Origin of the sequence: Sporomusa sp., from assembly GCF_035561255.1 — a bacterium.
In the GTDB taxonomy this organism is placed as follows: Bacteria; Bacillota; Negativicutes; order Sporomusales; family Sporomusaceae; genus Sporomusa.
Map to the genome: position 1 here is coordinate 1 of NZ_DATMXX010000333.1, position 44,792 is coordinate 44,792.

The window sequence follows — 44,792 nt, forward strand, 5'->3', positions numbered from 1 at the left end:
ATAAAGGACTGATCTGGTAACCGGTATTAAATATAAAAAAAAGTCCAACACTATCCTGTAAACAGTCATGTTTTATTAAAAAAGCAGGAGGAACACGGATGAAAAAATTTGTTTGCACGGTCTGCGGCTACGTTCATGAAGGGGAATCAGCTCCTGATTTATGCCCTGTTTGTAAGGCCAGTAAGGATAAGTTTAAGGAGATGACCGGAGAATTATCGTGGGCAGATGAACATCACATTGGTATTGCTAAAGGTATTCCCACAGAAATGTTAGATGCATTACGGGCTAATTTTACGGGGGAATGTACTGAGGTGGGAATGTATCTGGCCATGTCCCGCCAGGCAGACAGGCAAGGATATCCTGAAGTGGCTGAAGCCTATAAGCGAATTGCCTATGAGGAAGCCGAGCACGCCGCTAAGTTTGCCGAGATCCTCGGCGAGGTGGTGGTAGCAGATACGAAGGCTAATCTAAGTGCAAGAGTAGAGGCTGAGTATGGTGCATGTGATGGTAAAAAGAAGCTGGCCACGTTAGCCAAGCAACATAACCTTGATGCTATCCATGATACTGTTCATGAGATGTGTAAAGATGAAGCCAGGCATGGCTGTGCCTTTAAAGGCTTGCTGGATAGATATTTTAAATAAAAGGGAGGAATAAAAATGGCTAAAATTAATTGTGAAGTCAGTAGCTGTTCACACAATAAATCTTCTGTATGTTATGCAAATTGCGTTGATATAGTTGGCAGTTCTGCTCAGTCAGGCCGCTCTACATGCTGTGGCTCCTATTTGAACAATCTTCTGTATTCTGAGCTTACCAACAATGTGTTGAGTTCAGGTTCCTGTGATGCCCTCAAATGTACGGTCGAGACCTGTACTTATCATAATAACCGGTTATGTACGTTAGATAACATCCAGGTAAGTGGCGGAAATGCAGAATACTACACCCATACCGCTTGTGGTAGTTTTAAATTGAAAAATTAGATGTATATAAAGCACTGCCAATTACTCCCTGTGCAATCAGGCAAATGTTGAGTATAATTCAAAGGGCAGAGTATAAATGCTGTTGCACTTGTATTTTTTGCCTATTTGTTACATTTACTGAATTAGGGAGGGTATTTTAGTGGCTCAAGACATTCTCGATCAAAATGATGCTGACACGAAGAAACTAAACTGGGAAGCCTTCATCAAGCAGGACGTACTTAATTTTTTGATGGCACATAGTCTGCAGTCCATTACTGTTGATGATGGGGCCGGTAAGAAAGGCGTTATTAAGCGGACTGCGAAAGGCGAACTGTCGGTACAGATTACCTCTAACGAAAAGTTGTAAAAAATTAAATACCTTTAACTCATGCCCTTTATGTTGGCAAAGAGTTAAGGGTATTTTTTATTTTGTAGTAATGAAATAGATAAAGGCTTTGAGTTCTTACGGAACTATTATCAATCAATATCATATTATGTAATACAAGGAGGTGGAAGTATGCCAATCCCTGCCGATCTATGTGCCGAATTAGCCGATATCCTTGGTGGCAGCGGGCAAACCAAAAATGGGATATGTACGGTTGAAATACCCAGGACTGATCTAAGTGTAACAATCAATGGGGTACCCTCAAAAGCAGCCTCAATCCATTCTGTTACATTCGAAAGAACTAATGGCCGGGCATTAATGACTGGAGATTTAGTTCTTCTGCAGGATGAAGTACCGAATTTCGTCTTACAACTGTTAAATAGAGGCATTATCGTGTCTGCGGTTCATAATCACTGGATTTTAGATGATCCTCATTTAATCTATGTGCATGTGCAATCTACAGCGGATCCAAGGAGCTTTGCCACGAGGCTGGCAGAAGTTCTGGCAACACTTAACTGTGCAACTGACAATGTGACAACTTAGGATAAGGTTCTTTAGCCAGAAAAGGATTCCGGAGCACACGGAATCCTTTTCTAATACAGGCCCTGCCTATTTGATACAGGACTTACAACAGGCGGGTGCGAATATATAAAGGATGCCATGCCAATTGGGATCAGGCTTAAGCTGGGGTTCCCTCACACGGGAATACCAGCCTCCAATCTGAGCGTGCTTTATCCATCAAGCGCATTACGGCTAAGGTATCCTGATGGGACATTATCGTGCTTTCTAATTTCTTGGCTCGCAAACATGCTACGGTTTCTCTTATTTGATACTCAAACCCATTAATCTCAAAAGGGGACTCTACCGTGTAGCGGGTGCCGTCACTCTTTTCAACGGTAAACCCTTGTAAGGCCGAAAAGCCTGGCAGTATAATATGGCCTGCTGTACCAAAAAGTACGGCGTGAGCATCAATCGGAGAACCGATTGTTGTGATTAAGTGGGCTGTTACGTTGTTTTCATATTCCAGCATGATACTGTTGAATGTATCTGTACCATATTCACCAATGATTGCACTTGAATAGAGCTGTTTAGGCTGGTAACCCAGCAGCATGGCGGCAACGCCGATCGCATAGACGCCAATATCCAGCAAAGCACCGCCCGCAAGTGCCGGGTCAAGTTTTCTTATGTACCTCGCCCCAATTGGGGCAAATCCATATTGCGCCCTGAAGTGTGTCAGCTCACCAATTGCACCGTCAGCAATGGTCTTATTAAGTAATTGATAAGCAGGGAGGAACTTCGTCCAGAAGGCCTCCATAATAAAAAGATTTTTCTCTTTGGCCAGCTGCGTAAGGGCCGCGGCTTGGGCAGCATTAACCGTAAATGACTTTTCACATAGAACATTTTTGCCATTCTCTAAACAAAGCCGGGCATGTGCATAGTGCATTGAATGCGGGGAGGCAATATAGATAACATCAATCTCAGGATCACAGACCAGATCCTGATAAGTTCCATAGGCTTTAGGTATGTTATACTCAGCAGCAAACGAATTTGCACTTGCTGAGCTGCGTGAAGCGACTGCCAGCATTGTGCCGCAGTCGGTCAGCTGGGAAAGCGTGTCTGCAAACTTTTTGGCGATTGTACCTGTTGCCAGAATACCCCAATGTATCTGTGTCATGACAAAGCCTGCCTTTCTGTAATGGGTTTATCCTTAACTTACAACAATTACCCGGGGACGTCAACTATGACTGCGGATAGCGTGCTTTTGATTGATTTGTACTGAAAAAATGCTGAGACCAAGAGGGTAATTTATGTCTGCAAATAAAGTGATCAAGACCTCGGTGCGAAATTTAGTTGAGTTTGTGCTCCGGTCAGGAGACTTGACCGCAACCTTTACCGGGAGTTCGCGTTTAGTTGACGGGAGTAAGATTCATCGTAAGCTTCAACAGGCCCAAGGCTCGGAGTATCAGTCGGAGGTAAGCCTGGCTATCGTAGTTGAGCGGCCTGATGTGGTCTTACAGATCAGTGGGCGGGCCGATGGCATCATCACAACAAAAGCGGAAACAGGCCTGGAGCAAATAACTATTGATGAGATTAAGTCAGTTACGCAAGACCTGGAAACCATTGAAACAGGGTACAACCTGCATTGGGCGCAGGCTAAATGCTATGCCTATATCTATGCCGCCCAGCATGACCTGGATCAGATCGGCGTTCAGATTACGTACTGCCAGGTCAATACCTTGGAAACCAAGCTGTTTAAACAAGACTGTTCTGTTTCCGAGCTAGCTGTTTTTTTTGAGTCGCTGGTAAGTGAATTTGCTTTGTGGGCTAAACGGCTTGGGGAGTGGGCGGCAGTACGGGATGTCTCTGCCGAGCTGCTGCAATTTCCGTTTTCAGCATTTCGCCAGGGTCAGCGGCAGCTGTCTGTTGCCGTATATAAGACGCTCAGCAGGGGGCTTAAACTCTTTGCTCAGGCCCCGACAGGCACCGGCAAAACAATGGCAACCATATTTCCAGCTGTAAAAGCCCTGGGGCTGGGACAGGTGGAAAAACTGTTTTTCCTCACGGCTAAAACAGTAACCAGGCAGTTGGCCGAAGAAGCCTTTGACCGGCTGCGGCAGGCCGGTTTGCACTGTAAAACGCTGACACTTACCGCCAAGGACAAAACCTGTTTTATGCCGGAGGCAGCCTGTACCCCGGAGGAATGTCCCTATGCCGCGGGGTATTACGACCGGATTAACCTGGCGCTGAATGACTGCTGGCAGGTGGAGTCCTTTACCCGTGAGGTTATTGAAGACTATGCCCGGAAACACCGGGTTTGTCCCTTCGAGTTGTCGCTCGATCTGGCGTTTTGGGCTGACGCGGTCATCTGTGACTATAATTATGTATTTGACCCCCGGGTCTATCTGAAACGCTTCTTTTATGAGAATAATGGACAATATTGCTTCCTGGTTGATGAGGCCCATAATCTTGTTGACCGGGCCCGGGAGATGTTTTCGGCCGAGTTAACCAAACAAAGCTTTCTGGCGGTAAAGAAAACGCTTAGCAATAAGCTTCCCCCGCTTGCTAAAGCAGCCGGCAAGATAAACACGTTTTTGCTGAAGACTGGCAAGCTATGCAGCGAAAAGTCGGCAGTGGGAGAAGCGGACTATTGTGTGAGAGAACAGCCGTTCACCGATATACTTCCTATGTTGAGAAAGTTTATGGAGGCAGCCGAAAAATGGCTGGCAAAAAATGAACCGGCAGACTTTCGTGAAGAGCTCCTGGATATTTATTTCAAGGTGAATGCTTTCCTGCGAACTGCTGAGACCTATGATGAACGGTATGTAACATATGTCGAGAAAATCGATAATGATGTAAAACTTAAGCTGTTTTGTGTCAACCCGGCGGAGTTATTGCGGCAGGCTGCACAGCGGGGGCGGGCGACCATCTTCTTTTCCGCAACACTGACCCCGCTTGATTACTTTTCCGAGGTACTGGGGGGTGAGGAAGGGGATGGTAAACTTGCAGTACCCACGCCCTTTTCCCCTGAGAATCTGGGCCTTCTTATCGCCGATAATATCAGTACCACCTATAAGACACGGGAAAAGACCTATGAAGCGATTGTCGAAAGCATAACAGCTGCAATCAGGGCCAGAGCCGGCAACTACCTGGTATTCCTGCCATCCTACCGGTATATGGAGGAAGTGTACCGGCGTTTCTCTTTTGCAAGCCCGCTAACAAGGGTAATTCGCCAAACCGGCGAGATGACTGAAGCAGAACGGGATGGCTTCCTGAAGCAATTCTCCTGTGACAACGCAGCTACGCTTGTCGGTTTCGCCGTCCTTGGCGGCATCTTCGGTGAGGGCATTGATCTAATTGGTGAACGGCTTGTCGGTGCCGTTGTCGTTGGCGTGGGGTTGCCTAAGGTTTGCCTGGAACGGGAGATCATCAGGCAGTGGTTTGATAAGAATAGCCGCCAGGGGTTTGAGTATGCTTATGTCTATCCGGGGATGAACAAGGTTTTGCAGGCCGCAGGGCGGGTAATCCGTACCGAGCAGGACCGGGGGCTGGTTCTGCTTATTGATGAACGGTTTTCACAAGCCCGGTATAAGCGGCTCTTCCCCCGGGAATGGCAAGGCGCCATACGCACAAATAGTGTTAACCGGATTGACGCGGCAGTAAAACAATTTTGGTTAATGCAGTAGATGGTTAAGATATTCCGGACAAGCACAAAATAAAGAATGCAGTGCATTTAATCTGTGAGAATGAGGGTTGAAGATCATAGACGGATTTAGTAAAGAAATAAAAAAGGCATTGGTAACCTTAGGCTATGAAACACTGACTGAGGTTCAGACACAAGTGATACCCCTGGTTTTTGCAGATCAGGATATTATTGTGCAGTCGCAGACCGGCAGTGGCAAGACGGCTGCTTTTGCCATCCCGGTTTGCGAAAAGATCGCAATAGAGCAAAGGAGCCCACAGGCCTTAGTGCTTACACCAACCCGGGAATTGGCGGTACAGGTAAAACAGGATATTGCTAATATCGGGCGGTTTAAGAAAATAAGGTGTGCTGCTATTTACGGCAGGCAGCCGATGGCGATACAAAGAAGAGAGTTAAGCCAAAGGGTGCATGTGATTGTCGGTACGCCGGGCAGAACATTTGATCATATTGTCAGTGGTAGTATCAACCTGGCCGAAATCAAGTATCTGATTATTGATGAAGCCGACAAAATGCTGGATATGGGCTTTATTGAACAGGTTGAAGCAATTATCGCAAAGCTGCCCGGGGACAGGGTTACTCTGGTATTTTCCGCAACAATGCCTGATCAAATCCAGGCGATATGCAGCAGATACATGATAGATCCGGTGAGGCTGGCGGTTGAGCCGGCAAGCCCGGCTACAGAGAAAATTCAGCAGGGCTACTATGAGGTTGAAGAAAGCGACAAACTCAGGCTTGTCAAAAAGATAGTGGTTACTGAGCGGCCGGATAGCTGCATTTTGTTTTGTAACACCAGGGAAAAAGTAGAGCTGGTGGCGGCGGAACTAAAACATGCAGGCTATCTCTGTGGAACCCTCCATGGCGGAATGGAGCAAAGGGAGCGGTTAGCAGCCATTCAAGGCTTTAAAAGAGGCGAGTTTCGCTTTCTGATTGCCACTGATGTGGCAGCACGGGGGATTCATGTGGCAGAGATCGCGCTGGTGATCAATTATGATTTTCCCTTGGATAATGAGGGGTATGTTCACCGTATTGGCCGGACAGGGCGGGCAGGAAATGCCGGCGCGGCAATTACCTTTGTCACCCCGGCTGAACGAAGGGCCTTAGCGGCAATCGAGGAATTTGTGCAATATAAAATACCCAGGCTGGAACAGCCCACAGGGGCGGCGGTTGAGCGTGGCAATCTGATTTCTGAGAATAATAAGGCCAAGCCGGCGTACAAACCGGATATCAGTGACAAACTAAATAGTGAGATTACCAGAATTCGTATCAATGCCGGTAAAAAGACTAAAATGAGACCGGGAGATATCCTGGGAGCCATCACTGCCATTGCCGGGGTTAGTGCCGGGGATATTGGGATAATTGATGTTCAGGAGACCTGCTCGTACGTAGAAATCCTGGACGGCAAAGGCCCTCTGGTGATGGATGCCCTCCAGGCTACAAAGATTAAAGGCAGGCTATATACAACAAAACAAGTAGGCTTTCGGACTATTTAGTTAAGAAAGCACCAAGTCTTGCTTAATAGGTACATGGCGTTGTAGAATAGAGGTATACGTTGATGCTGGCAAAGGAGGAGTTCTAAGTGGATTTACTCGCTTTACTACAAGAAAAGAAGAAAAAGGCCAATGAAAATAATAAGCCATTTCCCAAGGCAAGTAAGGCTAAAACTACAAACAATAAAATGCCCATGCGGAAAACCGGACGGGGTAAATAGTCGGGATAATAGAAACGCCTACAGCAGATCAGTGTGCTGTAGGCGTTTCGGTTTATGTGTAACAGGACACAAAAGCCGCCCTTTTCTTTTTTACCCTGGGAAAATATGCTATACTATTCGTACAGGATGTCTAGGAGCGGTTAGCCATTCCCTTTGTAGAAAGGGGGTGGTATGATGATCACAATGTTTGAGGCAATGTATCTGATGATTGCATTTGCAACACTTGTTGTTTTGATCATAAACAGGAAATAACCGCCCCTAGCTAAGGACGGCGGTTATTTCTTAATACCGTTTCATCTGGGCTAACCGTTTCCGGTTAGACAGCCTGTAGGGCTGGCGTGTATCAGCACGTCAGTCCTTTTCTTATATTATACCCATAGGCAGGAAAATATGCAACCAGCCAGGAAAAAATCCTGTTGTCAGGGCTCATGTTGCTAGCGCTTGCTTCCCCGGGGTATTGGCTGTAAGCAGCTGCGGGTAATACGATCCCACGTGTCCAGGTCAGTCATGGTATCCAAGAACGGGAATAGAGTAGCGGCTTGTGTGCCAAATTTCATTTCCAGGATTGTAACTTTCGCGCAGTTCATAGCGCCGCCGTTCCTGGGCGCTTTTGGTGAATATCTGTTCACAGGTGAGTGCTATTGGCTCACTCATAGCACCTCCTCCATTTCTTCGCCTTCAGCGTTACTCAGATACAGCAGCCATTTTTCCAGCCGGGTTTGGGGTGAAGCTGTGCGGCACAGCAGCTTCGGCAATTCCAGAAAATGAATTTCCCGATCGTCGTTGAGGACCTGGTGGGTATCATATCCACGGATATGGCGGATATGGAAGGTATTATGATAATGGTCCTTGGCCGGCAGACAGCTGAAATTGAGTACGTTGATGGTGACGGTCTTATTTAAGAGGAAATGGTTTTGCCCGGACTGCAGCTGGCCTTGGTAGAGCTTGGCCCAGTAGAACAGGGTGCCTGGACATCATCCTGCGGCACCTGACGGAGGAGTACCCGGCCCTGATGCGTACCATCTGGGCCGGGGAAACTGCGGCCGATTCTCGTTGACGCTGCGACCAACGATGCCAATCTGGTCATCAAGGAAGGAAATGCCGCCAGCGAAAGCGCCAACCAGGCTGTCTCTACGGGAATAACAAAATACTCGACTAGCCAACGAAAAAACCAGCACCTGAGCAGGGATATCCCTGCCGGATGCTGGTTTACTTTTACCTTAAACAGACTTCTGGAGAAGCTCGTTTGCTTCTTCGGCTGTATTGACTGAAAAAAATTGCCGGGTGAGACGCTCCAGTGCGTCTAGGTTGTTTAGGTGTGCCACCAGTGGAAATAGTGCCACAGCCTGGTCGCCGAATTTCATCTCCATGATTGTGTGAAGCATCTCCCGCGCACCCTCAATTTTGCCTTCCGCTTTGGCGCCGTGAATAAGAGTTTGCTCTTCCATAATGGCTTTTTCGCGCAGTTCATAGCGCCGCCGCTCCTGGGCATTTTTGGTGAATATTTGCTCACAGGTGAGCGCTTTTCTAATCATCGGTTCGCTCATGGCAATTTCCTCCATCTCTTCGCCTGCGGCGTTATTGAGATACAGCAGCCATTTTTCCAACCGGGTTTGGGGTGAAGTCGTGCGGCACAACATCTTTGGCAGTGTTTATAAGTATTCCCGTGGCGGTGCGCCCCAGGATATCCAGGCGGGCGTATTTATCGCCCAGAAAGTCAGGGTCGATTTCCCGGTCAAGAAGTTCCAGTGCGGTGAGTTCATGTCCAGGCCGGGATTTCAACACAGCGTTTAAAAAGTTGATGAGTATATCTTTGTTTCCTTCTGAACCAAATATACGTTTGAATACATAATCATTAATACGGTTGAGCGTAGCATTGAGGTTACCCTCCCTTGACTGAAGCTGTTACCTATACTATACCCTGCGGCAAATAGTTTGACAAGAGCAGGGGCTCACCGCGTTAGCTGACCTAAGTTCAAATTAAGGGAGGCTGAAGGAGGAGTGAATATGCATGTGGTTTTCAGTGAGAGAACGGGAATCTTTAAAAAACCAGTCCAAAAGGCGCTTAATATCTAGAAACTACCTCGTCTGAGGTATTTACGATATGCCTTTCCTAAGATAATATGAAAACAGAAATCATTAAAAGTTTCTCTGCGACACAACTATCCGGAACGGTAAAACATATTTACATCAGGGAATTGCATTGACTAGATTGAAATAACATGATAATATTGTGTCAAAAAGACATAGGTAAAACAGCAAAATGGAATACCGGGGATAGGTGTTCTTCGGGGCTTAGGGAAGTTTGGTGCAAAGCCAACACGGTTCTGCCCCTGTAAGGGAAAGCCGTGCCGCTAATTTACTGGAAAGGGGGTTTAGATGGGAGAAACGGCAAGAATCATTGCTCTGGCCGGTTTGCTCCAGGATATCGGTACCATCTGTTGCCGGGCCGGCGGTCACCACAAACAGAGCCGGAGCATGCTGGCTGCCTGTCTGCCAGCCGGACAACCCTATCAGGCTTTGCTGCAATGCCTGGGTTGCCATCATCAGGCCATCGGTGTGAAATACATCAAACAAAACGATCATATCGCCTATCTGGTATATGCTGCGGCGGACATGGCTGCCGGCGCCGGGCGTCGCCCGGCAGCGGAATATTCCGGCTGCTGCGGCCTGACGGTAGCCGATACCCACAAGTATCTGCCATTATGGCATAGGCTGCAAAATAGCCTGCGGCAAACGGATTTTTCCACCTGTACGGTCGACCAGGTGTTAGCCATCCTGGAAACAGTCGCGGCCGGCATTCCCTACAGCACCGCTGCCAGTGGCGGCGGCAATATTTCCCTGTATGATCATTCCCGGCTGACGGCGGCGCTGGCAGTTTGCCTGTGCCGCTATTTTGCCGTGGCCGGTATCAGCGACTACCGGTCCTGGTGCGCGGGGGCAAAAAAGAGCCGCAGTCGCACTGTTCCGGCCTTCCTGCTGGTCGACGGCGACCTGGCCGGGGCACTCCCAGCCCTGCATGGCCGCTCTATTTTTGTCGAGGTCCTGCTGGAACACTGCCTGGGCGAGCTTTTTGCCGCGGTCGGACTCAGCCGGGTCCACCTGCTCTATAGCGACGGCGGCCGCTTCTATCTGCTGGCCCCCAACATACCGGTGGTGACCGGCTTGCTGGAAACGGCTGCCGCAGCCGTTAACGACTGGCTGCGCCGTCAGTTCGGCGCGGCGCTGTATCTGACTCTGGCCTGGCAGGAGGCCGATGCCGGTGCCCTGATGGAACTTACAGACGGCCGACTGTGTAACGATAACCCCCACTGCGCGCGTCCGAAAAAACAAGTGTCGAAAAAGAAAGAATAAACAAAAAATACAACAAAACAGGGCGAAACCGCTCGACAGCAGGCAGTGTCTATGGTAGAATTTAGGGCAGCAAAGGCAATTAAGGAAAACAAAATAAACTAAAATTTTGGTACAGGTGCCCGCAAGGGCCTAACAGAAAAGCCGGTGTAAAGCCGGCGCGGTCCCGCCACTGTAATGGGGAGCAAAGCCAAAGTACAGCAGCAATACTGTATTCCGCCACTGAGACGTAACTGTCTTGGGAAGGTTGGCAGCGCAATGAACCAGAGCCAGGAGAACTGCCTGTATGACAATCACCGTTTTACCTGCGACAGACAGGGAGGGAGATTTGCGTGCGTGTGGTATGCCGGCTGCGCCGGCTCAGCAAAGAAGCCTCCTTGTCGATCAGGCAGGGGTGGCTTCTTTTTTATTTTGTGGCGACGGACAAGTTTTTCTCACAAGTGGTTTAGATAGAGCTGGCACTCCATTGGGAAGAACGGATATAGCAACAGAGCACTTAGCGATTGGGAATTTAGCGGGTACAGGTGCCCTGTCGAGAGGGCTTAATAGGGAAGACCGGTTGGAAGCCGGCGCGGTTCCGCCACTGTAACCCCGAGTGAGCCCCGGAAAGCCACTGGCAGTTGATAAAGCTGCCGGGAAGGCGGGGCTAATGATGAGGGAAAGCCAGGAGAACTGCCTGTACCGACATCCTTGTCGGACCTGCGATCAACAGGGAGAGGATTTGGGGTCTGTGTGAGTTTTATCCTTACACAAGGCATCGCGTAGCAAAGGAGGGGACAGGCCAGAACACAAAAAACGGGCAGGAAGCGGACAGCTTTTCCGGCCTGCCAAGGGAGTGGAACGAAGAGACAAGCCAAACAACAACATAAAGTGGGGAGAGGTGCCCTGCGGGGCTTAATAGGGAAGACCGGTGCAATACCGGCGCGGTCCCGCCACTGTAACGGGGAGCAAAGCCAAGATATGCCACTGGGATGTACGTTCTGGGAAGGTTTGGCGGCGCGATGAACCCAAGTCAGGAGAACTGCCTGTCCAGCGATCACCATAGTATCATACCAACGTTAAACAGGTTGGTACGGTACGGAACCTGCGAGCGACAGGGAGGAGATTATGGCAGCACCCGGAACCCTATTTCTCCTGGGCTGGCATAAGCACTCCTGTAAAGGGAGTTTTTTTATTTATTATCAAAAATCATTATTAAAGAGTTTATAAGCCGGAAAGAGGAGGGATTTTGCAATGGTACTACATAAATTAAAGGGAAAAGCATTAGCAACAAGTATTGCCTGCGCCCTGGCGCTGACCCTGGCACCAACTTTTAATGACGTCGTTTATGCGGCAGAGGCAGACAGTGCACAGCAGCAGAAAACAGGCGAAACAGCGAAAGCAGCCGATCACGCGCAGGCGCAGGAGGAATATCAGCTGCCAGCGCAGACAGTGGAAGCACCGCGGCCAGACTGGGAGGCCAAGCTCTCACCGGGCACCGTCTCCATTGTTCGCCCCGAGGATTTCAAGGGCGAGCAAAAAACGCTGCCTGAACTGCTTAAGCGGGTGCCAGGTGTCCACATCCGGGAGGTTACTGGCACCGGGCAGTACACGGTGGCCTATGTCCGCGGCAGCACAGCCGCCCAGGTGGGCATCTTCATTGACGGTGTGCTGGCCAAGCTGGGCGGGGATGCGGCTACCGACCTGTCCACCATTCCGACAGAAAACGTGGAACGGATTGAAATCTACCGGGGGTACATCCCGGCCCGCTTCCCCGGCGTCTGGATGGGCGGAGTCATCAACATCGTCACCAAGAAACCGCAAACAACCGGCATTTCCCTCTCGCAGGGCATAAGTTCTTATGGCGGCTATAAGGGAAGCCTGGGGATCAATGCCCCGCTGGGCGACGGCAGCCTTTTCGTTGGTGTCAACCGGGATCAGAGCGATGGCGATTATAAATATGAAGTTTATGGAGGTAAAGCCGGGATTGCTGAAGCGGAACGGTTATACAAGGAAAACCCAACCCAAGAGAATCTTGATAATCTAAATGTTGCGAAAGATTATGGATCCGACCGCAACCGGATGAACAATGGCTATCGGAACACCGACGTGCTGGTCAAATGGCAGGATGAGAACTGGCAGGTCAAGTACGCCTGGAAGCGCAACTATCGTGAATTGCCTTATAATTACAATATGAATACCGATCGTCCCAACTATACCAATCAGTCGGTCAAAAATCTGAACACCGATCAGTCAGACCTGCTGCTTGGCCGCCGCCAGACAGAGGGCAATCTGGACTGGGGCTGGCGGCTGACCTATATGGATCAGGATAAAAACTACAAGAATCCTAAGGGCAATAACACCCTGTTTGCTAAATGGAGCCGCTACCAGTCGAAGCGCTATGGCGCTGCTCTGGACGGATCGTTTAAGGCTGGTGACCAGCATCTGCTGGAGTTCAGTGCCAACTACTCCCACGAAAAACTGGATGTTGACGGCACCGGTATGACATCGCCCTCCTATGCCTGGGTCAAAGATCACTATACCCAGACGCTGGCCGATATCCAGCTTCAGGACACAATCACTCTTAATAAGGCGGGCGATCTCTGGTTGACTCCCAGCGTTCGCTGGAATTATTCTGGTGGTATGGGAGAGGCGAAATCAAGCTATCTCTGGTGGGTAAATGCGATGCAGGAAAACTCTGACAGCAAATTCACCTGGCAGACTGCTCTTAAAAAGCAGCTTAACGAGCAGACCACTCTGCGGGCAACTTACGGCACCTACTACCGCTTCCCCAACCTCTACGAACTGATCGGTGATGGCGCCTTTATTCTGCCTGTTCCCCCCAGTTCAACCGTAGCTGGCGCTGCGGGGCCGGAACACGGCAGGCAGTGGGATTTCGGTGTCCAATGGCAGGGCGAGACGTTTAAGGCAAAATCCGACTGGGCGCTCACCTATTTCGGACGCCATTCATACGACATGCTCGAGCTATACCGGATGGGCCTGACCTATATGTCCTACGTGAACGGCGGTGAAGGCAGGGTCAACGGTGTGGAACTGGAGGGCAAGCTTAACTGGGACCGCTGGGACCTGGACTTATCGGCCACTTATATGCAGTCCAAGGACCTGCAGCGAATAAAAAAAATGTTCTACCTCTATCCCAACGGCAACTATGGCAAATCACTGGAGAACTTTGCGCCTAAATGGGAGGGACTGCTCCGGCTGACCTACCGCTTCCCTGGTGAGAGGCTCTCGATGTTCAATGAAGTCCGCTATGTGGGCGAAACCAATGTCGATGATGAGGTTGACTGGAGCACCTCTTACACCACGGTCGGTATGGGAGCCAAGTATAAGTTTAGCAAAGACACCAGACTTACCGTGGGTGTTAATAACATGTTTAATAAGGTTCCATATTGGAAGCATCTACAACAGAATACTGGAGTCGATCCCTACTACGCTCCCGATACCATGAAGTATCCGCTGGCGGGTCGGACGTATTATGCGACGATGCAGTGGGACTTTTAGGGAATAGTCCAATAAACAAGAACAATAAAATTCTATAAGCCGGGTGCGAAACTGTGCATCAACGCCTCAAGTCCTGAACCTATGATGCCGCCGGCATCCGTTATGTTTGTCCAGAATATTGGCGAGGCTGAGCTCTGGAATACAGACCGGCCTGTTCTGCGGTGTCATAAGGGGCTATAGTTGCAAGGCAGCTAAAAATACAATATTAACTACTTCCCTGTGATGTCGGCAGTATGTCTATCCATAGTCGGCTGAAAAGGCGGAAGAGTCTGCATGCCAGGCTTGCCGGCAGCAAAGCAAAACGCCGCCCTCACGGAGAAGGCGGCACGGTACTGTAGCAGAGCAGAGGCGAAATTTTCTCTTTTTCGCTCTGGGAAAATACGGTATAATAAGTATACAGGCTGCTCGGGGGACGGTTAGCCCCTTCCTGGTAAGGAAGGGGGTGGTAGGATGACTATATTCGAAGCATTGACATTTGCTGTTGCATTTGCCACGCTCATGGTATTGGTCACGACCAAAAAGAAATAACCGCCCCTGCCCAAGGTGTGCGGCTACTTCAATAAGCTAAAAACACTGGGCTAACCGTTTTCCGGTTAGACAGCCTGTAGGGCTGGCGTGCGACCAACACGTCAGTCCTTTTCTTATATTATACCCATAGTGTGAAAAATATGCAACCAGTCGGTAAAAATACTGCCGCGCAGGTTTTTTTTTACTTAACCGTTACTGGGTATTGATTTATATAAATGCCAATACAGCTGTGATAATCTGTCTGAGGCAGGGCAATGGTATCGACCGGGATGTGTAATGAACCAGTAAACCGTTTATACTATTATTATAATGAGCAGACAGGGATAAGGGGATTTGAATGCAAGCATATGAAAACATTCATCAGCTGTATCATCTAATGCAAACTAAAACAGCAGCTAATTTAGCAGGTCCGTATAAGGTTGGTGTCGACCTGGGGACAGCGGACGTTGTGCTGGCTGTTACCGACACTCACGGCACTCCGGTAGCCGGCAGTATGCGCTGGGCGTCAGTTGTCAGAGATGGTTTGGTCGTTGATTTTAGGGGTGCCACGGAGATTGTTCAGGACCTGAAGGCTGAGGTTGAGCAGATTATGGGGGTCAAACTGGATAGAGGGGCTACTGCCATTCCCCCAGGCACCGTCGGGCGAAATGCACTGGCCTGCAGTAATGTTATTGCCGGCGCCGGGCTAGAGCCTGTTCGTCAGGTTGATGAGCCTGTCGCTGCCGCCCGGGCATTACGTATTGATCATGGTATTGTTGTAGATATTGGGGGCGGAACTACCGGTGTTGCGGTGCTGAAGAATGGTGAACTGATTTTTACTGATGATGAGCCAACAGGTGGGACGCATGTGTCACTGGTTTTGGCCGGAGCCTATAAAATATCTTTTGAAGAGGCTGAGAACCTAAAAAAGGATAGCAGCAGGCATCAGCAGATCCTGCCTGTCATCGCACCTGTTATTGAGAAAATGGCGACAATCGTTAAAAAAATGCTGGCTGCCCATGGCGATTTCAGTGAGTATCCGGTATACATCGTTGGTGGAACCGCTTATTTGGCCGGATTTGAGCAAGAATTCGGCAAAGCCTTCGGGAGAGAAGTACATGTTCCGCCTCACCCGTTACTTGTTACGCCATTAGGGATCGCAATGTTCAGCTAGTTAGTACATAATGCCGCAGTTTTACGCCGGGGATGTTGCTTAGGCGTAGAACAGTGGCATTTTTTGTCTATAGCAGAAGCCGGTATATCTCCTCAATTTCTGCCTGTGAGGCCTGGCGGGGGTTAGTAACACTGCAGATATCCTTGAGGGCGTGCTCGGCAAGTATGGGAATATCAGCGCTATTAAAGCCGCGGACATCCTGCAGCTTTGCCGGGAGGTCCAATTTGGTATTGAGTTGTTTGATTTGATCGATAACCAATTTAGCGCTGGCTTCGCTGGATAGTCCAGCAGTAGGTACGCCGGCTGCCCCGGCAATATCCGCATATTTACCGGCAACAACCGGGAGGTTGAATTCCATCACTGCAGGTAACAAGAGCGCATTGCACAACCCGTGCGGCAGGTTATAAAAGCCGCCAAGCTGGTGGGCCAGGGCGTGCACATAGCCCAGCCCGGCATTGTTAAAGGATATACCGGCCAGATATTCAGCATAAACCATCATTTCCCGCGCAGCCAGGTTAGTACCTTCTTTATGTACAACAGGCAGATAGCGGAAGACTAACTCGGCGGCTTTTAATGCTTTACAGTCTGTTACCGGCGTGGCATTGCTTGATACATAGGCCTCGATGGCATGGGTCAGTGCATCCATGCCGGTAGCTGCTGTCAGCCCGGGGGGCATACCTGTCATCAGCGCCGCATCGTTGACCGAGATTATCGGCGTTAGGTGCCAGTCATTAATTGTCATTTTTATATGTTTTTCTTCGTCAGTGATTACGCAAAACCGGGTTAGCTCGCTGCCGGTGCCTGCCGTAGTATTGATTGCAATCAGCGGGGCAGCGGCTTTTTTGGCTTTATTGAGCCCTTCATAATCCTGAATAGTGCCGCCATTGGTCGATAGGAGGGCAATTGCCTTGGCACAATCATGGGGAGAGCCACCCCCAAAGGAAATCAGGAAATCGCAGCCGTTATCCTGCAGCAGCTTGAGGCCAAATTCTACCTGTTTTACAGTGGGATTAGGGGCAACGTCTTTGTATACAACGTAAAAGATCTCCGCAGCATCAAGTAATGTTAGCAGCTCATCAATAAGCCTGTTCTCAACAAGTGTTTTGTCGGTTACAATGAATGCTTTGCGAAACTTCATTGGTTTAATATAATGAATAACCTGGCTTAAGCATTCTATACCCAGAATGCTAATCGGGGTCATAAAATACTCTACTATTTTTTTCAATGCACGATCCCCCTTGAAGGAACCCGGTGTTAAAGCCCGGTAATTCCCGCATACATGACACATGTAGCTATTATTTGCGCCTGTTGGACACTTTAAACATAAGTTGCATTACAGGACGAAGCACCGTGAACATGAAATGTATAAAATCACAATCACGGTATATAATAGCAGTAAATAACAATAGAATAAATGCCACCATATAGGTGCCTCTTTGTAGAGGAGAATAGGGAAGCTCGGAGGGATCGATAATGTCATCCTGAACGACGCGGTCGCGCCACTGTAGCCGGGGAGGACACCTGCATAAGCCAGCTGACTGGCAAGGTGCAGGTTGTCTGAGGAACCGTCAAGCCAGGAGACCTGCCTATGTTGGCTGTTATTACCCTCGCGCCAGGGGTATTATCAGAAGGATAGGAGTAGATCAGCCCCTGCCTTTTTGGTAGAGGCTTGCTGTGGTTTGCGGCGATGTGAAGGCCTCGTGCCGCGTAAAATCAAGTTTTTATAATAGTTGCATAAGATAAAGGCAATAGGAAAAGACTTTGTTTGATAGTCTTTTTTCCTATTGCCTTTATCTAATCTTCGAACAACAGATATATTGAATTTTGGATAAACAAGGCGACATCTCTGGCGGTAAGTTTACGGGTAGCGAGGTAAGGTCTTAATGGAAAAGATGAGAGTGGTACAGGAGTATGTGCCAGGCAAACAGGTGACACTAGCTCACCTCATCGCCAATCCCAGGCAGGAATTATGTGAAAAGCTAGGCATTGGGGCCAGTGGTGCTATTGGGATTTTAACAATTACCCCTTCGGAGGCGGCAATTATTGCAGCAGACGCCGCTACCAAGACGGCAAATGTCCAGATTGGTTTCATGGACCGTTTTACCGGTTCTGTGGTTATTACCGGCAATGTGTCGGCAGTTGAGGCTGCTTTAAAACAGGTTACCAATTTGCTGGCTGAAGGGTTAGGATTTACAGCAGCAAAAATGACCCGGTCCTAGTGCAGCGCATGATTATGCTGATAGGTCCTGTTGGTGCCGGTAAGACGTCTTTACTTAACGCGCTGCAGCACAATTGCCGCAAAGCTCAAAAAACACAAAGCATTTGCTTTAGCAGCGGCATGATTGATACGCCTGGCGAGTATACACAGATGCCTCGTTTTTATTCCTCACTGGCGGTTACTGCTACCGAAGCCAAGCTGATTATTATGATTCAGGATGCAAGTGATTTTAGGGCAGTATTACCGCCTGGTTTTGCCAGCATGTTCCCCAGGCCGGTAGTGGGAGTAGTAACAAAGATTGACAGGGACGGTGCAAACCGGGAAAAGGCCAAAGAACGTTTGCTGCAAGCTGGCGTCAGGGAAGCGATTTTCTATGTTTCCGCACACACCGGCGAGGGACTGGCTGAGGTAATTCAATTTCTGGCTGAAAGGGGGTGCAAATAGTGGGTGAATCATTAGGGATGATTGAAACAAAAGGTTTAGTAGGGGCTATTGAGGCTGCTGATGCGATGGTGAAAGCAGCTAATGTACTTTTAGTAGGCTATGAGAAAATTGGTTCCGGCCTGGTAACCGTTATGGTGCGGGGCGATGTTGGGGCTGTCAAGGCGGCTGTAGATGCCGGGGCTGCCGCCGCCGGCTGTGTAGGTGAGGTTATGTCAGTTCATGTCATTCCCCGTCCGCATTCAGATGTCGAAAAAATTATTCCCAAAATTCAATAACAGGTACTTTTCTGGAGGTGTAATCAATGGAAGATCACTTGGTTGAACAGGTCATGAACGAGATTAAAAAGCGTATGAGTATTGAGCCGCAAGCAGCAACAACTACAGCCTGCCCCAAGGCGTGTGTCAGCCCGGGGATTACAGAGTTTGTCGGCACTGCGATTGGTGATACCATTGGTTTAGTCATTGCCAACGTAGATGCCGGCCTGCATGAAAAAATGAAACTTGATCCGAAATTTCGCTCTATCGGCATTCTTGGCGCCCGGACGGGCGCCGGTCCGCATATTATGGCGGCCGATGAGGCGGTAAAAGCCACCAATACTGAGATTATCAGTATTGAATTGCCCCGTGACACGAAAGGGGGGGCCGGACACGGCTCACTGATTCTTTTCGGTGCCGAGGAGGTGTCTGATGCCCGGCGGGCGATTGAGGTAGCGCTGGGAGAGCTTGAGCGTACCTTCGGTGACGTTTATGCCAACGACGCAGGCCATATTGAGCTGCAGTATACCGCCCGGGCCAGCCTGGCCATTCAGAAAGCCTTTGATGCACCGCTGGGCCGGGCTTTTGGCCTGATTGTAGGTGCGCCGGCGGCGATTGGCGTACTAATGGCCGATGTCGCCGTAAAAACGGCGAGTGTTGAAGTGGTGGGCTATTCAAGCCCCGGCAACGGCACAAGTTTTTCTAATGAAGTTATTCTGATGGTTACGGGGGATTCCGGCGCTGTCCGGCAGTCGGTCATTGCAGCCCGAGAAGTGGGTAAAAAGGTGCTTGAAGCTATGGCTGGCCCGGCTCCGTCCTCGGCAATACCGTACATCTAGAATAGGGGGAAAGCAAAAGTGAAGAAATCAAAACGTTTTGAGATGCTGGCTGCCCGCCCTGTAAACAAGGATGGTTTCGTAGTTGAATGGCCTGAGGTAGGCCTGGTGGCTATGAGCAGCCCCAATGATCCTAAACCAAGTATTAAGATTGAAAACGGCAAGGTAGTGGAAATGGACGGTGTGCCTCGCAACCGGTTTGACTTTATCGATCAGTTTATTGCTGATTATGCGATTGATACGGCAATAGCCGAAAAAGCGATGGCGATGGAAGATGCTAAAATAGCCCAAATGCTTGTTGATATTAATGTATCCCGTGATGAGGTTGTCAAGATAGCCCGTGGGTTGACTGCCGCCAAGATTCTTGCGGTCCTCAATACCATGAATGTAGTCGAAATGATGATGGCCATGCAAAAAATGCGGGCCCGTAAAATTCCTTCCAATCAATGCCATGTTACCAATACACAGGACAACCCGGTCCTGATCGCAGCCGATGCGGCTGAAGCTGCTTTGCGTGGCTTTGATGAAATGGAAACAACGGTTGCTGTTGTCCGTTATGCCCCTTTCAATGCGCTGTCCTTACAGGTGGGCGCTCAGGTGGGCCGTGGTGGCGTGCTTATCCAGTGTGCCCTGGAAGAGGCAACCGAATTGCTGCTGGGCATGAGAGGAATTACCGCTTATGCCGAAACAATCTCAGTTTATGGGACTGAAAACGTATTTGTTGATGGCGATGATACCCCCTGGTCCAAAGCTTTTCTGGCTTCAGCCTATGCATCACGCGGGCTTAAAATGCGTTTTACCTCAGGCACCGGCTCCGAAGTTCAAATGGGATATGCAGAAGGTAAGTCAATGCTGTACTTGGAAATACGCTGCATTATGCTAACCCGGGGCGCCGGTGTGCAGGGACTGCAAAACGGCTCTGTAAGCTGTATCGGTGTACCGGCAGCAGTTCCCTCCGGCATCCGCGCCGTTTTAGGTGAAAACCTGTGTGCTGCCATGCTGGATCTGGAGGTAGCTTCCAGTAATGACCAGACCTTTACTCATTCCGATATTCGCCGCACTGCCCGTACGCTGATGCAGATGCTGCCGGGGACGGATTTCATTTGTTCGGGCTATAGTGCCAGCCCCAATTATGATAATATGTTTGCCGGCTCTAACTGGGATGTTGATGATTACGATGACTGGAATATCATCCAGCGTGATCTGATGGTAGATGGCGGCCTGCGCCCGGTTTCTGAAGAACAGGTGGTCTCGGTGCGTAATAAAGCAGCCAAAGCCCTGCAAGCCGTATTCAGGGAACTGGGTTTCCCAACCATAACCGATGAAGAGGTTGAAGCAGCAACCTATGCGCATGGCACCAAAGACATCGTGCAGCGAAATGTTGTTGAAGATTTAAAGGCGGCCGAAGAGATGATGAAGCGTGGGATTACCGGGCTTGATATTGTCAAAGCATTGGCTAAAAACGGCTTTGGTGATGTTGCAGAAAGTGCACTGGGCACCTTGAAGCAACGGGTATCTGGTGACTATCTACATACGGCTGCCATTCTTGATAAGCAGATGAATGTTATCAGCGCTGTGAATAATAAAAATGATTACCGTGGTCCGGGAACAGGCTATCGCCTGAGTAAAGAGCGCTGGGATGAGATTAAGAATATCCGGCAGGCGATCAAACCATCTGATTTTGACGTATGATTCAAAAAACGAGGTGAAGTGTAATGCAAGTTAGCGAGCAAATGATCAGGGAAATCGTTCAGCAAGTAATAAAAGGCATGAGCCCTTCAGCACCGGCCGGGCAATCAGCTTCCTATACCCCTAAAAGTACTACCGGGCGTACGATGACCCTTGTGGAAAAAGGGGAGGCCCGTACCGGCAGCCGGTCAGACGAGGTGATTATTGCCCTGGCACCGGCGTTTGGTAAATATCAAAACAAAACAATTGTCAACATTCCCCATAGTGATGTGTTGCGGGAAATGATCGCCGGGGTGGAGGAAGAGGGGGTACACGCCCGGGTTGTACGGGTGCTGCGGACATCGGATGTGGCCTTTGCAGCCCACGATGCGGCCAAGCTCAGCGGCTCCGGTGTTGCTATTGGCATTCAGTCCAGAGGAACCACCGTAATTCATCAAAAGGATCTTCCCCCATTAAGTAACCTGGAGCTTTTCCCCCAGTCTCCTTTACTCGATTTAGAGGCCTACCGGCAGATTGGCCGCAATGCTGCCAAGTATGGCAAAGGCGAGTCGCCAACACCGGTGCCAACCAGAAATGATCAGATGGCAAGACCTAAGTATCAGGCGAAAGCGGCTGTTCTTCATATAAAAGAAACCGAACATGTGGTTCCCGGGGCTAAGCCGGTGGAACTGGATGTTCAATTCTAACCAGATGGAGGTGAATACACATGGCAAATAATCAGGCATTAGAGGATATTGTCCGTGAAGTATTAAAATCAATGGGCCAGAGCGGGGGCGCACCGGCCCAAAATCAACCCCAGGGGTCGGCTGCCGGTTTAAGCCCGGAACTTGATTACCCCTTAGCCAGCAAAAGGCCGGAGCTGTTAAAAACACCGACAGGCAAAAAAATATCTGATATTACGCTGGAAAATGTGCTTAATGGCAGTATCAAGGCCGAGGATGTCCGGATTACCCCTGAAACGCTGCGGCTGCAGGGTGAGATCGCTGATGGTGTCGGCAGATATCAATTTGCCGCAAACCTGCGTCGTGCTGCCGAACTGGTAGCTATTCCCGATGCCCGCGTCCTGGAAATATATAATGCCCTGCGTCCCTACCGTTCCACCAAACGCGAGCTTTTGACAATTGCCGATGAGATGGAAGCCAAATACAACGCCAGAATTAATGCTGCTTTCGTCAGAGAGGCGGCTGACGTTTATGAGCGCCGCAACCGGCTCAGGGCAGAGTAAGGTGAGTTTAGATGCCAATTATCGCAGGCGTTGATATTGGAAACTCGACCACTGAGGTCTGTCTGGCCAGTTTTGAGCAGGGCCAATTAAAACAATACCTGGCGAGCGGCATGACTAAAACAACAGGCATCAAGGGGACATTAGCCAATGTGCCGGGAATTATTGTGGCCATGCAGGAGGCTCTCCAAAAAGCCGGGTTGGATTTCAAAAATCTTGATGAAATAAGGCTTAACGAAGCTACGCCTGTTATTGGTGATGTAGCCATGGAAACCATTACTGAAACGATCATTACCGAGTCAACCATGATCGGGCATAATCCCTCCACACCGGGTGGGATTGGTTTGGGGGTCGGGACGACGGCCCTGTTTCAGCAATTGCCCCAACTGGCGGCAGGAAACAAAATCATCTGCCTGATTCCCAGTGGTATTGATTTTGAGGATGCTGCCCGGCAGATTAATGAGGCAGCAGCCCGGGGGGTGGACGTGCAGGGGGCTATCGCCAAACAGGATGATGCAGTGCTTATTGTCAACAGGCTGCAGCGGAAAATACCTGTTATTGATGAGGTAACCCTGCTTGAGAAGGTGCCGGTAGGTATGCTGGCAGCTGTAGAGGTTGCCGAAGCGGGTAAAACGATCCAGAGTTTATGTAATCCATATGGCATAGCAACTGTGTTTTCCTTAACCCCGGAAGAAACAAAGATGGTCGTGCCAATTGCCAGGGCGCTGATCGGCAACCGTTCAGCAGTTGTCGTGCGGACCCCTGAGGGTGATGTTAAAGCGCGGTCGATTCCGGCCGGTTTTATTACCCTGGCAGGCAATCAGGGAAAAGCTGACGTCGATGTCGAGTTGGGTGCCCAGGCCATCATGGAGGCTGTTGAGCGGGTACAGCCATTAACCGATGTGCAGGGTGAGCCTGGTACTAATGTTAACGGTATGCTGGAGCGGGTTCGCCAGGTAATGGCCGGGCTGACCAGTCAGCCGGTTGCCGAGATGAAAATCCAGGATATCCTGGCGGTAGATACGTTTGTACCACAGAAGGTGCAAGGCGGTTTGGCTGGTGAATTTGCGCTGGAGAATGCGGTAGCGTTAGCGGCTATGGTTAAGACAAGCCGCTTGCCGATGCAGCAGATTGCCAACCAGCTGATTGAGCAGTTTGGGACACCGGTAATTATTGCCGGCGTGGAAGCGAATATGGCCATCCATGGGGCACTAACCACACCAGGTACTGACAAACCGCTGGCGATTCTGGATATGGGCGGCGGCTCTACCGATGCGGCGATCATTACCAAAGAGAGTCTGGTAACATCCATCCATTTGGGTGGTGCCGGCGATATGGTAACCATGTTAATTAACTCAGAGCTGGGATTGAATGATTTCGACCTTGCTGAGGATATCAAAAAATATCCGCTGGCTAAGGTGGAGAGTTTATATCATATCAGACTGGAAGATGGTACGGTCAGGTTCTATGACACCCACCTGCCGCCCCATGTTTTTGCCAGAGTTGTCATCCTGAAGGACGATGGTATGGTACCTATTCCTTTTGAGCATTCACTGGACAAAATCCGTCACATCCGCCGGGAAGCCAAAAAGCGGGTTTTTGTTGCTAATGCGCTCCGGTCTCTGGCGCGTATCGCCCCGGTCGGCAATATCCGGCATGTTGAATTTGTTGTGCTGGTTGGCGGGTCGGCAATGGATTTCGAGGTAGGTGATATGGTAACAGATGCGCTGGCTCAATATGGTGTTGTCTGTGGCCGTGGTAATATCCGCGGTACTGAAGGCTCAAGAAACGCCGTAGCGACCGGTTTGGTACTGTCCTATCGCGGAAATGGGGCGTAATTTATGCCTATCGATAACATGATGATAAAACCTAGCATTGTCATCTGCGTGGCAGAACATGACGGCTATGAGCGAAAAATCCGCGAAATCCAGGCTGGAATTGAGGAAGAGGGCATCCCCTATACGTTGCTGCAAGGTGATGAGGGGTGCGAGGCAGTGACTCTTGCCTGGCAGGGAGCTGCGGCATCTCAGCTGGGGGTTGGATTAGGTGTTAGCCTAACCGGTCTGTGTATCCATTATCATAAGCTCGCTGCGCCTAAGCCGCTGTTTACCTCTGCGGACACCGTCAATCCGGGAACATTACGTCAATTTGGCTATAATGCGGCCCGCTTGGTTAAGGGGCTTCCTTTTAAAGAAAAATTGGAACGAAGCTTTACTATTGAAGGTAATGAAGAGCAGTTGTTTGAGCAAATTCAGGTGCTTGTCAAAAAAATATTGCAAGAAAACGGTCAGGGTCACAGGGAGGTTAGCAGATGGTAAACGCCTTAGGTCTGATGGAAGTGGTAGGCTTGGCTGCCGGTTTAGAAGCGGCTGACGCGGCAATTAAAGCAGCCAATGTTACCCTTATTGGCTACGAATTAACCAAAGGCGGCGGTATGGTTGTGATAAAAATCTCCGGGGATGTGGGAGCGGTTACCGCGGCGGTTGATGCTGGTACGGCTGCTGCGTCCAAGATCGGTACAGTATTTGCTTCACATGTTATACCGCGGCCTGGTAATGGTCTGAACGGAATGATCACCACAAAAGAGACTGTGGGGGTTAACAATAAGGAGGGGCGACAGGCCAGAAAAAGCAGTGATAAGGAATTGGTACAGACTGACGACAAGGCTAAGGGTAATAACGCGTCTGCAATCAAGTCTGATATTGCGGTTGTAAACAAGAAGGCTACAGGCGATATGCACCCCGCCGAGACGTGTAACCTCTGTGGAGACCCAGACTGTCCCCGGCACAAAGGTGAGCCCAAAACAACCTGTATTCATTATAAGAAAAATCATCATAGGGAGGAATGACTGTATGCGTGGTGAGGCATTAGGCATGGTAGAAACCAAGGGATTAGTCGGGGCCATTGAGGCAGCCGATGCCATGGTAAAAGCCGCGAACGTGGAGTTAATAGGCTATGAGAAAATTGGGTCAGGATTAGTATCTGTCTTCGTACGTGGTGATGTCGGTGCGGTCAAGGCTGCGACCGACAGTGGCGCGGCGGCGGCGCAGCGCGTGGGCGAGCTGCTTTCTGTTCATGTAATACCGCGGCCGCATACCGATGTGGAAAAGATCTTGCCAACACTTCATTCCTAACAATGCAACCTGACAGGTAATGTTAAAAGAGGTGTGTTATGGAGCAAAAAATAGTGGAACAGGTCGTGGCCAGAATCTTAGCAGAAATGTGTGGTGAGGGACAAACACCACCAGGCATCCCGGTAGGTGTCTCTAACCGCCATATCCATGTCTCAGCCGAACATCTGGCAACCCTGTTTGGCCAGGGGTATAGTCTTACCAAAGAGAAAGATCTGAAGCAGATTGGTGAGTATGCGGCAAAAGAAACAGTTACCCTGGTAGGGCCTAAGGGGATTATCGCCAAGGTGCGTATTCTGGGGCCTGTACGAAATTTTACCCAGATTGAAATATCACGTACTGATGGGTTTAGTCTCGGCATTGCACCACCGCTGCGGGACTCAGGCCAGATTGAAGGATCGGCCGGCATTGTTGTTGTCGGGCCAATGGGGGCCGTTACCCTGAGGCAGGGAGTAATCTGTGCCGCACGCCATATCCATATGCAGGCAGCAGATGCACAAAGGCTAAAGGTTGCTGACGGGGAGCGGGTAACTGTTAAACTTGCCGGACCCCGCGGCGGTACTTTTGACAATGTGCTGATCCGGGTGCACCCGAACTTCAGGTTGGAGTTTCACATCGACACAGATGAAGCGAATGCGACAGAGCTTAAAACAGGTGATATTGTCAGTCTGTGACAAGTGGGGGAACTAGCGTGGACAATGAAAAAATTGTAGAGACAGTTACAGCGGAGGTTTTGCGCCAGTTAAGTATTATTAGCGGTAATATGCCGGCTCACCCTGGCGGTTCGCTCTACAAAGCACTCGCTATCTTTACCGGTGGGACGATTGGGTTTGAGGCAGGCTTGCTACAGTTGACGCATATTCAAAGCCTGAATACCGGGCTCACTGTCGTGCTTTCCGCGGCTGCTGAAAAGATTCTGGATACAGACCGCATCAGGCAAGCACTTGGCAGCAATACTTCCGTTCTTACCAGTACCTCTCCCTATCCGGGGCCGGCACTGCGGGCCGCAGACATTGTGCTTATTCCGGTATTAACCCAGAACTCTGCCGCAAAGCTTGCAAATACTCTGGCTGATTCGATGGTACTCACCCTGATCCTGCAGGCGCTCATGCTGGGAAAACCGGTAATTGCGGCAACAAACGCAGCCGATCCTGACGATAACCGGCGCGGCGAAAAGAACATGTCGAATTTGTTGCCGGCGCTGCGGGAGGCCCTGCAGGCAAACCTGAAAAAAATTGCAACCTATGGGATCAAACTCACTCCGGTAGAAAATCTGGCTGCCGCCGCGCAGCAAGCCCTGGCTAAAGAAATAAAACCATATGCACAGGATAAGCTGGCTAAAAAAAGGGTTCTTCATGCCGAGTCGGTTAAAGGCGCTGTGAATAGCGGGACAAAAACAATTGTGATTACCCAAGGCACAATTGTAACCCCGCTGGCCCGTGATATTGCCCGGGCATTAAAAGTGGAGATTGTTGTCAAATGAGCTAGGCAATGACTAGCCGCAGGAAGGAAGATGGCGATGTGGGTAGGAAAGGTAATTGGTACCCTGGTGGCTACGCCCAAAGACGATAGTCTGACAGGCAGTAAACTCTTAATCGTCCAGCCGCTCCGCAGCAAGCGTGGTGCCGGCGAGCCGATTGTCGCAATCGACGCAATCGGTTCCGGGACAGGCGAAACGGTGCTTGTTGTAAATGGCAGTGCAGCCCGCCATGTAACCGGCAATAGCAAGGCTGCCGTGGATGCGGCCATTATCGGGATTATCGACAGTATGGAGATCAATAAGGATTTACTTGAGGAGTAGGTACACATGAAGGTGTATACAAAAACTGGCGATAAAGGTCAGACCAGCCTGCTGAGCAAAGAACGGGTTTTTAAAGATAATATCAGGGTACAGGCCTACGGGACTGTGGATGAGGCTAATGCTGCGATGGGCTTGGCTAAATCCCTGACGGCTAAGGAATGGGCAGCGGCGATTATCCATAAAATCCAGCAGGAATTAATTGGTTTAAACGCCGATTTAGCCACAGCAGAGCCGGAAAACAGTGATAACTACCGGATTACTACCAGCCATGTAGAAGGCTTGGAGAAGATTATTGACAGCTTAGAGCAACGCCGTATCCCTCAACCGTATTTTGTCACACCAGGGGACACGCCGGCCAGTGCAGCCATGGATTTAGCCCGAACCATCGTGCGGCGGGCAGAACGGTGTGTTGTCGCGTTAAAGCGGCAGGAGCCGGTGACCGCACCGGTACAGCTATATCTAAACCGTTTATCGGACTTATTATTTGTATTGGCCAGATGTAATGAACAGGAAGAGCTGGTTGAAAGGGTTACCAGTCAGGTGCAGGCAGTTCTTCAGGGATCACCGGAAATCAAAAGTCAGGCTGCTGAGCAGCCGCTGTTAAACAAAGCCAGGCGCGGCATCGCGGCGGCTGAGAACAAGGCCCGTGAAATAGGGGTTCCCATGGTCATCGCCGTGGTGGACAGTGGCGGCAATCTGGTTGCCCAGGAACGGATGGATAACGCGCTGCTGGCAAGCATCGCACTTGCCCTGGACAAGGCCTATACCGCAGTGGCTTTGAAAATGCCGACAGAACAGGCAGCGATAGTTGCTGTCCCCGGCCAGCAGCTATTTGGTATCAATACCACCAACAGTGGCCGCCTGGTTATATTCGGCGGTGGTCTGCCCATCTATGAGCAGGGACTGTTGATCGGCGGAATCGGGGTAAGTGGTGGGTCTGTTGAGCAGGATATGGTGGTAGCTCAGGCTGGTTTGTCAGCTATATAAAGGAGGAAAACAATGAATATTGACCAAAACCTTATTTCCCGGATTACGGCCGAAGTGATGGCCAGAGTTCAGCAGCAAGGCAATCATGGTTCGGGAAATAGCGGGATTTTTAATACAATTGATGAAGCTGTGTCTGCCGCTCATACTGCGCAAAAACAGCTGAGAAAGTTAACCATTGAAAAACGGGAAGGGTTAATCAGCGCCATGCGGGAGGCTGCCTATGCCAGCGCTGCGATGTTAGCCGAAATGGCTGTACAGGAATCAGGGATGGGGCGTGTATCTGACAAGGTTCTTAAGAATCAGCTTGCCGCCCGTAACACCCCGGGGACGGAGGATCTTCGCACCGAGGCCTGGAGCGGGGATACCGGACTAACGCTGATTGAGATGGGGCCATTTGGCGTAATCGGGGCCATAACGCCTACAACCAATCCCTCAGAAACTGTTATCTCAAATTGCATAGGCATGATTGCCGCCGGGAACTCGGTAGTATTCAGCCCGCATCCGACAGCCAAAAATACCTCGCTTACCGCAATTAGACTCTTAAATGAGGCAATTATCAAAGCCGGGGGCCCTGCCAACCTGTTAACGGCGGTAGCAGAACCCTCATTAGCGGCCACGAATGCCATGATGGTACATCCTCAGATTAACATGCTGGTCGCAACAGGCGGCCCGGCTGTGGTCAAGGCTGTTATGTCCTCAGGGAAAAAGGCGATTGGCGCCGGTGCCGGCAATCCGCCGGTTATTGTCGATGAAAGTGCCAATATTGAACGGGCTGCCCGTGATATTATGGCAGGCTGTTCCTTTGATAACAATCTACCCTGCATTGCTGAAAAAGAAGCCATTGTTGTCAGTGCCGTTGCTGACCGGCTGATTACTTTTATGCAAAAATATGGCGGGTATTTAATCTCCGGGCAGGATATTGAACGGCTGGAACGGGTGATTCTGACCGAAAAAGAAGAACTTGCGGCCAGCGGCTGTACGGAAAAACCCAAGAAAACATTCGGCGTTAATAAGAATTTTGTGGGTAAAGATGCCAAATATATAATAAAACAGATTGGCATTGATGTACCTGACGATATCCGGGTCATTATTTGTGAAACCGCAGCAGATCATCCCTTCGTGCTGGAGGAACTGATGATGCCGGTACTGCCGGTCATCCGGGTGAGAAATGTGGAGGAAGCCATACAATTGGCGGTCAGTGTTGAGCATGGCAATCGTCATACCGCGGTCATGCATTCCCAAAGTGTCGATAATCTGACCCGTTTTGCCAAGGCGGTAGAAACAACGATTTTCGTAAAGAATGCGCCGTCCTATGCCGGCATCGGCGTCGGCGGGGAGGGTTTTACCACCTTCACCATTGCCGGACCTACCGGCGAGGGCCTAACCTCGGCCCGCAGCTTTACCCGTCAGCGCCGCTGTGTTCTTGTTGATGCACTTTCGATCGTATGAGGGGTTTAATCCTAATGGGAAGCAGGTGCAGTCATGCGTGACAGGATTGTTGCTGCCGTTAAGGCAGCCGGTGTCGTCGGTGCCGGTGGTGCCGGGTTTCCAACACATATCAAGGTTAACGCAGATGCTGAAATCGTCATTGTGAATGGCGCTGAGTGCGAGCCTTTGCTTAGGGCTCACCAGAATATTATGGTGAGCGAGAGTGCCAAACTCATTCTGGGGCTGCAAACCGTAATGCTGGCCACCGGGGCCAGGCGCGGCTATATCGGGATAAAACGTAAATATGAGGCTGCAATCGCTAAACTGCAAACAGAACTACAGCAGATGAACGCCACAGACATTGAACTGTTTTTCATACCTGACATGTATCCGGCCGGTGATGAACAGGTGCTTGTCCATGAGGTTACCGGCCGGATTGTGCCTGAGGGCGGCATTCCCCTGCATGTCGGCGTCGTTGTGGCTAATGTTGAAACCCTGGTCAATGTAGCGCTGGCGCTGGAAGGCCAGCCTGTTATCGAAAAATATGTTACAGTCACAGGTGCTGCCCGGCATCCCCTTACAGTACGCGTACCGATTGGGATGGCGGTAGGCGAGGTAATCCAACTGGCAGGGGGCTCTACAGTCAGTGACTTTGCGATTATCGATGGCGGACCGATGATGGGCCGGATTATCCCTGCTGACTCAGTTATTACTAAAACAACCGGCGGGCTTATCTTGCTGCCTGAAGGGCATTCACTGGTGGTGCAAAAAAGAACACCCTGGCCGGTTATTGCCAATCGGGCCAAAGCGGTGTGCTGCAACTGCCGGGCCTGCACAGATGTGTGTCCCCGCTACCTGTTGGGTCATAGATTAGAACCGCACCGGATTATGCAGGCAATTGGCAGCGGGCAAATGAATGAGACCGAGGTGCTTGCCAAAGCATTTCTCTGTTCGGAATGTGGTGCCTGTGAGACCTACGGCTGCACGATGGGGTTATCACCCCGGCGGGTTAATGCTGAACTTAAGCAGCAATTTGGCAAGGCCGGCCTTAAAAACCCCAATACTATGAAACCTCAGCATGCTCAGCTAGGCAGGGAGAACCGGCGTATTCCAACCAAGCGGCTGCTGTACCGTCTGGGGCTGGAACAATATGATGTGAAAGCGCCGCTGCGTCTGGAACCGGTGACCACAGCTCAGGTAAAACTGTTATTGTCGCAGCACATCGGGGCACCCTCGCAGCCGGTTGTTGAGGTTGGCACAAGGGTCAATAAGGGGGATATCGTCGCCGTTATTCCTGCGGGCGCGGCGCTGGGGGCCACCCTTCATGCCAGTATTTCCGGACAAGTATATAATATTGACACTTGGATAGGTATTCGTGCAGTGTAATTAGCCAGGGAGGATAACAATGAAACACTCGATAGGAATCATGGAAGTCAAAAATATCGCTAAAGGCTTCTTAGTTGCCGATGCTATGCTAAAGGCAGCAAACGTAGAGCTCATTATGGCTAATTCCTTATGCCCCGGCAAGTATATTATCATGATTGCCGGGGATGTAGGCGGGGTGCAGAACGCCGTACGCAGCGGCCGGGCTGCAGGCGGCTCGGAGAATATAGTTGATGAAACAGTGCTGCCTAATATCCATAAGGACATCTTTAAGGCTTTAACAGGCAGTACAGATGTTAAGAATATCAAAGCATTGGGAATTATCGAAACTTATTCTGTGGCATCTGCCATTGTTGCAGCCGACACCGCGGCAAAAGCCGCGGCGATTGAATTGCTGGAGGTTCGTTTGGCCCGCGGTATGGGGGGGAAGGCGGTCATTTCCCTGACCGGAGAGGTTGGGGCAGTCAACTCGGCTGTTCGCGCTGGCGTCAGTGCCATCCAGGAGCATGGATTTCTGGTGGATCATCTGGTCCTGGCGGCGCCGCATCAGTCTTTACACAAAGCATTATTCTAACCCGGTTGCTTATTAAACTAAAGGAGGTTGAGCTACATGTTTTCTGCAGTTGAAATAGCGGCTGCATTCGGCGGCGGGATCCTCGGCGCGGCAATCGGTGCGTTGCCGGCATTCATTATGGCAGGTGTCCTGGTTCTGGCTAACATGACAGATCTGGCATTCGGACCTTATTTCGGTCCCCATATTGCTTTTGCCGGCGGCGTTGCGGCGACTGCGTTTGCCGGGAAGCGCGGGCTGGAGGCCGGGAATAATATTTTAATGCCGCTGGCCAAATTTAATGATGGCTATATCCTGCTGGTTGGTGGAATATTTGGGGCTGCCGGGCTGGTTGTCCAGAAGCTGCTTGCCGGTATGGGCACGCCAACCGATACAGTTGCTCTCACAGTTGCCCTGTCAGGTATTATTGCCAGGCTTGTTTTTGGTAATGGCAAACTATTTGGCGGTTACGCCATGCCTGATAGCAGGACTGTTGTATTTCTGATTGTTTTAGGCTTAGGTGTAGGGTTAATCTCAGGTTATGCCTCGCTTGTTACCAAAAATGCTGTAATCGGGTTTGGGGTTGCTGCAACTACCCTGATTTTTCTTCAGTTCATGGGTGTTGGACCGGTAACCCATCATTTGGCGCTGCCGGCAGCTCTGGCAGCTATGGCAACAGGCAGCATCTGGGCAGGTGGCTTATTCGGGGTACTGGGTGCTCTCCTGGGAGACTTTTTTGGTAAAACCATGAACAGTGGCGATACCCATGTTGATCCGCCGGCCTTAACAATTGCACTGCTGACATTGATTGTTACGCTCTTTATGTCGTGACTACACGTAGTACCGGGACAGCTTAGGAGGGGATTCTATGACTCAATATCATGTGAAGGAATCAGAGAATACAGGGGATGGTTTTAAATGTACAGCCTGCGGCCATATCTGGACAACAAAGGATACGAAATTTGATAAATGCCCGGCCTGTGGCTATGCCTGTAATCCGTATGCCTGCCAGATAAGGCCTGTACCCAAAAAAGATTAATTGTCAGCAGGCTGCTAGAGAAATACCCCGGACTTACGGAAAAGTAAGTCCGGGGTATTTGACATAGGCTTATAAAAAAAATAATTCCAGGATGCATGGGTTAGATAATTATTAGATAATCTCACTGATTATGGCAGACCAGTTCTTACCCTTATAGGCATTGTACCCGCGTGTACGGGCATAGCCATAAATCTTGGTATTGCCACGACTGTCTTTCTCCAGGGTATAACCGTAGGTAGCGCCTTGCATCGCACGCTGAGCCGCTTCCAGGTTTTTCAGGTTATCTGTTAGAATACCCTTGCGGCTTGGACAGGCGATAACATAGCCGTCCTTGTTGATGATCGCTACATCTCCCTGCTTACCGATACGGGCTGAATCCAGAATATCATAAATGTATTCCCAGTTAAACCGGGATGAAAAATAGCCGATAATCTCACCGGCATCACTGCGGACAGGGCAGGAATAGGCTACTGTATGGCGTTTTTCTACTGAGGAAAAATAAAGATCAGTGACAGAGATGGTTTTAGCGGCCTTAACCTCCTGAAACCAACTCCTGTCAGACATCTTTTCGCCAATCAGTTCACGGCGTATACCGGCCGCTACTATTGTGCCTTGGGCATCAAGTACATATAAATCAAAATAGACTTCGTAAATCTCAACAAGTGTTTTCAATAAGGTGTTAGCCTGTTCAATATGGTTAGCGGCGGTTGACGATAAGGCATTTTTTACCTGTGAGAAACCGGCCCAGGCCTGGGCATCACAATTGCGTTCAAAGAGATTGCGGTCAATCTTGTCGATTGTGTCATAAGCTACATCGGCTGTTCGCACCGCCATGACTTCATTTGCTTTGGACTGGATGTTTTCAATAATGATGGTACTCTCTTTTGTAGCGGCAAAGCTGCGGGTGGCTAACTTTTTAATCTCGTCGGCGACAACGCCAAAGCCCCGTCCGGCCTCGCCGGCTCTTGCTGCTTCGATCGCTGAGTTTAATGACAGCAGGTTGGTTTGTTGAGCAATTTGCTGGATTGTACTAATTACCTTGCTCATGGCATTATTAGCATCTTTTAGTTCAGCAAGCAGAATGGATGCGTCAATAATATTGTTGTTATCATCAGACATATGTTCTCCCCCTCAAAGAAAGATGCCTGCCTGTGTCCCCCACTGGCAGGCATCTTCGCCATACATATTACATTGTAAGGGTAATGGAATTGTCAGTCAAGCTATATAACTATCTTAACAGCTAATTACCGAAGTAGTAAATGAAGCCCAAATGATAATCTGCTAGTAGGTCCAAAACATGTTTTGTATCTCATCCGGGTTGTTCGTCTTCATTAAGGCCAGCATAAGCAGAATTCTGGCTTTCTGCGGGCTAAGGGTATCAGCTACTAAGAAGTGATATTGGTCATCATTTAAAGCCCCGTTGCGGGTGACTATACCATTGCAGACCCTGCTGCCACGCACCACTACAATGCCCTGACGCTGAATGGCGCTAAAGACATTCTGCATGTGCTGCGACATATTGCCATTGCCAAGCCCGGCATACACCAGGCCTTGGGCACCTGCCGCCACAGCAGCGCAGGCCAGGGTACCGCTATCATCAACATGCCCGTAGATAATCTCAACCTGCGGCAGTTTGGTAATACCGATAATATCAAACTCGGTTAGATAGGTATGTTTACGTGTCGGCATACGATAGAAATGAGGCTGGTTATCGACAATATACCCCAGGTAGCCCAGCTCAGGGGCCTTAAAGGTGTCCTGGAGTGCAGTGTTCGTTTTGGTCACATCACGACTGCAATTTATGGTATCGTTTAATGCAACAAGTACCCCTTTTCCCCAGGCGGATGGGCTTGCTGCCAGGATGATGGCATTATAGAGATTCATGGGACCGTCAGGGCTTATCGCGGTTGACGGGCGCATGGCTCCTACCAGTACTACCGGCTTTTGACTTTTGATGACTAAATTTAAGAAATAGGCAGTTTCCTCAAGGGTGTCTGTTCCGTGGGTTACAACAACCCCGTCAACAGCCTGTTGTTGCAGCAAGGTGTTGATACGGTCAGCCAGTTGAAGCCAGACAGCATGGCTCATATCGGCACTGTCAATCTGTATGAGTTGCTCACAGGTGATCGTTGCCGTGCTGTGTATTGAACCAATTTGGTTTAATATCTCGTCAATTGGCACTATGGCCGGTTGGTAGCTGACAGTATCTGTTGGAAAGTGAGATACCCCGGCAATCGTTCCGCCGGTCGCAAGTACTGTAATATTTTTCATACCGACCACCCTTCCACTGAGTAATCCACTATAATATAACATATAATCCCAGGCTGTTATATACTTTTCAGCGAAGAACAACGCATTATATTAAATTTGTGTCTTAATTAGGTGTGGGAGTATTGTCCGGAATCAAAGTGCTTGAATGACTGAATAGTTTTCTTATCGGTTTAGTTGCAGGTTTTTTGCCTAGCAGGGGATAATTGGGGAATAATAACCCAAGTGGAGGTGTTGATATGCATTCAGAAAGAGCGTTTATTGTCATAACCCCTTATGAATCAAGGCGGTTAATTGCCAAAGCGGTTGTTCAGCTCCCCGAGATCAAAGCGGCCTTAACAAATGGCTGGATTGTTGTGGCAACAGGCAGTACCAACGGTTATGTTGCGGAAGAGCTGCTCGGTGCTCCCCTGATTAAAGAGAATTTCATTTCAGGGCACATAACGCTGGGAGAAACGTGGAACACCCCGGATAATCCGGATTATATCTTTCCAATTGTGTTGCACAAGGGCGTTCGTAAGGATATCAGAGCCGAGCAGGCGCTTGAACTATTTTCTGACAAGGACGTTTTTATAAAAGGGGCAAATGCGGTTGACAGTCAATTCAATGCAGCCGTTTTTATGGCACATCAGGCGGGAGGGACAATTGGTTCGGCCTTAGGCACCATATATGCCCGCGGAGCGCGGCTAATAATGCCTGTAAGCCTGGAAAAAATGATCCCCAGCATAGCCGAAGCCGTAAAACACAGCGGTAATAAGAGCTACACATATAGCACCGGCAGCCCAATCGGGATGATGCCGATTATCAATGCAGTGGTGGTCACTGAGATCCAGGCCCTAAGTACGCTGTTCGGGGTTCAGGTTTACCATATTGGCTCAGGGGGCATTGCCGGCTCGGAAGGTTCAGTCGTAGTAATCATTGAGGGTGAAGCGGAAAAAGTCAAGCAGGCATTTGAATTTGTACAGGCAATTAAAGGCGAAAAACCCCTGTTGCGGCCCAATGGCACACCCAATCAGTAGTTTTCGTATTATTTGCAAAAAGTGAGCAGGAAATAGCGTTAGGAGTGAAGAAAATAACTATTTATAACGGAAAAAACAATTAATGGGAGGTTATACATGCCGAAAAAAAATCAAACTGTAAAGAATGTTAAGAAGTATGCAATGCTTTTCTTTGGGGCCATCATAACGGCGGTAGGTTTGGAAATCTTTCTCGTTCCTAACAATATTATTGACGGGGGGATTGTGGGACTGTCCATTATGGCCAGCCATTTGTCAGGATTACCGCTAAGCCTGTTCCTGGTGCTGCTCAATTTACCATTTTTATATCTGGGATACGTCCAGATCGGTAAAACGTTTGCCATATCGACGCTTTTTTCTATCCTGTCTTTATCCTATTGGGTATCAGTTTTTCATCCCATACCAGGCTTAACCAATGATTTGTTTTTGGCAGCGGTCTTCGGGGGGATTATTATCGGGATAGGCGTCGGACTAATTATTCGTTATGGCGGCTCGCTTGACGGGACAGAGATTGTTGCCATTATACTGGATAAGCGCACAAGTTTTTCAGTGGGCGAAATCATCATGTTCTTCAATCTGTTCATCCTCACAAGTGCCGGACTTGTGTTTACCTGGGATAAGGCCATGTATTCCCTTGTTGCCTATTTTATCGCCTTTAAGGTGATTGATGTAGTCATTGAGGGGTTGGATGAATCGAAGGCTGTCATGATTGTATCTGATAGACCGGACGAAATTGCCGATGCACTGATGGCCCGTTTAGGCAGGGGGGTTACTGTCCTGCATGGTGAGGGCGGGTATACGAAGGAACGCAAGGATGTCCTGTATTCTGTCATTACAAGGCTTGAGATGGCTAAGCTAAAGTCCATCATCGACGAGATTGATGAGGGTGCCTTTGTTACAATTAACGATGTCCATGAGGTAATGGGCGGAAGGTTCAAGAAGAAAGCAATTCATTAGAGCCCTGTATCAATGTCGACCACGCAAAGGTACTGTGCCGAAACGCTAGTTTCAGCACAGTACCTTTTTGTGGTCGACAATATTTATTAGGATAATTCCAGGCCAATGGGACAATGATCGCTGCCCATAACGTCAGGATAAATGAATGCATCCTTAATCGATGCTGTCAGCCTGTTGGAAAGGATAAAGTAGTCAATACGCCAGCCAATGTTACGGGCTCTGGCGTTCATCATATAGGACCACCAGGTATAGGCATCGCTTTTCTCTGGGTATAAAGACCGGAAAGAGTCGGTAAATCCGGATGCAAGCAAGACTGTCATATTATTTCTTTCCTCATCAGTAAAGCCGGCGTTCTTCCGGTTTGCCTTAGGATTCTTAATATCGATTTCTTCGTGGGCCACATTGAGATCACCACACATAATGACAGGCTTTATTCTATCAAGATGTAATAGATAGTCTCTGAAATCATTTTCCCATTTGATCCGGTAATCCAGCCGCATAAGCCCGCGCTGCGAATTAGGAGTATATACATTGACAAGAAAAAATTGATCAAACTCCAGGGTGATGATCCGGCCCTCCTGATCATGTTCAGCTATATTCATGCCACAGGTAACTGCCCGTGGTTTTATCCGGGTGAAAATAGCAGTGCCGGAATAGCCCTTCTTCACAGCACTGTTCCAGTACTCGTCATATCCGGCCAAAACCAGCTCTGACTGGTCTTGCTGCATTTTAGTTTCCTGAACACAAAAGATATCGGCATCAGCACTGGCGAAAAAATCCTCAAATCCCTTACCCAGACAGGCTCTCAGCCCGTTTACATTCCAAGATATAAGCTTCATAGGTACCCCTCTTTCTTACAGATAATGCTCGTGAAGTTATTCCCTGCAGGCTGCTTATTTTCCTGCCTTGTAGATAACCCGGCCACATTCAGTCACAAGAGACAACCGTATGGAAATGTTGAAAATAAGAAAAATGGCGAGAGGAATATAATCATTTTTCTCGAATATTACATTTATTAAGAACCTAGATGGAGAATCGAGATGTTTGCAGAGAATACCATCTATATAGTCGGTAATGCCAAGTCCCAGCAGAATAATCCGATTACTCACCATTATGGACAGTTTTTTATTGGTTTTGTGGTGGAGCGGGAAACCGGTAAGATTGTAGCTTGTGGCAGCTCGGCGATGGTTTCAACCACCGCTGAATTTATCTGTAGTTTGTTTGCCGGGAGAAGTTTGCAGGAAGAGTTTGAAACTGTTAAGCAGCAGGTTGAGTCCCGTTATTTCGGTTCATCTCAAAAAGCTATTTTGGTTGCTTATAAAGATGCTCAAAAGAAGTTCTTTCGCATAATGAATGGCATGCCTCTTGACCTAAATGATTAAATACCTATAAAGGGCTGCTTTGTTTACCGGACGCTTGTTAAAACACGCTCGCGTAGACGTAGATAAAATCCAGCATGATACACCTTCTGCATAGAGGGTTTATTATGCTGGATTTTTAAAGTCTTGCACCACCCGCCTGCGCCTGCAAACTTCATTAATGAGGAATATATAGCAACGCCGGTTTCATCTGGCGCAGAGGCTCGGCGCAAGCCATATTTTCTTTAAATTATGTGGGCTTGTTTATGCCGGATTGATTATAAAATAGAGGATAAAGGAGATGGCTACATATGAAGATTACAGCGATTAGAATTGGCAAGGTGAGCATTCCGTTAAAGAAACCCTTTAAGACAGCCCTGCGGCAGGTTAATTCAGCTGAGGATATTATCATTAAGATGATTGCTGATACCGGGGAAACCGGCTTTGGGAATGCGCCGCCAACTGCCGTGATTACCGGGGACAGTCAGGATTCGGTCATTGCCGCCATTCGCGATACAATTGGCCCCCGGTTAATCGGCATGGATGTTGACAACCTGGAAGGAATCATGACAACAATTGATGGTGCAATGCTGCACAATAGCTCGGCAAAAGCGGCACTGGACATTGCTGTGTATGACCTGTTTGGCAAACGGCACGGTATCCCGCTATATAAATTGTTAGGTGGTTACCGTAATGTGATTACAACCGATTTAACGATTAGTGTCAATGCCCCGGAAGAGATGGTACAGGACTCGCTGGAGGCAGTGGCGGCAGGTTATACAGAACTGAAGCTTAAAGTAGGCACAGATGCGGCTCTTGATATTAAAAGGGTGCAAGCCATCCGCGCTGCTGTCGGTTATGATGTAAAGATACGGCTTGATGCCAATCAGGGCTGGAGTCCCAAGGAAGCTGTCCGGACTATCCGCAAATTTGAGGATATGGGACTGGATATTGAATTGATTGAACAACCGGTAAAGGCCCATGATTTCAGTGGGCTCAAATATGTCACAGAACATGTTGAAACTGATATTATGGCAGATGAGGCGGCTTTTGGTGTTTATGAGGTGTTTCAGTTACTGGCTATGCAAGCCTGTGATTTGATTAATATCAAATTGATGAAAGCAGGCGGCCTGCATAATGCGATCAAAATTGCCCATTTTGCCGAGACCATGGGTGTTAAGTGTATGATGGGCTGCATGCTGGAGAGCAAGGTGGGAATTACAGCGGCGGCAAGTCTTGCCGGCGGCAAGGTGATTGTTGATAAATCAGATCTGGATGCGGCTGTGCTGTTGGCCCAGGATCCGGTTGTCGGCGGCGTAAGCTTTTCCAAGAACCAGATAATTATCCCTGATGCGCCGGGTTTGGGCATTACCGACATACAAGGCTGGCAAGAAATTAAGTAAGGAAGAGGAATAAGGGGGTGCTGTTAAAGGATATATATGTACAGGTAAAGCTGATGTAATGCAAAAAAATGGAGGTAGAAAAAGTGGGTATTATAATTTCTTTACTCGTGACTTTTTGGGTCGGTTATCTGATCGTCAAAAAGTATAAGCCGCAGCCTGTTTTGTTTATGGCTGGTTTAATTCTCATGTTTGTAGCAGTTGCCCTTGGCCTTGGCAAGATTCTGCCGGTCAAAGACAGCACCGGTTCAGTACTTTTTGATGCATTCGAATTTATCAAACAGACAATGAGCTCCCGGGCAGCCGGACTTGGTCTGAATATTATGGCTGTGGGTGGCTTTGCCCGCTACATGGATCATATCGGGGCCAGTAAGGCCCTGGTTAAATTGACAATTAAGCCGCTATTGGCACTCCGGTCGCCTTATTTGGTGATGGCAGGGGCCTGGGTGTTAGGCATGCTTTTAGGATTGTGCATCAACAGTGCCTCCGGTCTGGCAATGCTGCTGATGGTAACTGTGTTCCCGGTGCTGATCAGCCTGGGGGTCAGCCGGTTGTCGGCAACTGCGGTTATCGCCACAACCCTTTGTCTTGACTGGAGCCCCAGTGACACCGGGACCATCCTGTCGGCTACGACTGCCGGCATTGATCCGGTTCTTTACTGGACCAACTACCAGATTCCTATTGCTATTGCTGTTATACCGGTTGTAGCGGTGCTCCATTATTTCACGCAAAAATGGTTTGATAAAAGGGATGGCCATGTAGTTCAGGCTACAGAGTTAGTAGCCGCAGAGGCAGATGACAATATGCCGCCGATGATTTATGCAATATTGCCGGCCTTGCCTTTAGTGCTAATTCTGATTTTTAGCAGTCTCTGGATTTCCTGGATTAAGATGGATATTATTAAAGCGATGTTTATTGGTGTGGCGATTGGTATGATCTTTGAGTATGTCCGTTTTCGGGATGGAAAAAAAGTTTTTGCCGACATACAATCGTTCTTTGACGGCCTGGGGCTGCAGATGGCCAATGTTATTACGCTGATTGTCGCCGGTGAAACCTTTGCCAAAGGACTCATGACGATTGGCACGATTGACGCTATCATTGCCTCCGCCCAGTCTTCAGGATTTGGTGCAGCCGGCATGATTCTGGTTATGGTAGGTATCATCGCAGTGGCATCAGTTGTTATGGGTTCAGGCAATGCGCCGTTTTTTGCCTTTGCCGCATTAACCCCCACTGTTGCGGCCAAAATGTCGGTGGCACCGGTGGTGATGCTGCTGCCGATGCATTTTGCGGCAAGTGCCGCCCGGGCAATCTCTCCCATTACTGCTGTTATTGTGGTTTCGTCAAGCATGGGTGGTGTATCGCCGTTTGATGTTGTTAAGCGGACCGCAATTCCAATGGCCGGGGCTTTGATTGTAATCATCGCCGCAAATTTCTTTTTATTCTACTAGTCTATATATCCCATAGTAAAGATTTTGGCTGACGCAGGCGGGTGGCGTGTTATCAACACACCACCCGCCTGCAATATTTTAATGCTTTGTAGATAAAAAAAGCCTGATCCCCCTGTCTAAACAATAGGGCGGTTCAGGCTTTTTCTGGTATAATTAGGTAAAGAAGTAAGCGTTAGCCTATAAAGTAAGCACACAAATAAGGTTGTTTCTGTATTGGGGGCGGATGATGGAGTACAAGTGCCGGCTCACTGACTTGTTTTTGGTGTTTTTTAAAATTGGTGCTTTTTCGTTTGGCGGAGGCTATGCAATGATGCCTGTTATCGAACGTGAGGTTGTAGACCACAAGCAGTGGATTGCTTCAGAGCAGATCACTGATATATTTGCTGTAACCGGTTGTCTCCCCGGTGCCGTCGGGATTAATGCCGCCGCTTTCATTGGGTACAAACTAAGGGGAATTCCAGGGGCCATTATAGCGGTATGTGGCAATCTGCTGCCCCCGGGCATCATTGTATTAGCTTTGTCTATGCTGCTATTGAAGGATAAAAATAACCCGCTGTTTGCAGCAGCTTTTTCCGGCATACGGCCAACCGTGGTAGGGTTCATTCTGTGGGCGGCTTACAAGACCGGTAAAACCTCACTTCAGAACAGGTGTGCGAAAGTTTTGTGTCTAGTGGCAGGGCTTGCTTGTATTTTGGTGGCTGAAGCAACAATCCCGGTCATCCTGGCCGGTGGGATCATTGGTTATGTGCTGCAGGTAGTTATAAAGTGTGAGTTTGCTTTGCGCAAGGAGAAATGATGATGTCCTATCAGTTATTTCTTATTTTCTTTAAAATCTCATTACTATGCTTTGGCGGCGGGTATGTTATGATCCCGATTATGCTGGAAGCGATTGGGCGCCACCGCTGGCTGGCGACTCAGGATATGACAGATACGATAGCAATAGCCGCAATGTCCCCCGGGCCTGTAGCAGTCAATGCCGCACTTGGCCTTGGTTATCAGATACATGGTTTTGCAGGGGCGGCGGCAGCCTTCTTGGGTATTTTGATACCCTGTGTATTGCTGGTAGTTCTTGCAGCAGCCTATTTTTTCAAATGCAATTCACATCCTGCTGCTCAAGGCGTTTTGTATGGGCTTAAGGCCGTTATTCCGGGTATTATCTTTGTTGCAGCCTTGAAGATGGCCAGCGAGAATGGTATAATCTTCTCGGCGCATGGAATTGGAAATGGAGTAAATATTGCAATTTCGTCATGGAATTTTGAGATAAAGAGCATAATGATTATGGGTTTGTCATTAGTATTGCTGATTAAGACGAATATACCGCCGATTTTTCTTATCATTGCCTCTGGATTATGTGGTTTGGCACTATTCTAAGCAAATAATAAACTATATATTCCGCTTTTGCCAACACACCACCCGCCTGCAAAACTTTAATGCGTTGTATATAGTGATGAAAGGGGACACCCCCACATGAATCCGACAATTAATAACCTTATTTCGATTATCGGTGTACCACTGGATCTCGGGGCTGACCGCCGCGGCGTCGATATGGGGCCTAGTGCTATCCGTTATGCCAAGGTACGGGAAAAACTCCAGGAGCTTGGTTATGACATTGACGACCGGGGCGATATTTTGCCTAACAGGCCAGATTCCTGCTATGTGGACGGAAGCAAACTAAAGTACCTGGATGAGATTGAAAGGGTTAATACTGAGTTGTGCCAGCGAGTTGCTGAGGAAATGAGAAAAGGCCGTTTTCCGTTAGTGCTGGGAGGCGATCACAGTATTGCGATCGGGACAATGTCCGGCGTGCTGCAGCATAAAAAGAAGCTAGGCGTTCTCTGGTTTGATGCTCATGGCGACATTAATACTGCTGAGACATCACCCACAGGTAATATTCACGGCATGCCGGTAGCGGTGAGCTTCGGGCTGGGCCATGAACGGCTGACCGGGGTAGGCGGTCAGGATGTAAAACTTGACCCACACAAATTTGTGATGATTGGTGTGCGCGACCTGGACCGGGGGGAAAAAGTACTCCTGAGAGAACTTGGTGTTACCGTGTACACGATGCATGAGGTTGACATCCTGGGCATGGCCAAGGTGATGGAAGAGGCCATCCGGATTGTGTCAACAGGCACAGAGGGCGTTCATGTGAGCTTTGATATGGATGTCATGGATCCAATCTATGCGCCAGGGGTCGGCACCCCGGTATTGGGTGGGCTGACATACCGTGAAAGCCATTTGGCCATGGAGTTGCTTTCGTCGGCTAATATTGTGACAAGCGCTGAGTTTGTAGAGGTCAATACAGTGCTGGATAATCGCAATCAAACAGCGAAAGTTGCAGTGGCCCTGATGGGATCTTTATTGGGCGAACGGGTGTTATAATACAGTTATTTAGGCATAGACAAACAGGACCGCCGTTAGAGCGCAGTCCTGTTTTAATTTTATCTAGGAATTTTGCAGGAATTTGCTATAATTTTGGTAAACAGTAACAGGCAGTTAGTCAAGTATCGCACTGAACAGTAAAGGCAGGTTGGTATATGAAGCAGGAAAGGGTAAGCCGGATGATCGGGATTGGTTGTGTAAATTTGGCCACGTTACTCTGGGCCTCCAATATGGTATTAGGGCGTTTGTTGAAAGATTCTATTGGGCCGATTACGATTTCCAGCGCCAGATTTCTTATCGCGTCACTTATATTTGCGATAATCCTCCGGCAACAACCGCCGGCAGAACGGCAGGTTGGCAAGGACTGGCGGCTGCTGGCTGCGATGGCCCTGACTGGAATCGTGCTTTTTTCACCGGTCCTGTATTGGGGACTACACTACACGACAGCCGTCAATAGTACTATTATTAATGGCTTAGCACCGCTGCTGACCGGCCTCTTTGCAACCTGGCTTATCAAAGAGCCTATGTCCAAGCGGCAGATTGGCGGCGCCATACTTGCCTTGATTGGCGTATTGTATTTGATTTCAGGTGGATCTTTAGCCTTTTGGCAGACAGCGCAGTTTAACAGGGGGGACCTTATTATCCTGATTGCAGTTGCCATCTGGGGCCTTTATTCTGTTATTAGCAGCAGGGTTTTGCGATATCGTTCTTCAATATCTGCTACGGCTTTGTCAATGTTTATCGGTTTGCCGGTGCTTTGCCTGCTGGCCATCGAGGAATTGCAACGGATTCCTGTCATTATTGATGCCAGATTAATCTTGCTTACTGTTTATTTAGGCATTGTTCCTGCGGCTATCGGATTCTACGCCTGGAATGCGGGGGTCGCCCGCCTTGGTCCAAGCGGCGCCATGGTTTTCTATAATACGCTGCCCCTGTATGGGGCATTACTGGGTGCTTTATTTTTAGATGAAGCAATCGGATTCCCTCACATCATCGGCGGCTTGCTCATTGTTAGTGGCGGTATCTGGGCAGCGTGTAAGCAGCCGGCAGTTCGCAGTCACAAGCTGGTTGCCGGAAAAACATCAAATCTAAATGGGAAAAATAACAATAATGACTAAATTTTAGTTGCCTCCAGCAATAAATTAACACTTATTGAAATTATTTAGAAACAATTGACATCTGGAGAAGAACAGTAGTATAA

General features: G+C 49.1%; 50 protein-coding genes and 4 riboswitches. Of the genes, 39 read left to right on the forward strand and 11 right to left on the reverse strand.

Annotation, left to right across the window (positions count from 1 at the left end; translation table 11 throughout):
• Positions 1 to 98: 98 nt before the first annotated feature.
• From VN379_RS18375 to VN379_RS18390, 4 genes are all read left to right on the forward strand, one after another.
• A complete protein-coding gene (locus VN379_RS18375) occupies positions 99 to 641 on the forward strand; it encodes an NADH peroxidase (protein ID WP_325536481.1) in 543 nt (180 codons plus the stop codon).
• A 15-nt stretch (positions 642 to 656) separates the two neighbouring features.
• Positions 657 to 977: a DUF1540 domain-containing protein gene (locus VN379_RS18380; RefSeq protein ID WP_325536483.1), complete on the forward strand. Its 321-nt coding sequence runs from the start codon at positions 657 to 659 to the stop codon at positions 975 to 977.
• Between the two features lie 139 nt (positions 978 to 1,116).
• Complete coding sequence (locus VN379_RS18385) at positions 1,117 to 1,323, forward strand: hypothetical protein (RefSeq protein ID WP_325536485.1); 207 nt, start codon at positions 1,117 to 1,119, stop codon at positions 1,321 to 1,323.
• A gap of 150 nt (positions 1,324 to 1,473) precedes the next feature.
• On the forward strand, positions 1,474 to 1,884 hold the full coding sequence (locus VN379_RS18390) for a DUF1259 domain-containing protein (RefSeq protein WP_325536486.1): 411 nt from the start codon (positions 1,474 to 1,476) through the stop codon (positions 1,882 to 1,884).
• A gap of 136 nt (positions 1,885 to 2,020) precedes the next feature.
• On the opposite strand, the gene VN379_RS18395 is transcribed toward VN379_RS18390, so the two are convergent.
• On the reverse strand, positions 2,021 to 3,016 hold the full coding sequence (locus tag VN379_RS18395) for a Gfo/Idh/MocA family oxidoreductase (RefSeq protein ID WP_325536487.1): 996 nt from the start codon (positions 3,014 to 3,016) through the stop codon (positions 2,021 to 2,023).
• Positions 3,017 to 3,149: 133 nt separating this feature from the next.
• Here VN379_RS18395 and VN379_RS18400 point away from each other — a divergent pair, with 133 nt between their 5' ends.
• The 3 genes from VN379_RS18400 (at position 3,150) to VN379_RS18410 (ending at position 7,250) form a co-directional block, all read left to right on the forward strand.
• A complete protein-coding gene (locus VN379_RS18400; protein ID WP_325536489.1) occupies positions 3,150 to 5,525 on the forward strand; it encodes an ATP-dependent DNA helicase in 2,376 nt (791 codons plus the stop codon).
• A gap of 67 nt (positions 5,526 to 5,592) precedes the next feature.
• Positions 5,593 to 7,032 (forward strand): DEAD/DEAH box helicase, encoded by a 1,440-nt coding sequence (locus VN379_RS18405; protein ID WP_325536491.1) that lies wholly within the window; start codon positions 5,593 to 5,595, stop codon positions 7,030 to 7,032.
• A gap of 86 nt (positions 7,033 to 7,118) precedes the next feature.
• Positions 7,119 to 7,250: a hypothetical protein gene (locus VN379_RS18410; protein WP_281289458.1), complete on the forward strand. Its 132-nt coding sequence runs from the start codon at positions 7,119 to 7,121 to the stop codon at positions 7,248 to 7,250.
• A gap of 501 nt (positions 7,251 to 7,751) precedes the next feature.
• Here VN379_RS18410 and VN379_RS18415 read toward each other — a convergent pair.
• The 6 genes from VN379_RS18415 to VN379_RS18440 form a co-directional block, all read right to left on the reverse strand.
• Positions 7,752 to 7,904 carry a hypothetical protein gene (locus VN379_RS18415; protein WP_325536494.1) on the reverse strand — a complete coding sequence of 51 codons (153 nt, stop codon included), beginning with the start codon at positions 7,902 to 7,904 and terminating at the stop codon, positions 7,752 to 7,754.
• A complete protein-coding gene (locus tag VN379_RS25195; RefSeq protein ID WP_414715016.1) occupies positions 7,901 to 8,212 on the reverse strand; it encodes an Rpn family recombination-promoting nuclease/putative transposase in 312 nt (103 codons plus the stop codon). The genes VN379_RS18415 and VN379_RS25195 overlap by 4 nt, the downstream gene beginning before the upstream one ends.
• A gap of 12 nt (positions 8,213 to 8,224) precedes the next feature.
• Entirely contained in the window at positions 8,225 to 8,413 is a 189-nt protein-coding gene (locus VN379_RS18425) for a hypothetical protein (protein ID WP_325536498.1), read from the reverse strand.
• Positions 8,414 to 8,470: 57 nt separating this feature from the next.
• Positions 8,471 to 8,890 (reverse strand): PD-(D/E)XK nuclease family transposase, encoded by a 420-nt coding sequence (locus VN379_RS18430; protein ID WP_325536500.1) that lies wholly within the window; start codon positions 8,888 to 8,890, stop codon positions 8,471 to 8,473.
• Complete coding sequence (locus tag VN379_RS25050; RefSeq protein ID WP_349255135.1) at positions 8,829 to 9,110, reverse strand: PD-(D/E)XK nuclease family transposase; 282 nt, start codon at positions 9,108 to 9,110, stop codon at positions 8,829 to 8,831. The genes VN379_RS18430 and VN379_RS25050 overlap by 62 nt, the downstream gene beginning before the upstream one ends.
• A 435-nt stretch (positions 9,111 to 9,545) precedes the next feature.
• Positions 9,546 to 9,827 carry a hypothetical protein gene (locus VN379_RS18440; protein WP_325536504.1) on the reverse strand — a complete coding sequence of 94 codons (282 nt, stop codon included), beginning with the start codon at positions 9,825 to 9,827 and terminating at the stop codon, positions 9,546 to 9,548.
• Between VN379_RS18440 and VN379_RS18445 the strand changes: the two genes are divergently transcribed.
• The 3 genes from VN379_RS18445 to eutJ all read left to right on the forward strand — a co-directional run bounded on the left by VN379_RS18445 (position 9,810) and on the right by eutJ (position 15,783).
• Positions 9,810 to 10,604 carry a hypothetical protein gene (locus VN379_RS18445; protein WP_325536506.1) on the forward strand — a complete coding sequence of 265 codons (795 nt, stop codon included), beginning with the start codon at positions 9,810 to 9,812 and terminating at the stop codon, positions 10,602 to 10,604. The genes VN379_RS18440 and VN379_RS18445 overlap by 18 nt on opposite strands.
• A 96-nt stretch (positions 10,605 to 10,700) precedes the next feature.
• Positions 10,701 to 10,901, forward strand: a riboswitch (cobalamin riboswitch).
• 205 nt (positions 10,902 to 11,106) lie between these two features.
• Positions 11,107 to 11,295: riboswitch (cobalamin riboswitch) on the forward strand.
• A gap of 167 nt (positions 11,296 to 11,462) precedes the next feature.
• Positions 11,463 to 11,644: riboswitch (cobalamin riboswitch) on the forward strand.
• Positions 11,645 to 11,834: 190 nt separating this feature from the next.
• A complete protein-coding gene (locus VN379_RS18450; RefSeq protein ID WP_325536508.1) occupies positions 11,835 to 14,102 on the forward strand; it encodes a TonB-dependent receptor in 2,268 nt (755 codons plus the stop codon).
• A gap of 865 nt (positions 14,103 to 14,967) precedes the next feature.
• On the forward strand, positions 14,968 to 15,783 hold the full coding sequence (gene eutJ / locus VN379_RS18455) for an ethanolamine utilization protein EutJ (RefSeq protein WP_325536510.1): 816 nt from the start codon (positions 14,968 to 14,970) through the stop codon (positions 15,781 to 15,783).
• 67 nt (positions 15,784 to 15,850) lie between these two features.
• Here the strand turns inward: eutJ and VN379_RS18460 are convergent, their stop codons facing one another.
• Positions 15,851 to 17,008: an iron-containing alcohol dehydrogenase gene (locus tag VN379_RS18460; RefSeq protein ID WP_325536512.1), complete on the reverse strand. Its 1,158-nt coding sequence runs from the start codon at positions 17,006 to 17,008 to the stop codon at positions 15,851 to 15,853.
• A 184-nt stretch (positions 17,009 to 17,192) separates the two neighbouring features.
• Positions 17,193 to 17,387: riboswitch (cobalamin riboswitch) on the forward strand.
• Between the two features lie 279 nt (positions 17,388 to 17,666).
• On the opposite strand from VN379_RS18460, the gene eutS reads away from it, so the two are divergent.
• Genes eutS through VN379_RS18560 form a run of 20 tightly spaced genes read left to right on the forward strand, consistent with a single transcriptional unit; the run spans position 17,667 to position 32,765 of the window.
• On the forward strand, positions 17,667 to 18,002 hold the full coding sequence (gene eutS / locus VN379_RS18465) for an ethanolamine utilization microcompartment protein EutS (RefSeq protein WP_325536514.1): 336 nt from the start codon (positions 17,667 to 17,669) through the stop codon (positions 18,000 to 18,002).
• Positions 18,003 to 18,016: 14 nt separating this feature from the next.
• Complete coding sequence (locus tag VN379_RS18470) at positions 18,017 to 18,445, forward strand: EutP/PduV family microcompartment system protein (protein WP_325536516.1); 429 nt, start codon at positions 18,017 to 18,019, stop codon at positions 18,443 to 18,445.
• A gap of 17 nt (positions 18,446 to 18,462) precedes the next feature.
• Complete coding sequence (locus VN379_RS18475) at positions 18,463 to 18,720, forward strand: BMC domain-containing protein (RefSeq protein WP_422663630.1); 258 nt, start codon at positions 18,463 to 18,465, stop codon at positions 18,718 to 18,720.
• Positions 18,721 to 18,746: 26 nt separating this feature from the next.
• Positions 18,747 to 19,538, forward strand: a complete 792-nt coding sequence (pduB, locus tag VN379_RS18480) for a propanediol utilization microcompartment protein PduB (protein WP_325536518.1) — start codon at positions 18,747 to 18,749, stop codon at positions 19,536 to 19,538.
• Between the two features lie 18 nt (positions 19,539 to 19,556).
• Positions 19,557 to 21,227 (forward strand): propanediol/glycerol family dehydratase large subunit, encoded by a 1,671-nt coding sequence (locus VN379_RS18485; protein WP_325536520.1) that lies wholly within the window; start codon positions 19,557 to 19,559, stop codon positions 21,225 to 21,227.
• 23 nt (positions 21,228 to 21,250) lie between these two features.
• Positions 21,251 to 21,910: a propanediol/glycerol family dehydratase medium subunit gene (locus tag VN379_RS18490; protein ID WP_325536522.1), complete on the forward strand. Its 660-nt coding sequence runs from the start codon at positions 21,251 to 21,253 to the stop codon at positions 21,908 to 21,910.
• 20 nt (positions 21,911 to 21,930) lie between these two features.
• Positions 21,931 to 22,449 (forward strand): diol dehydratase small subunit, encoded by a 519-nt coding sequence (locus VN379_RS18495; protein ID WP_325536524.1) that lies wholly within the window; start codon positions 21,931 to 21,933, stop codon positions 22,447 to 22,449.
• A gap of 11 nt (positions 22,450 to 22,460) precedes the next feature.
• Positions 22,461 to 24,284 carry a diol dehydratase reactivase subunit alpha gene (locus tag VN379_RS18500; protein ID WP_325536526.1) on the forward strand — a complete coding sequence of 608 codons (1,824 nt, stop codon included), beginning with the start codon at positions 22,461 to 22,463 and terminating at the stop codon, positions 24,282 to 24,284.
• Positions 24,285 to 24,287: 3 nt separating this feature from the next.
• Entirely contained in the window at positions 24,288 to 24,764 is a 477-nt protein-coding gene (locus VN379_RS18505) for a glycerol dehydratase reactivase beta/small subunit family protein (RefSeq protein WP_325536528.1), read from the forward strand.
• Positions 24,758 to 25,294, forward strand: coding sequence for a BMC domain-containing protein (locus VN379_RS18510; RefSeq protein WP_325536530.1), 537 nt, complete (start codon positions 24,758 to 24,760; stop codon positions 25,292 to 25,294). The genes VN379_RS18505 and VN379_RS18510 overlap by 7 nt, the downstream gene beginning before the upstream one ends.
• Before the next feature lie 4 nt (positions 25,295 to 25,298).
• On the forward strand, positions 25,299 to 25,580 hold the full coding sequence (gene pduA / locus VN379_RS18515; protein ID WP_325536532.1) for a propanediol utilization microcompartment protein PduA: 282 nt from the start codon (positions 25,299 to 25,301) through the stop codon (positions 25,578 to 25,580).
• 38 nt (positions 25,581 to 25,618) lie between these two features.
• Positions 25,619 to 26,251: a phosphate propanoyltransferase gene (gene pduL, locus VN379_RS18520; protein WP_414715015.1), complete on the forward strand. Its 633-nt coding sequence runs from the start codon at positions 25,619 to 25,621 to the stop codon at positions 26,249 to 26,251.
• A 17-nt stretch (positions 26,252 to 26,268) separates the two neighbouring features.
• Positions 26,269 to 27,060 carry a flavoprotein gene (locus VN379_RS18525; RefSeq protein ID WP_325536534.1) on the forward strand — a complete coding sequence of 264 codons (792 nt, stop codon included), beginning with the start codon at positions 26,269 to 26,271 and terminating at the stop codon, positions 27,058 to 27,060.
• A 30-nt stretch (positions 27,061 to 27,090) separates the two neighbouring features.
• Positions 27,091 to 27,378: a EutN/CcmL family microcompartment protein gene (locus VN379_RS18530; RefSeq protein ID WP_325536536.1), complete on the forward strand. Its 288-nt coding sequence runs from the start codon at positions 27,091 to 27,093 to the stop codon at positions 27,376 to 27,378.
• A 6-nt stretch (positions 27,379 to 27,384) separates the two neighbouring features.
• Positions 27,385 to 28,365, forward strand: coding sequence for a cob(I)yrinic acid a,c-diamide adenosyltransferase (locus tag VN379_RS18535; protein ID WP_325536538.1), 981 nt, complete (start codon positions 27,385 to 27,387; stop codon positions 28,363 to 28,365).
• A 12-nt stretch (positions 28,366 to 28,377) separates the two neighbouring features.
• Entirely contained in the window at positions 28,378 to 29,814 is a 1,437-nt protein-coding gene (locus VN379_RS18540; RefSeq protein ID WP_325536540.1) for an aldehyde dehydrogenase family protein, read from the forward strand.
• Positions 29,815 to 29,847: 33 nt separating this feature from the next.
• Positions 29,848 to 31,179 carry a 4Fe-4S dicluster domain-containing protein gene (locus VN379_RS18545; RefSeq protein WP_325536542.1) on the forward strand — a complete coding sequence of 444 codons (1,332 nt, stop codon included), beginning with the start codon at positions 29,848 to 29,850 and terminating at the stop codon, positions 31,177 to 31,179.
• A 19-nt stretch (positions 31,180 to 31,198) separates the two neighbouring features.
• Positions 31,199 to 31,750, forward strand: a complete 552-nt coding sequence (locus tag VN379_RS18550) for a BMC domain-containing protein (RefSeq protein ID WP_325536544.1) — start codon at positions 31,199 to 31,201, stop codon at positions 31,748 to 31,750.
• 36 nt (positions 31,751 to 31,786) lie between these two features.
• Positions 31,787 to 32,557 (forward strand): hypothetical protein, encoded by a 771-nt coding sequence (locus VN379_RS18555; RefSeq protein WP_325536546.1) that lies wholly within the window; start codon positions 31,787 to 31,789, stop codon positions 32,555 to 32,557.
• A gap of 37 nt (positions 32,558 to 32,594) precedes the next feature.
• Positions 32,595 to 32,765: a hypothetical protein gene (locus VN379_RS18560; RefSeq protein WP_325536548.1), complete on the forward strand. Its 171-nt coding sequence runs from the start codon at positions 32,595 to 32,597 to the stop codon at positions 32,763 to 32,765.
• A 111-nt stretch (positions 32,766 to 32,876) separates the two neighbouring features.
• On the opposite strand, the gene VN379_RS18565 is transcribed toward VN379_RS18560, so the two are convergent.
• Together VN379_RS18565 and VN379_RS18570 are read right to left on the reverse strand one after the other, a co-directional pair.
• On the reverse strand, positions 32,877 to 33,884 hold the full coding sequence (locus VN379_RS18565) for a methyl-accepting chemotaxis protein (RefSeq protein WP_325536550.1): 1,008 nt from the start codon (positions 33,882 to 33,884) through the stop codon (positions 32,877 to 32,879).
• Positions 33,885 to 34,046: 162 nt separating this feature from the next.
• The gene (locus VN379_RS18570; RefSeq protein WP_325536552.1) at positions 34,047 to 35,036 is read right to left on the reverse strand and encodes an asparaginase; all 990 of its coding nucleotides are present in this window, start codon (positions 35,034 to 35,036) and stop codon (positions 34,047 to 34,049) included.
• A 236-nt stretch (positions 35,037 to 35,272) separates the two neighbouring features.
• On the opposite strand from VN379_RS18570, the gene VN379_RS18575 reads away from it, so the two are divergent.
• Entirely contained in the window at positions 35,273 to 36,052 is a 780-nt protein-coding gene (locus tag VN379_RS18575) for a hypothetical protein (RefSeq protein WP_325536554.1), read from the forward strand.
• A 96-nt stretch (positions 36,053 to 36,148) separates the two neighbouring features.
• Complete coding sequence (locus VN379_RS18580) at positions 36,149 to 37,006, forward strand: YitT family protein (RefSeq protein WP_325536556.1); 858 nt, start codon at positions 36,149 to 36,151, stop codon at positions 37,004 to 37,006.
• Between the two features lie 86 nt (positions 37,007 to 37,092).
• On the opposite strand, the gene VN379_RS18585 is transcribed toward VN379_RS18580, so the two are convergent.
• Entirely contained in the window at positions 37,093 to 37,845 is a 753-nt protein-coding gene (locus VN379_RS18585) for an exodeoxyribonuclease III (protein ID WP_325536558.1), read from the reverse strand.
• 201 nt (positions 37,846 to 38,046) lie between these two features.
• Here VN379_RS18585 and VN379_RS18590 point away from each other — a divergent pair, with 201 nt between their 5' ends.
• From VN379_RS18590 to VN379_RS18620, 7 genes are all read left to right on the forward strand, one after another.
• Positions 38,047 to 38,388, forward strand: a complete 342-nt coding sequence (locus VN379_RS18590) for a DUF3870 domain-containing protein (RefSeq protein ID WP_325536560.1) — start codon at positions 38,047 to 38,049, stop codon at positions 38,386 to 38,388.
• Positions 38,389 to 38,675: 287 nt separating this feature from the next.
• Positions 38,676 to 39,767, forward strand: a complete 1,092-nt coding sequence (locus tag VN379_RS18595) for a dipeptide epimerase (protein ID WP_325536562.1) — start codon at positions 38,676 to 38,678, stop codon at positions 39,765 to 39,767.
• A 68-nt stretch (positions 39,768 to 39,835) separates the two neighbouring features.
• Entirely contained in the window at positions 39,836 to 41,212 is a 1,377-nt protein-coding gene (gene dcuC / locus VN379_RS18600; RefSeq protein ID WP_325536564.1) for a C4-dicarboxylate transporter DcuC, read from the forward strand.
• 223 nt (positions 41,213 to 41,435) lie between these two features.
• Positions 41,436 to 42,008, forward strand: coding sequence for a chromate transporter (locus tag VN379_RS18605; protein WP_325536566.1), 573 nt, complete (start codon positions 41,436 to 41,438; stop codon positions 42,006 to 42,008).
• Positions 42,009 to 42,010: 2 nt separating this feature from the next.
• Positions 42,011 to 42,583, forward strand: a complete 573-nt coding sequence (locus tag VN379_RS18610) for a chromate transporter (RefSeq protein WP_325536568.1) — start codon at positions 42,011 to 42,013, stop codon at positions 42,581 to 42,583.
• 96 nt (positions 42,584 to 42,679) lie between these two features.
• The gene (gene rocF, locus VN379_RS18615; protein WP_325536570.1) at positions 42,680 to 43,591 is read left to right on the forward strand and encodes an arginase; all 912 of its coding nucleotides are present in this window, start codon (positions 42,680 to 42,682) and stop codon (positions 43,589 to 43,591) included.
• Between the two features lie 155 nt (positions 43,592 to 43,746).
• A complete protein-coding gene (locus VN379_RS18620; protein ID WP_325536572.1) occupies positions 43,747 to 44,709 on the forward strand; it encodes a DMT family transporter in 963 nt (320 codons plus the stop codon).
• The last annotated feature ends 83 nt before the right edge of the window (positions 44,710 to 44,792 follow it).

Coding starts and splice junctions, on each gene's coding strand:
- VN379_RS18470 (WP_325536516.1), top strand. CDS start 18,017: ATGCTGATAGGTCCTGTTGGTGCCGGTAAGACGTCTTTACTTAACGCG.
- VN379_RS18505 (WP_325536528.1), top strand. CDS start 24,288: ATGCCTATCGATAACATGATGATAAAACCTAGCATTGTCATCTGCGTG.
- VN379_RS18500 (WP_325536526.1), top strand. CDS start 22,461: ATGCCAATTATCGCAGGCGTTGATATTGGAAACTCGACCACTGAGGTC.
- VN379_RS18565 (WP_325536550.1), bottom strand. CDS start 33,884: ATGTCTGATGATAACAACAATATTATTGACGCATCCATTCTGCTTGCT.
- eutJ (WP_325536510.1), top strand. CDS start 14,968: ATGCAAGCATATGAAAACATTCATCAGCTGTATCATCTAATGCAAACT.
- VN379_RS18530 (WP_325536536.1), top strand. CDS start 27,091: ATGGCGATGTGGGTAGGAAAGGTAATTGGTACCCTGGTGGCTACGCCC.
- VN379_RS18395 (WP_325536487.1), bottom strand. CDS start 3,016: ATGACACAGATACATTGGGGTATTCTGGCAACAGGTACAATCGCCAAA.
- VN379_RS18550 (WP_325536544.1), top strand. CDS start 31,199: ATGAAACACTCGATAGGAATCATGGAAGTCAAAAATATCGCTAAAGGC.
- VN379_RS18610 (WP_325536568.1), top strand. CDS start 42,011: ATGTCCTATCAGTTATTTCTTATTTTCTTTAAAATCTCATTACTATGC.
- VN379_RS18450 (WP_325536508.1), top strand. CDS start 11,835: ATGGTACTACATAAATTAAAGGGAAAAGCATTAGCAACAAGTATTGCC.
- VN379_RS18555 (WP_325536546.1), top strand. CDS start 31,787: ATGTTTTCTGCAGTTGAAATAGCGGCTGCATTCGGCGGCGGGATCCTC.
- VN379_RS18590 (WP_325536560.1), top strand. CDS start 38,047: ATGTTTGCAGAGAATACCATCTATATAGTCGGTAATGCCAAGTCCCAG.
- VN379_RS18475 (WP_422663630.1), top strand. CDS start 18,463: ATGATTGAAACAAAAGGTTTAGTAGGGGCTATTGAGGCTGCTGATGCG.
- VN379_RS18540 (WP_325536540.1), top strand. CDS start 28,378: ATGAATATTGACCAAAACCTTATTTCCCGGATTACGGCCGAAGTGATG.
- VN379_RS18575 (WP_325536554.1), top strand. CDS start 35,273: ATGCATTCAGAAAGAGCGTTTATTGTCATAACCCCTTATGAATCAAGG.
- VN379_RS18580 (WP_325536556.1), top strand. CDS start 36,149: ATGCCGAAAAAAAATCAAACTGTAAAGAATGTTAAGAAGTATGCAATG.
- VN379_RS18490 (WP_325536522.1), top strand. CDS start 21,251: ATGCAAGTTAGCGAGCAAATGATCAGGGAAATCGTTCAGCAAGTAATA.
- VN379_RS18595 (WP_325536562.1), top strand. CDS start 38,676: ATGAAGATTACAGCGATTAGAATTGGCAAGGTGAGCATTCCGTTAAAG.
- VN379_RS18495 (WP_325536524.1), top strand. CDS start 21,931: ATGGCAAATAATCAGGCATTAGAGGATATTGTCCGTGAAGTATTAAAA.
- eutS (WP_325536514.1), top strand. CDS start 17,667: ATGGAAAAGATGAGAGTGGTACAGGAGTATGTGCCAGGCAAACAGGTG.
- VN379_RS18415 (WP_325536494.1), bottom strand. CDS start 7,904: ATGAGTGAGCCAATAGCACTCACCTGTGAACAGATATTCACCAAAAGC.
- VN379_RS18560 (WP_325536548.1), top strand. CDS start 32,595: ATGACTCAATATCATGTGAAGGAATCAGAGAATACAGGGGATGGTTTT.
- VN379_RS18430 (WP_325536500.1), bottom strand. CDS start 8,890: ATGTTGTGCCGCACGACTTCACCCCAAACCCGGTTGGAAAAATGGCTG.
- VN379_RS18535 (WP_325536538.1), top strand. CDS start 27,385: ATGAAGGTGTATACAAAAACTGGCGATAAAGGTCAGACCAGCCTGCTG.
- VN379_RS18375 (WP_325536481.1), top strand. CDS start 99: ATGAAAAAATTTGTTTGCACGGTCTGCGGCTACGTTCATGAAGGGGAA.
- VN379_RS18380 (WP_325536483.1), top strand. CDS start 657: ATGGCTAAAATTAATTGTGAAGTCAGTAGCTGTTCACACAATAAATCT.
- VN379_RS18400 (WP_325536489.1), top strand. CDS start 3,150: ATGTCTGCAAATAAAGTGATCAAGACCTCGGTGCGAAATTTAGTTGAG.
- pduB (WP_325536518.1), top strand. CDS start 18,747: ATGGAAGATCACTTGGTTGAACAGGTCATGAACGAGATTAAAAAGCGT.
- VN379_RS18570 (WP_325536552.1), bottom strand. CDS start 35,036: ATGAAAAATATTACAGTACTTGCGACCGGCGGAACGATTGCCGGGGTA.
- VN379_RS18510 (WP_325536530.1), top strand. CDS start 24,758: ATGGTAAACGCCTTAGGTCTGATGGAAGTGGTAGGCTTGGCTGCCGGT.
- VN379_RS18390 (WP_325536486.1), top strand. CDS start 1,474: ATGCCAATCCCTGCCGATCTATGTGCCGAATTAGCCGATATCCTTGGT.
- VN379_RS18605 (WP_325536566.1), top strand. CDS start 41,436: ATGATGGAGTACAAGTGCCGGCTCACTGACTTGTTTTTGGTGTTTTTT.
- pduA (WP_325536532.1), top strand. CDS start 25,299: ATGCGTGGTGAGGCATTAGGCATGGTAGAAACCAAGGGATTAGTCGGG.
- VN379_RS18585 (WP_325536558.1), bottom strand. CDS start 37,845: ATGAAGCTTATATCTTGGAATGTAAACGGGCTGAGAGCCTGTCTGGGT.
- dcuC (WP_325536564.1), top strand. CDS start 39,836: ATGGAGGTAGAAAAAGTGGGTATTATAATTTCTTTACTCGTGACTTTT.
- pduL (WP_414715015.1), top strand. CDS start 25,619: ATGGAGCAAAAAATAGTGGAACAGGTCGTGGCCAGAATCTTAGCAGAA.
- VN379_RS18620 (WP_325536572.1), top strand. CDS start 43,747: ATGAAGCAGGAAAGGGTAAGCCGGATGATCGGGATTGGTTGTGTAAAT.
- rocF (WP_325536570.1), top strand. CDS start 42,680: ATGAATCCGACAATTAATAACCTTATTTCGATTATCGGTGTACCACTG.
- VN379_RS18545 (WP_325536542.1), top strand. CDS start 29,848: ATGCGTGACAGGATTGTTGCTGCCGTTAAGGCAGCCGGTGTCGTCGGT.